The sequence below is a fragment of the Corynebacterium sp. Marseille-P8863 genome (genome assembly GCF_946902955.1).
GTDB classification, from domain to species: Bacteria; Actinomycetota; Actinomycetes; order Mycobacteriales; family Mycobacteriaceae; genus Corynebacterium; species Corynebacterium gottingense.
Map to the genome: position 1 here is coordinate 1 of NZ_CAMPQC010000007.1, position 56,977 is coordinate 56,977.

52 protein-coding genes and 1 pseudogene (1 of these 53 cut by a window edge) are annotated in these 56,977 nt (G+C 65.4%); 23 read left to right on the forward strand and 30 right to left on the reverse strand.

Going from position 1 to position 56,977, the window contains the following annotated elements:
- Positions 1-149: 149 nt before the first annotated feature.
- Positions 150-1,502 (reverse strand): annotated as a pseudogene (gene dnaG, locus OVO38_RS06435) (DNA primase); the annotation flags it as partial.
- A gap of 845 nt (positions 1,503-2,347) precedes the next feature.
- On the opposite strand from dnaG, the gene OVO38_RS06440 reads away from it, so the two are divergent.
- The 5 genes from OVO38_RS06440 to OVO38_RS06460 all read left to right on the forward strand — a co-directional run bounded on the left by OVO38_RS06440 (position 2,348) and on the right by OVO38_RS06460 (position 8,305).
- Entirely contained in the window at positions 2,348-3,397 is a 1,050-nt protein-coding gene (locus OVO38_RS06440) for an extracellular solute-binding protein (RefSeq protein ID WP_205691103.1), read from the forward strand.
- A gap of 74 nt (positions 3,398-3,471) precedes the next feature.
- The gene (locus OVO38_RS06445; protein ID WP_095535461.1) at positions 3,472-4,512 is read left to right on the forward strand and encodes an ABC transporter ATP-binding protein; all 1,041 of its coding nucleotides are present in this window, start codon (positions 3,472-3,474) and stop codon (positions 4,510-4,512) included.
- A 12-nt stretch (positions 4,513-4,524) separates the two neighbouring features.
- Positions 4,525-6,318 (forward strand): ABC transporter permease, encoded by a 1,794-nt coding sequence (locus OVO38_RS06450; protein WP_095535460.1) that lies wholly within the window; start codon positions 4,525-4,527, stop codon positions 6,316-6,318.
- On the forward strand, positions 6,315-7,187 hold the full coding sequence (locus OVO38_RS06455) for a glycerophosphodiester phosphodiesterase family protein (RefSeq protein ID WP_095535459.1): 873 nt from the start codon (positions 6,315-6,317) through the stop codon (positions 7,185-7,187). The genes OVO38_RS06450 and OVO38_RS06455 overlap by 4 nt, the downstream gene beginning before the upstream one ends.
- Before the next feature lie 101 nt (positions 7,188-7,288).
- Positions 7,289-8,305 carry a LacI family DNA-binding transcriptional regulator gene (locus OVO38_RS06460; RefSeq protein WP_165765482.1) on the forward strand — a complete coding sequence of 339 codons (1,017 nt, stop codon included), beginning with the start codon at positions 7,289-7,291 and terminating at the stop codon, positions 8,303-8,305.
- A 203-nt stretch (positions 8,306-8,508) separates the two neighbouring features.
- Here OVO38_RS06460 and OVO38_RS06465 read toward each other — a convergent pair whose 3' ends face one another.
- The gene (locus OVO38_RS06465) at positions 8,509-10,230 is read right to left on the reverse strand and encodes a glycerophosphodiester phosphodiesterase family protein (protein ID WP_133064725.1); all 1,722 of its coding nucleotides are present in this window, start codon (positions 10,228-10,230) and stop codon (positions 8,509-8,511) included.
- 236 nt (positions 10,231-10,466) lie between these two features.
- Between OVO38_RS06465 and OVO38_RS06470 the strand changes: the two genes are divergently transcribed.
- Together OVO38_RS06470 and OVO38_RS06475 are read left to right on the forward strand one after the other, a co-directional pair.
- Positions 10,467-10,859, forward strand: a complete 393-nt coding sequence (locus OVO38_RS06470) for a ribonuclease domain-containing protein (protein WP_095535456.1) — start codon at positions 10,467-10,469, stop codon at positions 10,857-10,859.
- The gene (locus OVO38_RS06475; protein ID WP_267208029.1) at positions 10,852-11,115 is read left to right on the forward strand and encodes a hypothetical protein; all 264 of its coding nucleotides are present in this window, start codon (positions 10,852-10,854) and stop codon (positions 11,113-11,115) included. Before OVO38_RS06470 ends, OVO38_RS06475 begins: the two co-directional genes overlap by 8 nt.
- Here the strand turns inward: OVO38_RS06475 and OVO38_RS06480 are convergent, their stop codons facing one another.
- Entirely contained in the window at positions 11,116-11,967 is an 852-nt protein-coding gene (locus OVO38_RS06480) for a hypothetical protein (protein ID WP_095535454.1), read from the reverse strand.
- A gap of 144 nt (positions 11,968-12,111) precedes the next feature.
- On the opposite strand from OVO38_RS06480, the gene OVO38_RS06485 reads away from it, so the two are divergent.
- The 4 genes from OVO38_RS06485 to OVO38_RS06500 all read left to right on the forward strand — a co-directional run bounded on the left by OVO38_RS06485 (position 12,112) and on the right by OVO38_RS06500 (position 16,304).
- Positions 12,112-13,347: an esterase-like activity of phytase family protein gene (locus OVO38_RS06485; protein ID WP_267208030.1), complete on the forward strand. Its 1,236-nt coding sequence runs from the start codon at positions 12,112-12,114 to the stop codon at positions 13,345-13,347.
- 110 nt (positions 13,348-13,457) lie between these two features.
- Positions 13,458-15,143 carry a carbon starvation protein A gene (locus OVO38_RS06490; protein WP_122085152.1) on the forward strand — a complete coding sequence of 562 codons (1,686 nt, stop codon included), beginning with the start codon at positions 13,458-13,460 and terminating at the stop codon, positions 15,141-15,143.
- Positions 15,130-15,384, forward strand: coding sequence for a cory-CC-star protein (locus tag OVO38_RS06495; RefSeq protein WP_095275508.1), 255 nt, complete (start codon positions 15,130-15,132; stop codon positions 15,382-15,384). Before OVO38_RS06490 ends, OVO38_RS06495 begins: the two co-directional genes overlap by 14 nt.
- The gene (locus OVO38_RS06500; protein ID WP_267208032.1) at positions 15,375-16,304 is read left to right on the forward strand and encodes an ArsA family ATPase; all 930 of its coding nucleotides are present in this window, start codon (positions 15,375-15,377) and stop codon (positions 16,302-16,304) included. Before OVO38_RS06495 ends, OVO38_RS06500 begins: the two co-directional genes overlap by 10 nt.
- 6 nt (positions 16,305-16,310) lie before the next feature.
- On the opposite strand, the gene OVO38_RS06505 is transcribed toward OVO38_RS06500, so the two are convergent.
- Positions 16,311-17,582, reverse strand: a complete 1,272-nt coding sequence (locus OVO38_RS06505) for a deoxyguanosinetriphosphate triphosphohydrolase (protein WP_267208033.1) — start codon at positions 17,580-17,582, stop codon at positions 16,311-16,313.
- Positions 17,583-17,638: 56 nt separating this feature from the next.
- Between OVO38_RS06505 and OVO38_RS06510 the strand changes: the two genes are divergently transcribed.
- Together OVO38_RS06510 and OVO38_RS06515 are read left to right on the forward strand one after the other, a co-directional pair.
- Positions 17,639-19,660 carry a TPM domain-containing protein gene (locus OVO38_RS06510; protein WP_267208034.1) on the forward strand — a complete coding sequence of 674 codons (2,022 nt, stop codon included), beginning with the start codon at positions 17,639-17,641 and terminating at the stop codon, positions 19,658-19,660.
- Positions 19,661-19,800: 140 nt separating this feature from the next.
- Positions 19,801-19,968, forward strand: a complete 168-nt coding sequence (locus OVO38_RS06515; protein WP_158221617.1) for a hypothetical protein — start codon at positions 19,801-19,803, stop codon at positions 19,966-19,968.
- 7 nt (positions 19,969-19,975) lie between these two features.
- Here OVO38_RS06515 and OVO38_RS06520 read toward each other — a convergent pair whose 3' ends face one another.
- Genes OVO38_RS06520 through OVO38_RS06530 form a run of 3 tightly spaced genes read right to left on the reverse strand, consistent with a single transcriptional unit; the run spans position 19,976 to position 22,295 of the window.
- Positions 19,976-20,404 carry a hypothetical protein gene (locus OVO38_RS06520; protein ID WP_267208035.1) on the reverse strand — a complete coding sequence of 143 codons (429 nt, stop codon included), beginning with the start codon at positions 20,402-20,404 and terminating at the stop codon, positions 19,976-19,978.
- Positions 20,401-20,907, reverse strand: a complete 507-nt coding sequence (locus tag OVO38_RS06525; protein ID WP_095275504.1) for a hypothetical protein — start codon at positions 20,905-20,907, stop codon at positions 20,401-20,403. The genes OVO38_RS06520 and OVO38_RS06525 overlap by 4 nt, the downstream gene beginning before the upstream one ends.
- A 5-nt stretch (positions 20,908-20,912) precedes the next feature.
- A complete protein-coding gene (locus OVO38_RS06530; RefSeq protein ID WP_267208036.1) occupies positions 20,913-22,295 on the reverse strand; it encodes a glycine--tRNA ligase in 1,383 nt (460 codons plus the stop codon).
- A gap of 199 nt (positions 22,296-22,494) precedes the next feature.
- Between OVO38_RS06530 and OVO38_RS06535 the strand changes: the two genes are divergently transcribed.
- Together OVO38_RS06535 and OVO38_RS06540 are read left to right on the forward strand one after the other, a co-directional pair.
- Positions 22,495-23,010: an ArsR/SmtB family transcription factor gene (locus OVO38_RS06535; protein ID WP_244213343.1), complete on the forward strand. Its 516-nt coding sequence runs from the start codon at positions 22,495-22,497 to the stop codon at positions 23,008-23,010.
- A gap of 20 nt (positions 23,011-23,030) precedes the next feature.
- Positions 23,031-23,480 carry a Fur family transcriptional regulator gene (locus OVO38_RS06540; RefSeq protein WP_095275502.1) on the forward strand — a complete coding sequence of 150 codons (450 nt, stop codon included), beginning with the start codon at positions 23,031-23,033 and terminating at the stop codon, positions 23,478-23,480.
- 2 nt (positions 23,481-23,482) lie between these two features.
- Here OVO38_RS06540 and OVO38_RS06545 read toward each other — a convergent pair whose 3' ends face one another.
- From OVO38_RS06545 to OVO38_RS06560, 4 genes are read right to left on the reverse strand one after another with little or no spacing between them, the layout of a single operon-like run.
- Complete coding sequence (locus tag OVO38_RS06545; protein WP_095275501.1) at positions 23,483-24,229, reverse strand: isoprenyl transferase; 747 nt, start codon at positions 24,227-24,229, stop codon at positions 23,483-23,485.
- 7 nt (positions 24,230-24,236) lie between these two features.
- Entirely contained in the window at positions 24,237-25,019 is a 783-nt protein-coding gene (gene recO, locus OVO38_RS06550; RefSeq protein WP_240510695.1) for a DNA repair protein RecO, read from the reverse strand.
- A complete protein-coding gene (gene era / locus OVO38_RS06555; RefSeq protein ID WP_095537301.1) occupies positions 25,009-26,019 on the reverse strand; it encodes a GTPase Era in 1,011 nt (336 codons plus the stop codon). The genes recO and era overlap by 11 nt, the downstream gene beginning before the upstream one ends.
- A gap of 11 nt (positions 26,020-26,030) precedes the next feature.
- Positions 26,031-27,806 (reverse strand): ABC-ATPase domain-containing protein, encoded by a 1,776-nt coding sequence (locus OVO38_RS06560; RefSeq protein WP_267208037.1) that lies wholly within the window; start codon positions 27,804-27,806, stop codon positions 26,031-26,033.
- 129 nt (positions 27,807-27,935) lie between these two features.
- Between OVO38_RS06560 and OVO38_RS06565 the strand changes: the two genes are divergently transcribed.
- Together OVO38_RS06565 and fmdA are read left to right on the forward strand one after the other, a co-directional pair.
- On the forward strand, positions 27,936-28,223 hold the full coding sequence (locus tag OVO38_RS06565) for an FmdB family zinc ribbon protein (protein WP_095537302.1): 288 nt from the start codon (positions 27,936-27,938) through the stop codon (positions 28,221-28,223).
- Positions 28,224-28,231: 8 nt separating this feature from the next.
- Positions 28,232-29,485, forward strand: coding sequence for a formamidase (fmdA, locus tag OVO38_RS06570; RefSeq protein ID WP_095275496.1), 1,254 nt, complete (start codon positions 28,232-28,234; stop codon positions 29,483-29,485).
- Here the strand turns inward: fmdA and pdxY (OVO38_RS06575) are convergent.
- The 12 genes from pdxY (OVO38_RS06575) to OVO38_RS06630 form a co-directional block, all read right to left on the reverse strand.
- Entirely contained in the window at positions 29,482-30,318 is an 837-nt protein-coding gene (gene pdxY / locus OVO38_RS06575; RefSeq protein WP_267208038.1) for a pyridoxal kinase, read from the reverse strand. The two genes, fmdA and pdxY (OVO38_RS06575), sit on opposite strands and share 4 nt — an antisense overlap.
- The gene (gene pdxY / locus OVO38_RS06580) at positions 30,318-31,169 is read right to left on the reverse strand and encodes a pyridoxal kinase PdxY (protein ID WP_095547376.1); all 852 of its coding nucleotides are present in this window, start codon (positions 31,167-31,169) and stop codon (positions 30,318-30,320) included. Before pdxY (OVO38_RS06580) ends, pdxY (OVO38_RS06575) begins: the two co-directional genes overlap by 1 nt.
- A gap of 81 nt (positions 31,170-31,250) precedes the next feature.
- The gene (locus OVO38_RS06585; RefSeq protein ID WP_267208039.1) at positions 31,251-32,315 is read right to left on the reverse strand and encodes a 2,3-butanediol dehydrogenase; all 1,065 of its coding nucleotides are present in this window, start codon (positions 32,313-32,315) and stop codon (positions 31,251-31,253) included.
- A 41-nt stretch (positions 32,316-32,356) separates the two neighbouring features.
- Complete coding sequence (locus tag OVO38_RS06590; RefSeq protein ID WP_267208040.1) at positions 32,357-33,685, reverse strand: hemolysin family protein; 1,329 nt, start codon at positions 33,683-33,685, stop codon at positions 32,357-32,359.
- A 7-nt stretch (positions 33,686-33,692) separates the two neighbouring features.
- Positions 33,693-34,319 carry an rRNA maturation RNase YbeY gene (gene ybeY, locus OVO38_RS06595; RefSeq protein ID WP_095553575.1) on the reverse strand — a complete coding sequence of 209 codons (627 nt, stop codon included), beginning with the start codon at positions 34,317-34,319 and terminating at the stop codon, positions 33,693-33,695.
- Positions 34,316-35,338 carry a PhoH family protein gene (locus OVO38_RS06600; protein WP_095537309.1) on the reverse strand — a complete coding sequence of 341 codons (1,023 nt, stop codon included), beginning with the start codon at positions 35,336-35,338 and terminating at the stop codon, positions 34,316-34,318. The genes ybeY and OVO38_RS06600 overlap by 4 nt, the downstream gene beginning before the upstream one ends.
- Before the next feature lie 14 nt (positions 35,339-35,352).
- Positions 35,353-36,051 carry a 16S rRNA (uracil(1498)-N(3))-methyltransferase gene (locus OVO38_RS06605; RefSeq protein WP_095553576.1) on the reverse strand — a complete coding sequence of 233 codons (699 nt, stop codon included), beginning with the start codon at positions 36,049-36,051 and terminating at the stop codon, positions 35,353-35,355.
- Positions 36,051-37,190, reverse strand: a complete 1,140-nt coding sequence (gene dnaJ, locus OVO38_RS06610; RefSeq protein WP_239215232.1) for a molecular chaperone DnaJ — start codon at positions 37,188-37,190, stop codon at positions 36,051-36,053. Before dnaJ ends, OVO38_RS06605 begins: the two co-directional genes overlap by 1 nt.
- Positions 37,191-37,252: 62 nt before the next feature.
- On the reverse strand, positions 37,253-38,272 hold the full coding sequence (gene hrcA, locus OVO38_RS06615) for a heat-inducible transcriptional repressor HrcA (RefSeq protein ID WP_095275487.1): 1,020 nt from the start codon (positions 38,270-38,272) through the stop codon (positions 37,253-37,255).
- 31 nt (positions 38,273-38,303) lie between these two features.
- Positions 38,304-39,455: a radical SAM family heme chaperone HemW gene (gene hemW, locus OVO38_RS06620; RefSeq protein ID WP_267208042.1), complete on the reverse strand. Its 1,152-nt coding sequence runs from the start codon at positions 39,453-39,455 to the stop codon at positions 38,304-38,306.
- A 9-nt stretch (positions 39,456-39,464) separates the two neighbouring features.
- Positions 39,465-40,133 carry a hypothetical protein gene (locus tag OVO38_RS06625; RefSeq protein WP_095275579.1) on the reverse strand — a complete coding sequence of 223 codons (669 nt, stop codon included), beginning with the start codon at positions 40,131-40,133 and terminating at the stop codon, positions 39,465-39,467.
- Positions 40,134-40,262: 129 nt separating this feature from the next.
- A complete protein-coding gene (locus OVO38_RS06630) occupies positions 40,263-42,101 on the reverse strand; it encodes an AMP-dependent synthetase/ligase (RefSeq protein ID WP_267208043.1) in 1,839 nt (612 codons plus the stop codon).
- A 91-nt stretch (positions 42,102-42,192) separates the two neighbouring features.
- Between OVO38_RS06630 and malQ the strand changes: the two genes are divergently transcribed.
- Positions 42,193-44,337, forward strand: coding sequence for a 4-alpha-glucanotransferase (malQ, locus tag OVO38_RS06635; protein WP_267208044.1), 2,145 nt, complete (start codon positions 42,193-42,195; stop codon positions 44,335-44,337).
- A gap of 57 nt (positions 44,338-44,394) precedes the next feature.
- Here the strand turns inward: malQ and OVO38_RS06640 are convergent, their stop codons facing one another.
- The 3 genes from OVO38_RS06640 to OVO38_RS06650 are packed head-to-tail and all read right to left on the reverse strand — an operon-like array spanning position 44,395 to position 46,791.
- Entirely contained in the window at positions 44,395-44,538 is a 144-nt protein-coding gene (locus tag OVO38_RS06640) for a hypothetical protein (RefSeq protein ID WP_095553580.1), read from the reverse strand.
- Between the two features lie 4 nt (positions 44,539-44,542).
- Complete coding sequence (locus OVO38_RS06645; RefSeq protein WP_095553581.1) at positions 44,543-44,746, reverse strand: hypothetical protein; 204 nt, start codon at positions 44,744-44,746, stop codon at positions 44,543-44,545.
- A 23-nt stretch (positions 44,747-44,769) separates the two neighbouring features.
- Entirely contained in the window at positions 44,770-46,791 is a 2,022-nt protein-coding gene (locus OVO38_RS06650; RefSeq protein ID WP_267208045.1) for a M3 family metallopeptidase, read from the reverse strand.
- Positions 46,792-46,822: 31 nt separating this feature from the next.
- On the opposite strand from OVO38_RS06650, the gene OVO38_RS06655 reads away from it, so the two are divergent.
- Positions 46,823-48,133: a carboxylesterase family protein gene (locus OVO38_RS06655; protein ID WP_267208046.1), complete on the forward strand. Its 1,311-nt coding sequence runs from the start codon at positions 46,823-46,825 to the stop codon at positions 48,131-48,133.
- On the opposite strand, the gene idi is transcribed toward OVO38_RS06655, so the two are convergent.
- On the reverse strand, positions 48,130-48,681 hold the full coding sequence (gene idi, locus OVO38_RS06660) for an isopentenyl-diphosphate Delta-isomerase (RefSeq protein ID WP_267208047.1): 552 nt from the start codon (positions 48,679-48,681) through the stop codon (positions 48,130-48,132). The genes OVO38_RS06655 and idi overlap by 4 nt on opposite strands.
- Complete coding sequence (locus OVO38_RS06665; RefSeq protein WP_095535429.1) at positions 48,681-49,226, reverse strand: hypothetical protein; 546 nt, start codon at positions 49,224-49,226, stop codon at positions 48,681-48,683. The genes idi and OVO38_RS06665 overlap by 1 nt, the downstream gene beginning before the upstream one ends.
- Before the next feature lie 100 nt (positions 49,227-49,326).
- Between OVO38_RS06665 and OVO38_RS06670 the strand changes: the two genes are divergently transcribed.
- The 4 genes from OVO38_RS06670 to OVO38_RS06685 are packed head-to-tail and all read left to right on the forward strand — an operon-like array spanning position 49,327 to position 55,360.
- The gene (locus OVO38_RS06670; protein ID WP_267208048.1) at positions 49,327-51,237 is read left to right on the forward strand and encodes an ABC transporter ATP-binding protein; all 1,911 of its coding nucleotides are present in this window, start codon (positions 49,327-49,329) and stop codon (positions 51,235-51,237) included.
- A 54-nt stretch (positions 51,238-51,291) separates the two neighbouring features.
- Entirely contained in the window at positions 51,292-52,413 is a 1,122-nt protein-coding gene (locus OVO38_RS06675; RefSeq protein ID WP_267208049.1) for a MalY/PatB family protein, read from the forward strand.
- Between the two features lie 6 nt (positions 52,414-52,419).
- Positions 52,420-54,174, forward strand: a complete 1,755-nt coding sequence (gene treS / locus OVO38_RS06680) for a maltose alpha-D-glucosyltransferase (protein WP_267208050.1) — start codon at positions 52,420-52,422, stop codon at positions 54,172-54,174.
- A 10-nt stretch (positions 54,175-54,184) separates the two neighbouring features.
- A complete protein-coding gene (locus tag OVO38_RS06685; RefSeq protein ID WP_267208051.1) occupies positions 54,185-55,360 on the forward strand; it encodes a phosphotransferase in 1,176 nt (391 codons plus the stop codon).
- Positions 55,361-55,367: 7 nt separating this feature from the next.
- Here the strand turns inward: OVO38_RS06685 and efeB are convergent, their stop codons facing one another.
- Both efeB and OVO38_RS06695 read right to left on the reverse strand, forming a co-directional pair.
- Entirely contained in the window at positions 55,368-56,615 is a 1,248-nt protein-coding gene (gene efeB, locus OVO38_RS06690; RefSeq protein WP_095275478.1) for an iron uptake transporter deferrochelatase/peroxidase subunit, read from the reverse strand.
- Positions 56,615-56,977, reverse strand: partial view of an EfeM/EfeO family lipoprotein gene (locus OVO38_RS06695; protein ID WP_233126951.1) — the 3' portion only. It continues 837 nt past the right edge of the window; 363 of the gene's 1,200 nt are visible here — the last part of the coding sequence; its start codon lies off the right edge, out of view; its stop codon occupies positions 56,615-56,617. Before OVO38_RS06695 ends, efeB begins: the two co-directional genes overlap by 1 nt.

Below are 56,977 nucleotides of genomic sequence, written 5' to 3' on the forward strand. Positions count from 1 at the left end.
CGTCAGATCGGGCGGCGCGTTTCCCTCGCCGCCCCGGCCGACGGTTGTAGCGGCCCGCGCGTCCTGCGGCGATCGCGCCCAGCTCCCGTTCGACGCGGCCGTACACATCGTCGCCCAAGCCGTCAGCGTCCTCATCGTCACTTTCGCCATCGCTTGGGTTTCTGGGGGCGTCGAGAAGCACTCCGCACCTGGTCGAGCACCTCGTCCGGGTTGGGCCAGCCGACCCAGCCCGCGAGGCGGCGTGCGTACTCCTGCTGCAGGACGGTGTCCTTGATGGAGGCAACGACGGGGACGGTGCGGCGCAGCGCCTGCACGCGGCCCTCGGCGGAGTCGAGCGAGTAGTCGGCGAGCAGGGATTCGATGACGAACTCGAACATGGGCACGCGCTTGGCCACCAGGTCGCGCAGCGCCACGTCGCCGCGGGCCAGGCGCAGGTCGCACGGGTCCATCCCGTCCGGCGCGACGGAGACGAAGGACTGCCCCGTGAACTGCTGGTTGCCCTCGAAGGCGCGCATGGCCGCCTTCTGGCCGGCCTCGTCGCCGTCGAAGGTGTAGATGAGCTCGCCGCGGAAGTAGCTGTCGTCCAGCATGTGGCGACGGATCGCGGAGAGGTGGTCCGCGCCGAACGCCGTGCCGCACGCCGCCACGGCGGTGGTCACGCCCGCCGCGTGCATGGCCATGACGTCCGTGTAGCCCTCCACGATCACGGTCTGGTGCCGCTCCGAGATGTCGCGCTTGGCCAGGTCCAGGCCGAACAGGACCTTCGATTTGTGGTACAGGAGCGTGTCCTGCGTGTTCATATACTTGCCCATCGGGTCGTCGTCGAAGAGCTTGCGGGCGCCGAAGCCGATGGTGTTGCCGGCGGCGTCCTTGATCGGCCAGATGAGGCGGCGGCGGAACTTGTCGATGGGTCCGCGGCGGCCCATGGAGGAAATGCCGGCGTCGATAAGCTCTTGCACCTCGAAGCCGCGGCGGAGCAGGTGCTTGGTCAGGGTGTCCCAGCCGTCGGGCGCGTAGCCGCACTCGAAGCGGTAGATGAGCTCCTTGTCAAAGCCGCGCTCGAGCAGGAATTTGCGGCCCGGCTCGGCCTCCGGGGTCTCGAGCTGCTCGCGGTAGAACTCGTGCGCCGCCTTGTTCGCGGCCAGGAGGCGCTGGCGGGTGCCGGGCTTCACGTCGCGCGCGCCCGTGGATCCGCCCTGGTAGTTGATGTGGTAGCCGATCGTGTCCGCGACCGCCTCGACGGCCTCGGGGAACGTGAGCTGCTCCAGCTCCATGAGGAAGTTGAAGACGTCGCCGCCCTTGCCGGTGGAAAAGCAGTGGTAGTAGCCGCGGGCGGGGCGGACGTGGAAGCTCGGCGTCTTCTCGTCCTTGAACGGGCTGAGTCCCTTCAGCGAGTCGTGGCCCGCCGGTTTGAGCTGGACGTACTCGCCGACGATGTCCTCGATCGCCGCGCGCTCGCGGATCGCCTCGATGTCGCTTTCCGGAATCCTGCCCCTTGCCATGCGCCCATACTATCCCGCGTCTTGTACGGAAAGGACGTGTGTGTCGGTACCGGGCTCGACGTGGCAGGTTACGACTCTGCAGGGATTCTTGTGCTGACGTTGTTTCGCCACCACGGCGACCGCACCGATAGCGCTCACAGCTCAATCAGATACAACAAACGGGAGAATAGTCGTGGAGTTGACGCTATTGCCGGTATACGTCATTCCGGATTAAGCATAAGTTTCCTAGGGCCGAACCACCCGAAGATGGCCGTGCAAACCTCTGCGATAAGAATGCCGATACCGGTCCTTAATTCCACGCACTGGAAGCCATCGTTGACCCCATACACGACTTCTGAGTGAAGCCTCAGGCTCTTCCCCCAGTTTGCCAAGGGACTACTGGCTCGGTTTGCACGCTCCGCATCACCGCCGACCAAGCTCGCATAGTTTGTTCATGGCTACATCGGTGGCATCACTCCACTGTGAATTATCAGCGGCGGCCGCGACGTCATTCTCCAGAAGTCAGGCCCGCGCGATGCGTCCACTCGCATTTTTCCACCACTGTCACTCACTTCAGCATTCGCTTTCCGCGTTACGAGCGATTCCTCTAAGCACGTTCACGGGCCAAAATCGACCGCCTGCCCATCACCGCGGAAGGCGCCTTCGCCGCCCGGAACAAAAAGCCTGTGACGTCCGTGAAAGCGCTTTCAAAAGTTTTCGGAGCATTTATTCATCCGTAACCGAGAGTTCACCAGTATCCACGAGTATTGCTCCATGAAAGCGCGTTCACACACGTCAAAGCGGTTCCTAAACCCAGTGAACCACTTTCTTGGTCCATTGTCTGTTCGCCTACGAAAGGCAAAATAGTGAAATTCCCGTCGATCTTTAAACCTGTGGCTGCATTGCTTACCGTCGCCGCAGTTGCACTTCCCCTCGCTGCCTGCAGCTCGTCTGATGGCGAATCGGGGGATGATCCGATCGTTATCTACTCAAACTCCACCTCCGACGGCCGAGGTGAGTGGCTCACCGATCAAGCTTCTGAGGCCGGATTCAACATCGAATTCGTCGACCTCGGCGGTGGCGATGTCCAGGACCGTCTCGTCGCGGAGAAAGCCAATCCGATTGCTGATGTAGTCTTCGGACTGAACAACGTCTACTTCGAAAACATCAAGGCCGAAGACGTGCTCGAGTCCTACACCCCGTCTTGGTCTGACAAGGTGGAAGCTGGCTTGGGAGACGATGACACATACTGGCCGATCGTCCGTGAGCCAATCATGCTGGTGTACAACGATGCGGCCTTCACCGAGGCGGATGCTCCGAAGGATTGGTCTGACCTTTGGGAGCAGGACCGCTTCCACGACCGCTACGAGGTAGCATCCGGCCTGGGCGGCGCTACGACTCAGATGGTCATCGCCGGCATCCTCTCCCGTTACCTGGATGAGAACGGCGATCTGGGGGTCTCCGACGAGGGCTGGAAGGCTATCGAGGCCTACTACAAGAATGGCCAGAAGTCCGTCAAGGGCACAGATCTCTACGCCCGCATGCAGAGCGGTGAAATTGATGCCGGCCAGATGTGGCTCGCGGGTAAGGCATCCCGTGAAAAGGAATACGGCATTAAGACCTCCGCGGTTCACCCTTCTACCGGTGTACCGATGGCAACACAGCACGTTGCGAAGGTCGCGGGAAGCGACAACCCGAAGGTGGAAGAATTCATCGACTGGTTTGGTTCCGCTGACGTTCAGGCCTCTTGGTCTCGAGAGTTCTTCACTGCGCCCGTCAATGAGGATGCACTGGCTGACGCTGATCAGACCGCGGTGGAAGAAACTGACTCATTCACAGCACAGGACATCGATTGGCAGATCGTCGCCGAAAACTTGTCGGCGTGGGTTGAAAAGATCGAGCTGCAGTATCTCTAGACCTCCGTCTTCTCTGTCCAAAGCCCCGTTTCCTAGCAGACGGGGTTCTTCCTTTTACAATTACGGAGACCTCCATGATCACTTTCGACCACGTAAAGGTCATTTACGACGACTTCGTCGCAATTCCTGATTTTGAATTGGATATTCGCGAAGGCGAGTTTTTTTCGTTGCTTGGTCCGTCCGGCTGTGGAAAGTCAACGGCGTTGCGTACCCTCGCAGGATTCATCTCTCCAAGCGCCGGAAAAATTCTTATCGACGGAAAGGACGTAACGTACGCCCATGCCTCCAAGCGCGGAATCGGCATGGTCTTCCAAAACTACGCGCTTTTCCCCTCAATGAATGTCCGCGAAAACATCGAGTTCGGGCTTAAGACGGCAAAGGTGCCTAAGGCAGAAATCGCTCAACGTGCCTCCGACGCAGCGAATCAAGTTTCGCTCACAAAAGATCAGTTAGGCAAGCAGGTGTCTGAGCTCTCCGGCGGACAGCAGCAGCGCGTCGCAATTGCTCGAGCTCTGGTGATGAAACCACGCATTTTACTTCTCGACGAGCCACTGTCGAATCTCGACGCTCGTCTGCGCAAACAGCTCAGGGTCCAGCTCAAGCAGATTCAGTCTGAGGTTGGTATTACGACGGTTTATGTCACGCACGACCAGGAAGAAGCGCTTTCGATGTCTGATCGGATTGCCGTGCTGAACGAAGGCCGAATCGAGCAGGTAGGTACGCCACACGAACTATACGAGCAATCCGAAACCGAATTCGTGTGCACATTTCTTGGTGAAGTCAACCGTCTTAGCGAACAGCAGATACGGGACTTGAATGACCAGGGTGCTGGTCTGTCACCAAAGCTCTCTCACTACGTTCGCCCCGAAAGTCTGCGAGTAGAACCGGCGGGATCGACCATGAACGGGAACCGACTTCTAGTTCCAGCGGTAATCACCCAAAAGCAATACTTCGGTGATCACTCAGTGATTGAGATAGATGCATTTGGCGCACCGCTACGAACCAGCGTCCGGGATGCCACGGTTGCAGGTATCGATGGAGAAAATCTCAATGTTTCCCTCGATCCAGCGGACATTCGAAGCTTCGACGCTGATAAACGACGAGTTGTCTCATAGTAGGAGCACACAATGAGCAAGAATTCTCTATCGATCCGCTCGATGTTCAAGTCACCACTCAATGTGGTGGTTATGGTCCTGATGGCCTACTTCGTCATCTCGTTCCTCATATGGCCGAACCTGTCTCTCTTGCTTACCGTATTCCGCCCAAACGGTGAGTGGAGTCTCGACGTTTTCCCAAAGCTTTTCGCTTCTGATCGTGCGATGAGGTCGCTCCTTAATTCAATTATCCTTGCATTCGCGCTTTCCTTGACAGTCAATATCGTTGGCATTTTCATCGTCTTGGTCACTCGATACTTCGACATAAGAGGGTCAAGAATCCTCTTCGCCGGATTTGCGACGCCCCTACTGTACGGCGGCGTAGTTCTCGTAGCCGCATACAAAATGATCTACGGACCCAACGGATTCATTACCAGCGGCGTAATGCAATTTTTCCCTGGAATGGACAGTCATTGGTTCCAAGGAGCGCTCGCGGTAATCCTCGTGATGACGTTTTCCGGCACTGGCAGTCACTTACTCTTTCTGACCGATTCGATTTCTAAGATCGACTACCAAACCATCGAAGCAGCAAAACAAATGGGTGCCTCGACCTTTCAGGTGTTCAGAGCTGTCGTTTTACCGGTCCTCCGTCCGATGGTGTTCGCCATCACGATTCTTACTTTCCTCGGCGGTTTGGGAGCGCTGACGGCCCCGTTGATCTTGGGGGGCGAGAACTTCCAAACTATTTCACCGATGATTCTGACCTTCTCCAGGTCCGTCGGCTCAAGAGACCTTGCCGCGACTCTCGCAATGTTCCTTGGGCTGATGACAATTGTGATGCTGGCAATCTTAAACCGCGTCGAAAAAGGCGGCACATATTTCTCCGTCTCCAAAGTGCCGGTAGCGCTTCAGAAGCAGAAGATCGATAACCCTGTCGTAAACGTTGTTGTCCACGTTCTGGCCTGGCTACTGTGGCTTATCTACGTCACTCCGCCTGTGCTGATCCTAATCTTCTCGTTTACCAATGCTTCTGCGATCAGCAATGGCCGTCTAACTCTGCAAGACTTCACACTCGATAACTACGCACGTATCTTTACTGATCCAAATGCGATCAAACCGTTTGTGGTCTCCATCGCGTACTCCGCTGTAGCATCCGTCGTAGTCGTGTTTGCGATGCTGTTTGTCGCACGAATCGTGCAAAGACATCGCAATACTTTCACAATTTGGTTGGAGTACTTGCTACACATCCCATGGCTTCTGCCAGGCACAATGATCGCTCTCGGATTACTTCTTACTTTCAGCAAGCCGCAACCGCTAGTTTTCGGAGCTGTGCTCTCTGGTACGCTTTCAATCCTTGCGATTGGTTACGTGATCGAAAAGATACCGTTCACTCTCCGCATGTTGAAGGCCTCATATACCGGTGTCCCGGACAATTTGGAGGAAGCTGCATCACTTCTTGGGGCGAGCGACTTCACTATTTTCCGAAAAATCCTGCTACCAATTGTGCTGCCTGTGGCTACTGCAATCACCGCTCGAAACTTCAACGCGCTTCTGGATAACTACGACACATCCATTTTTCTGGCGCACCCGTTCTATCAACCGTTAGGCATCTTCATCTATAACGCTACGGAATCAGACACACTCAATGACACCACAGCGCTGACTTTTGTCTACACAGTGCTGCTGATGATCATTTCTAGCCTCGTCCTCTACTTCGTTTACGGACGAAGCGACAAGTCGGCGCGCAAGTTCAAAGACCGACTTCGACGAGGAAATCTCCGACGGACCGCAACGACCAACGAAGTAAAGGAGTCTGCGACAGCATGACTTTCAACGCACTCGGAAAAAGCGATTACGCACACATCAACCAGCGGCTCTTGACGTCAGCAAACTCACGTTCACCTCTGGTTGCAGTCCACCGCGGACAGAATGCTGGCAGCATTGTTGAAAACACCGCACGCGCTGTTCGCGCTGCGGTAGTTTCCGGCGCAGACATCGTTGAAATTGATGTCATTCGGTCAACAGATGGCGAATTTTTCGTGTTCCATAATGGCTTCGAGCGCACATACTTCGGGTTGGACCGAGACATTCTTACTTTGTCCGCAGCAGAAATCGAAGCCCTCCAGTATGAGCAGTACGTAGCGGGCCGAGCAGAAAAATATGGCCTCGAGCAGCTCCAGACGATCCTTCGCTCCTTTCCAGACACGATTCTCAACCTCGACCGGTCCTGGAACTATTGGACGGACCTGTTGCCGTACATGGACCAGTTCGACTGCGCTGATCGGGTCTTTTTCAAATCTCCCGTTTCTATTAAGCACCTCGACGTGCTCGCAGACCATACGGTGAAGTACCCCTACATGCCGATTGTGAAGACTATGGATGAGCTGAAGGAAGTCCTTCGACTTCGCAACATCAATACGGTCGCTGTTGAGCTGGTTGCCGAGAATATGGATTGTGATCTGGCTTCACCTGAAGTAGTGGAGTTACTGCACAGCCACAACTTGCTTGTCTATCTCAATGCTCTGAATCTCCCTAACAGGGTTCCGCTCTTTGTCGGCTGGGATGATGAAGTTTCAGTGTTGGACGATCCGGAAAAGGGCTGGGGCCGGCTAATTGATCACGGAGCGGACATCGTGCAAACCGACTGGCCGATGCTGCTGAACCGTTTCATGTCGAACCGAACTGGAAGCATGTAGGTTATGGAAACAGGTGTCGCTATAATTAGCACTGATCAGAACTCGCAATAGCTCCCACAACGCAGATGAACTCCCCTCGTTACCGTACTGTCCGTGTCACAATGGATGATGTAGCTCGCGCAGCGGGAGTTTCTCGTGCGACCGTTTCCCGGGTAATGAAGGGAAACTCCTCTGTCAGCGAGGACACAATTGCTCGTGTAAACGAAGCAATCTCAACCCTCGGCTACGTCCCCAATGCTGCAGCACAATCACTTGCGGGAAGAAGATCCGAAGTGCCAGTGGTTGGTCTCTTGTTGCGCAACCCCGCGAGCACATATTACGGCTACTTTTATTCGCAAATGCAAAAGCAGTCGGAAGAAAACGGATTCCAACTCATCGCGGCAGCACCCACCGTCCGTGGAAATTTCGCGGACGAAATGTCTGCGCTTGACCGTCTTGTTCGCCTAGGCGTAAATGGCATCTTTCTCGCTACAGGATCCATCCGCCCGTCAGACGTCGAGTCGCTCCTTGATACAGTCCCGATGATTTCTGTCGGACGGCCTGAGCTGCACGACGAAATTACTGCCATCTCTTACGACGAAGAAGCACATGGTCGGATTATGGCCGATCATGTGCTCAATTACGGGCATCAGTCTGTTTGCGTCGTAGACGTTTCCCCCACTATTTCTCCGTCTGAGGCACACCGATCGCAATCCATGATCCGCACTCTTAAACGATCTGGCGCCGACGTCACCGTTGTTGAAGCGAGCGAGGACACCACGCGCATGATTACTGTCCAGCGTGTATTGGAGCTAGTGCAATGCAAACGAGTGACTTGCGTTATGTTCCCTGTTGATTACCGGGCTCTCCAGTTCATTGATTACTGCAGCTTGGCCGGTCTGAAGATCCCGGAAGCAGTGAGTGTAACTGGAACAGATGGTGTTTTCACTCAATGGCAACATTTCGGGTTAGCAACTCTGCGGTTGCCTGTGGAAGGAGTTGCTGCACGTGCCGCCCATATAATGGGGTCGCGATTAGAAAACCCAAGGCAAGCAGTTATCCACGAAACGCTTTTAGGATCCTTTGTTCCAGGGCGGACGCTAGCTACAGCACACCAGTTCCCGGAACAATCCCTATAATTCCGGTTCAATGTCAACGGCTACGTTCAACGTCGGGCACAGGGTCCCAGGTTAACGAGCAGAATGCCTACCCCTCCTATGCTGGAAAGCAAAGTCCCAAACGTTGTGGTAGAACCGACCGGCTGCCACCTCAAGTGGTTCCCATGCGATTTTCCCCCTCAGCGACAACTTGTTGAATCGAGGCAATGCGCAGGCTCAATCTTTTAGATTTCGAGCAGTTCTCGGGCCTGGTCGACAATGTTATTCAAAATTGCAGAAACCCCACCGATAATCGCGAGGACAATTGCGATTGCTCCGAAGACAGCGCCTCCAGCGAAGATACCTACGTTTTTGCTAGTATCCGCCGATCCCTTAGATTCGTGGCTCGTATTTGAGGCCGGCGTAGCAGTCACCGTGGTAGTTTTTGGCTCATTATCTCCGGTAGTGGCCGGAATACTGGTTGTGGCCTGCACGGAGGTAACTGCAGTTTCTGCACTTGGGGCGGATGCAGTAGCGATCGTCGTCAAGGTCTCCTGTGCTTGCGAACCCGCGGGGACCGGATCTGCCTGCACCCAATCCACAGACATGTAATCAGGATGGCTGAAGCTAAACGTGATGCGATTTGTTCCGCGCTGCAGCTGAAATTGCCCAAGGTTAATCACGCTAAAGTTCCGGTTGTGAGTGGTGTTCGGGGCCGGAACAGCGCCCTTCTGACCGTCTTCGGTCTCTACTGTTACGACGCCCCCTGGCTCGGTATCTGAAGATTGACGCATGGACAACTCATACACCCCATCGGTCGGAACATCGAAGTCTAACGCCCAGAACTCACCATCCCTGATGTATTGAATAATCTTTGCTCCGTCAAGGTTGCAGGCATCAACCGGGCTTTCTGGGTGTATAACTGGTGCCGAGCACTCATTCTTCGAGTCAGCATCCGAATACAAAGCGGGGTCATTCACATAGTCTTCGGCCTGAACCCTAATTGAATCGGGGCGGAGTCCGCTCTTAGTTACGTCCGCTCCGTTACGCCAAGCCGAAATCGCTTTCACGTTGTCAGTCTGAATCACGTCCGCTCCCCGCGACAGGTGGTACCCCCAGCCTGTTGAGGGATCTAGCAGTGAGGCTTCATCGGTATGTCCACCAGAGATCGAGTTCCACATTGAATCCGCAAACACCGCAGTCTTTGCATCTACTTTCTCCCAAAACTCATCGGTTCCCTGAAAGTCTTCCGGCGAACTCCACGGGATCTCAATCATGTCGGGTGTGTACTCGCCGAACTGCTCGAACTGGTCTTCCATGTCATCGCCGATGATGTGCATATAGAAGGCTTCGGGATGCTTTTTCATGAAGGCAACGGCGTCGGGCACGTTGGGAGAGCCTTGAAACAGCCCGTAGTCGAGCATGTCTCGCGCAGATAGTTCTTCGTACATCTGCTCACGGTAGTCCCAACCCTTGTCTAGGTCGATGAGCACATTTTCACCTTTAACCGCGTCGAGTAATTCATCAAGGGTCGGAACCTCGTACGAGGTGATCGCCGAGGGTCCGTTGCCAAGAGACTGTCGTAATCGTAGCTGTTTGATCTGCTCAAGAGTTAAGTCTGCTACTTCCCCCGTTCCATTTGTCGTTCTATCGACCGTCGGATCATGCATCAAAACGAGATGCCCGTCGGCAGTCCTCCGAATGTCGGTTTCAAGAATGTTTGCTCCGTCTCGAATCGCTGCTAAAAATCCGGGGATCGAGTTTTCCGGAAAATCCCTCCACTGGCCCCGGTGGGCCGCAATCCAGGGGGTTGGCGCATCACCCAAGGGAAGGCGCAATTCGGAAACCGATTCGATTGAGTGAGTAGGTGACGTCTCCACCGCATCTGCTGAAACCGTCATGGAGGCGAGCTGGGCAATTGCCGTAAAAATTGCCACTTGACGTGCAAAAATGCTGACTTTCTTCACATTAGAATAAGACCACCGGTTAGGAGTTTTCGCAATGGTTTCAGGCAGCCATTGATAAGTGCATATACTGGCGTTTTAACCGTCAGACAAGGCGTCGGTCATGAAAGATTCCAAATAAATTTACTCCAAATTATTCTGGTGCTAGACGCCGTTGCCAAAGTCACGGGTATCTGCCTCTCAGATGTCGCTTTCCGGAATCCTGCCCCTTGCCATGCGCCCAATCGTAGTGTGCGACAATGCGTGGCGTGAAAAAGCTTGTCGTCGCACTCGCGGGCGTGCTCAGCGCATGCTCGCTTATCGACGCCCCCGCGTCCCCCACCATCCCAACCTGCGAAAACCTCCCGCAAGAGGCCCGCGAGACGATCTCGCTCGTGCAGCGTGGTGGGCCGTTCCCCTACCCCGACAACGACAACGCCCGCTTTGGCAACTACGAGGGCGTACTCCCCGACGAGGACTTGAACTTCTACCGCGAGTTCACCGTGGACACGCCGGGCGTGTCGCACCGCGGCGCGCGGCGCATCATCACCGGAAGCCGCGACAACGACGGCGGCGCCGGCGACGAGACCCCCGAGGTGTGGTACTACACCGCCGACCACTACGAGAGCTTCTGCGAGGTTCAAGATGTATAGGACAGGACACGGACGGAACCGGAACCCGGTGCTGCTCACCGCGCCGGTGCACACGGTCGCGGACGTCGCCGGGGCGATCTCCGTCGCGGTGTTCGGGCCCGAGCGCCCGGCGCCGCGCAATCTCGACGGCCTCGCCGACCTGCTGCGCGAGGCCCGCTCGGCGCGCGTGGTCGCCTGCGACTGGCACCTGCCGGCGGATGAGACGCGCAAGGTCGCCGCCGTCTTCCGCGACAACCGCGTCGAGCTGGTGCGCTAACTAGACCTGGATATTCGCGAGGTCCGAAAGGTCCGGGAACTCCGGCAGCGCGAGCCCGAACTGCGGGCCGACCGTAGCGAGCACCGCGAGCGACACACCGAGCGCCGCGAGCAGGGAGAACACCACCACGCCTGCGGTCGCGCCTGCCGACGACGCCTCGCCCCGGTGCGGCTGCGAGCTGCCCGGCGCGGGCGCGCTCTGCACGGGATCCGCGGTGGGCAGGTCGACGTTAGCCAGCTTCGCGCTACCGGCAAGCAGGTTGTGGCAGCGCAGCTCCGCCTGCTCGAGCGCCTGGTGGTAGGCCAGGCGGTCGTTGAAGTACTTGCCGGTGGCGTCGTTTTGCAGCACGTACGCCAGCGAATCCGCCTTGTCCTTGGCCAGCCCGGGGAACGCGGCCTGCAGCTGCTGCGTCAGCGAGCGCCCGTTTTCGCGGTCCCCCGCAGTGGTGGTGGCCGTGGTATCGGCGACGTTGACGGCGCCCAGGCCCGCGACCGCCTCGGCGGTCGGGCCGAACGGGACGTCGGCGGCGGACTCGGACCCGCGCACCTCCAGGTAGTGCTCCGCCAGGCTGCGGGGCATGACCTTCTGCAGGAGGTCGATGTCGTTGTAGGCGCTAGCCTCGGGGTAGACGTCCTCGATGGCGCGGACCCACGTGCCGGCGATCCGCTTGCCGCCCAGGTCCTTTTCCTCGCTCTTGAAGGAGTCGGCGTAGGCGCGCTCGGCGGCGGTCATCGTGAGCGTGCAGGACGCCTCGCCCTTGGGCGCGAGCTCCGCGGCCGTGGCGTGCGGGGCGAGAAGGGCTGCGGCGGCGAGGGCCGCGGCGGAGGAGGCGGGGAGGTATGAAGTGCGCATGGTGCGTGTCCTTTCTGTGAGCCGTCTACTTGTTGTATCGGGAGTTGCGGTAGGAGCGTAACGGTGGCTGTGGCCAAGTTGCATATTCCAGGGACGGTTTTAAGGTGTGAGATATTACATTTGTATCTCTCAAAGGAGTCACGCATGCGTAGTCGTACCGTCATCGCGTTAGGGGTCTCAGCCTCGATCGCGCTCTCGCCAGTCACAGCCACTGCAAACCCGAGTGCTGCGGTTCCGGTCACGGTCGGCCAGAACGGCACTTCGCTTCACGTAGGCGATGTAACGGTGCCGGTTACGGCGGCTGTCGCCGCCGTTGCCGGTATCGGCGTGCTCATAGGCGGCGCGCTCACTGTAGCCATTCAGGTGCTTCTGGCCGCAGGGGCAGAGAAGAACGAAGAGGGAGTGTCATCCAGCGATCTCCCAAGTGCAGAGTACGTCAGTCGTTTTGACTTCAGTGCGACTGAGCATGACCCCGCGATCGGCGGGCTCAGCGGCATGGATCAGCTCGAGGATGGGCGATACATCGCAATTTCCGATGACAAGCATGAACACGGCCCTATCCGCGCATACATCTTCACTACTCAGGATCATCGCAGGTTCGCGCATGAAGGTGAGGTGCGCCTCACGCTTCCTGACGGCTCCGACTACACCGAATTCATCGACGCGGAAGAGATTCGCCAGCTGCCCAATGGCAACTTGTTGTGGACCACCGAGGGAGACGCGCGCGAGGGACAGGTCGCTCCACCGCAACTGATTGAGTCGACCGCTGCTGGTCGCGAAGTCCGCCGAATCAATCCACCCGCATACCACTTCCCCGATGGACACGACACGAAGGGCATCCACCACAACAACGGACCGGAAGCAATGACATTGGCGGATGGTGGTACAACCGCGCTGACAATCAATGAGAATGCGCTCGCGCAAGACGGGACCAGCAACGATCCGAAGCACAGCTCAGTCAATCGCATCACCGAATATAACCTGGCCAACGGAAACGCCACTCACGAGTACGCGGTACGCGCGAACCCCGGTCGCGGAATCACATCCGTGCTCGAGGCAGAAGACGGGTCGCTCTATGTCCTTGAGCGCGGGTTCTACCCTGAGCTGGGAAAAAGCGGCGAAGTCCGCGGAGAGATTTACCGACTCACACTCAGCGGCGCGGACGATGTTCTCGGCAAGGACACGCTCGACGGGACTGAGCAGCTCGCAACTAAAGAATTGGTGTACGACTTCGCCGACAACCCACCGCAGCCCGACAACGTCGAGGCACTTTCATGGGGGCCAATGCTGGATGACGGCCGCCGTACCCTCCACATTGCTGTCGACGACAATTTCAGCGACACACAGTCAACACTATTTCACACAGTTCTTGTGCCGTAAGGGGGCGGGGGAGCGTCGATAAGCAACGCCCCCCCACTTTGCACCACGCCGTGTGATGTGTGGCATACTTCTCACAGTTGTGACACGAACCACGGAAAGAAAGCTGGCGTATGAACTCGTTACTCCTTGTCATCATCGGACTCGCCATGATGGTGGCCGGCTACCTGCTGTATTCCAGGTTCCTCGGCCGCAGCGTGTTCAAGCTGTCGGACGCGTTCCGCACGCCGGCGCACACCATGGAAGACGGTGTGGACTACGTGCCCACGAACAAGTACGTCCTGTGGGGCCACCACTTCACCTCCGTGGCGGGCGCGGCGCCGATCATCGGGCCGGCCGTCGCCGTGATCTGGGGCTGGCTGCCGGCGTTTCTGTGGGTCACGCTCGGCACCGTGTTCTTTGCGGGGATGCATGACTTGGGGGCGCTGTGGGCGTCGCAAAGGCACAAGGGCCAGTCGATTGGCACGCTGTCCGGGCGCTACATCGGCGCGCGCGGGCGCAACCTCTTCCTCGTGGTCATTTTCCTGCTGCTGCTCATGGTGAACACCGCGTTCGCCGTGGTGATTTCGAACCTGCTCATCGCCACGCCGTCGGCGGTCATCCCCACGTGGGGCGCGATTATCGTCGCCGTCCTGATCGGCCAGGCGATTTACCGCCTCAAGTGGAACCTGCCGCTGGTCTCGCTGGTCGGCGTGGCCGCGCTCTACGCGCTCATCGTGCTCGGCGACCGCTTCCCCGTCGCCCTGCCCGAAACCGTCATGGGCATCCCGGACCGAGGCGTGTGGATCATCCTGCTGTTTGTCTACGCCTTCATCGCCTCGCTGCTGCCGGTGTGGGTCCTGCTGCAGCCGCGCGACTACATCAACGGCCTGCAGCTGTTCGTCGGCCTTATCATCCTGTACGGCTCGTTCTTCATCGTCCGCCCGGAGATCGTCGCGCCGACGCTCAATGACGCCGTCCCCGCCGGCACCCCGAGCATCTTCCCGCTCCTGTTCGTCACCATCGCGTGCGGCGCCGTCTCCGGCTTCCACGGCATCGTCGCCTCGGGCACGTCAGCCAAGCAGCTGGACAAGGAGACGGACGCGCGCTTCGTCGGCTACTTCGGCGCCGTCGGCGAGGGCCTGCTCTCCCTGGGCACCATCGTGGCCACCACCGCCGGATACAAGACGCTCGCCGACTGGGAAAGCGTGTACAACGAGTGGAACGCCGGCGGCGTCAACGCGTTCGTCGAGGGCGGCGGCGCGCTCATGAACGAGGGCCTCGGCATCCCGACGTCCCTGTCCGCCACCATCCTGGCCACAATGGCCGTCCTGTTCGCCGCTACCACCATGGACTCCGGCGTGCGACTGCAGCGCATGGTCGTCGGCGAGATCGCCGAGATCATGGGCGTGAAGCTCTCCGGCCTGGTCGCCACCATCATCGCCGTCGGCGCCGCACTGGGCCTGACGTTCTCCACCGGCATGGACGGCTCCGGCGGCATGATCATCTGGCCGCTGTTCGGCACCACCAACCAGCTCATGGCCGGCCTCACCCTGTCCGTCCTGGTAGTCATCCTGACCAAGCTGCGCCGCCCCACCCTGCCGCTGCTCATCCCGCTGGTGTTTGTCACCCTCATGTCGCTCTGGGCCGCCGTGCTGCAGCTGCGCACGCTCTTTGAGGCCGGCAACTGGCTGCTGCTGGGCATCGACGTCGTCATCATTGTTGCGGCCGTGTGGGTGGTGGTTGAGGCGGTGGCGTCGATTAGCAAGGCGCGCCGCGAGCCCGCGATGACCTGGGACGACGAGTATGCAACTGCTTAAGCGCCTCGGGGCGGGCCTCAGCGAGTTCTACCAGGCGCCGTACCGCCGCGAGTTCGCCCGCGCAGCCCGCGAGGAGGACGACCTGTTTACGCTGCTCGTGGCGTCGGAAACGCTCGGCATCCCCAATCCGGCCAGCTACTACACGCTCGAGTTGCTGCCGCTGCTGTACGACGACTTCCACGCCTGGCACACCCGCATGGGCATGGAACGCTCACCACTCGACGGGATCTCATGCTGCTAGACGCACCAGTCATGTTCTTCGGCGGCAAGGGCGGCGTGGGCAAAACCACCATCTCCGCCGCCACCGCCGTGCGCCTCGCCGCGCGCGGTCGCCGCGTCTTGCTCGTCTCCACCGACCCCGCCCACAACCTCGGCCACATCTGGGGCGCAATGCTTCACGACGCCCCCACCACCCTCGAACCACACCTCGACGCCATCGAGCTCGACCCGGCCGCCATCACGCAGCAGCACCTGCGCGCCGTCGGCGACTCCATGCGGGCGATGATGCCGGAGCGCCTCCACCGCGAAGTGGACCGGCACCTGGAAATGTCGCGCCACTCCCCCGGCATGCACGAGGCGGCGCTGCTCGAGCGCATCGCCGACCTGGTTGCTGGGTCCGAGTACGACCACCTCATCTTCGACACCGCGCCCTCCGGCCACACCTCCCGGCTCGTGGCGCTGCCGGAGCTCATGGCCGCCTACACCGACGGGCTGCTCGAGCGGCGCGACAAGTCGGACAAGTTCAGCGACCTCGTCCGCGGCATGGGCGGCTCGAGCAACGGCGGCTCGCCCGTCGACCGCCGCAACCAGCAGATCCGCGCCACGCTGCTCGCCCGTCGCCGCAAGTTCGAGCGCCTGCGCGCCGTGCTCACCGATCCCGCCGAGTGCGTCTTCCACATCGTGCTCACTGCCGAGCGCCTGCCCGTGATGGAGTCGATGGAGTTCTACGAGGAGCTCACCGCGAACGGGGTGCACGTGGGAAGCGCGATTGTGAACCGACGCACGCCGGATGAGGCGGGGGCGTTCCTGGAGGGGCGGCGGGGCGTGGAAGCGCAGGCGCTCGCGCTCTTGGACTTACCGGTGCCGGTGGTGGAGCTGCCGTGGCTCCCGGGCGAAATCGGCACGCGCGAGGTGCTCGGGCAGATCGCGGAGCGGCTCTAGGCGGAGCTACAGGAACCCGTCGAAGGCGGCCGCCTTGTCCGCCACGCGCTCCAGGCGCGACTCCGTCATCGACGCGATCTGGTCCACGATCACCCGCTCGCGCTCCAGGTCCGTGTCCGCGGCCTCGAACCAGGCGCGGAACACGGTGTCCAGCGTGCCGGGCGCGCCGGCGCGAAGATACTCGTGGACGCGGAAGATGCGCTCGCGCTGCCGGTCCTGGCGCGCGATGTGGGCGGGCAGATCCATCACGTAGAGGACGGCGACCGTCTTGAGCAGGCGGACCTCGGCCTCCGCGTCGGGCGGGACGACGAGGTCGCCGTGCGCCCGGCCGAGCCCCGTGGTGAGCTCCTGGTTCGCTGGACTCGCAAGCGTGGCCTCCGTGACCGCGCCGACGTAGCGCCCCACCAGCTGCGAGGTCAGGGACTTCAGCCCCGTCCAGGACCGCAGCGTGAAGTCAAAGTCCGCGGCCGCGGCGATGGCGGGCAGGGAGCGGAGGCGATCGGCGGCGTCGATGAGCTGGTCCGCCGTGCCGCCGAAGGCGTCCGCACCCTTTTGCGCCAGCGCGGCAAGCTCCACGAAGTCCCACAGGACCTGCAGGGAGACGCGGCCGGAGACGATGCCGTCCTCCACGTCGTGCACGGAGTAGGCGATGTCGTCAGAAAAATCCATCACCTGGGCTTCCATCGGCGGGCGGTCGTCGGTGTGCCCGGCGCGCGCCCAGGCGAGCACGTCCGCGTCCTCGTCGTAGGCCGAGTACTTGCGGTTGATCGTGCCGTCCGCGTTGGTGCGGGTGCGCGGGTACTTCACGGCGGCGTCGAGGGAGGCCCGGGTGAGGTTGAGTCCGTATGAGGTGGCGTCGATAAGCACTTTGGGCTCGAGGCGCGCGAGGATGCGCAGGGTCTGCGCGTTTCCCTCGAAGCCGCAGGGCGCGACGTCGTTGAGCGCGTTTTCCCCGTTGTGGCCATACGGCGGGTGGCCGATGTCGTGGGTCAGGCCGGCCATTTCGCACAGGTCGGGGTGCAGGCCGAGGCGGCTGCCGATCCCGCGCGCGATCTGCGCGACCTCCAGCGAGTGCGTCAGGCGCGTGCGCGGGGTGTCGCCGTCGCGGGGGCCGACCACCTGCGTCTTATCCGCAAGCCGGCGCAGCGCGGCGGAGTGCAGCACGCGGGCCCGGTCGCGCGCGAAGGCGTCGCGCGTGTCCTGCTCGGGCGCGATCTGCGCCTGCTTCGGGGCCTCCGGCGCGCGGCGGGCGAAATCCTCAGTTGTATAGGTGTACACGCCCCAAGCGTAAAGGCTGCAGCGCGCGTTCCCCGGTTGCGACTACCCTAGTTGGCATGAATTCGCGCTATCTACGCATCGTGGCAACCGCGCCGCTCATCGCCGGGGCATTGCTTATCGACGCCCCCATGACCGCCGCCCACGCCACCCCGCCAACCCCCGACGCACCGCCCGTCCTCGCGCAGGCCGTGGACACCGCGACGGCGCCGGGCAAGCTCGCGCAGCCCGTCACGGACGAGGCGGGTGTGCTCTCCGAGGCAGAGCTGGCCAGCGTCAAGGACGCCGTGTCGAAGGTGAGCCAGGAGAAGCACCTCTCGCTGCGCGTGGTGTACACGAGCTCGCTGGGCAACCTGACCGGCCCGCAGTGGGCGGAGCAGGCCGCCGCCGCGAACGGCCCGAACACCGCCGTGCTGGTCGTCGCACCCGACGAGCGCGACTACGGCGTCTTCGGCGGCAACGACTGGGCGCAGAAGGACATCGACGCGATGGACGCGGCCGCCTACGAGAAGCTGTCCGCCGAGGACTGGGCGGGCGCCGGCACCGCTGCGGCTGAGGCCGCAATCAGCGGCAAGGGCGGTTCCGGGAGCGGCGGTTCCGATGGCGGCTCGGGCGCCGGCTGGGCCGCGGGCGGCGTCGGCGTGCTCGCACTCGCCGGCGGCGGCGCCTACGTAGCGTCGCGCCGCAACACCAAGAAGCAGAACGCGAAGCAACTCGAGTCCGCCAAGGCGCTCACGCCCGGCGACACCGATTCGCTCGGCCGCCTGCCCACGCCGACGCTCGAGCAGGTGGCGCGCGACGCCCTCGTCGCCGCCGACGAGTCGATCACACAGGGCAAGGAGGAGCTGCAGGTGGCGTCCGCGGAGTTCGGCGCCGAGCGCGTGCGCCCGTTCACCTCGGCGATGAACCAGGCGACCTCCACGCTGCAGCGCGCGTTCCACACCCACCAGAAGCTCTACGACGCCATCCCGGAGACCGAGCCGGAAAAGCGCGCCATGCTCATTGACATCATCTCCAGCTGCGGCAAGGCCGAGGAGGCGCTCAAGGCGAAGACGGATGAGTTCAACGCCATGCGCGGCACGCTCATGCGCGCCGACGAAGAGGTGAACGCGCTTCGCGCCCGCACCATCGACATCCGCGCGCGCATCGAGCCGGCGAAAGCGACGCTGGAGGAACTGCGCAGCCGCCACAACGCGGGGATGCTGCACTCGATCGATGAAAACGTCGACGTCGCCGAGTCCTCGCTCGCGGAAGCCGAGCAGCAGCTCGGCGAGGCCAGCGCGCTCGCCGCGAAGCCCGCGGGCCAGCAGGGCGCGCTTATCGACGTCCTCGCCACCGCCACCCAAGCCGTCAAGGTCGCCGACACCAACCTCGCTGCCATCGAGCACGCCGAGGACAACCTGGCCAAGGCGCAGCACAACCTGCCCGCGCTGATCAAGGAGATCGAGGGCGAGCTGCGCGAAATCGACCAGGTTAAAGGCTCCACGCAGCAGGGCGCGCGTATCGACGTCGCATCCCTGGACGCCATCGCCGCGCAGGCCCGCGAGGCCCTGTCACAGATGGGCGACCGCGCTGAGACCGACCCGCTCGCCCTCTACACCGAGCTGACGGACCTGGATGGGCGCATCGACGCCGAGCTGGACCGCGCCAAGGGTGTTGCCAACGACCAGTCCCGCGCCCTCCAGCTGTTTACCCAGCAAATGCAGGTGGCCACGACCCAGATCCAGTCGGCCGAAGACCTCATCCGCTCCCGCGGCCGCATCATCGGCTCGCACCCACGCTCCCTGCTCGCCGAGTCCCAGCGCCAGTACGCCGAGGCACACCAGCGGCGGACCAGCGACACCCGCGGCGCGATCGACTTCGCCCGCGCCGCCACGGACACCGCGCGGCGCGCCTACCAGGCGGCCAAGGACGACGTGGACCACTACCGCTCCCAGCAGAACCGCCAGACCGCCGGCGACATCGCGCGCGCAGCCATGTGGGGCGCGATTCTCAGCGGCGGCTTTGGCGGCGGTGGCGGTGGCGGCGGCTTCTCCGGCGGTGGCGGTGGCGGCAACATTAGCCGCGGCGGCACGTTCTAGCAGCACAGACAGGTGTCCCGTTGCTAGAACGGCCGGGGTTCCGTAGTGTCTGAATCACAGCTGCGATACATTAGATCCACATAAGCTTTGGTTGGCAAACATCAGCCAGCCACCACGAGCGGAAGCGGGAGGTTTTCACGATGAGGGCGCTTATCACCAAGCAACTCACCCCTGAAGACCTCAACGAGCTCGACGCACTCCGCCGCTGCTCCAGTTCGGCTGCGGCGCGCGAAACACTGGCGCAGCTCGTGTCGGCGTTGCGCAGGGGCGAGAGCATCTACGTCGGCTCGCCGGACGACGCCGAGTAGGGGTGGATTAGTAGCGGGTGCGGCGCACGGGGGCGTCGATAAGCGTCAAGCACCACGTCATGAACACGATGTCCAAGGTGATCTCCCGCGGGACGGTGACCGCGAGATCGCCGTTCGCGCGCGCGACGGTCAGCGCGACGATGTTCCCCTGGGCGTCAACGATCTCGCGACGCGGGCGCAGCCCAGTCCGGTTGAGCTCGTATGCGGCACCGTTGCAGTCCGCGGCGTAGCGCGCGACGGTGAACGACGTTTTGCGGACCGCGAACTGCTCGCCGTGCGCGCCCTCAGCGCGCAGGTCAGCCGGGTTTTCGCTGGTGAAGCGGAGGGTCGTGGCGCCGAAGCGCAGCGTGCCGTCCTCCACCGCAGCGAGGCGCGCGCCGCCCTCGGCGGGCGGGTCATCGTCCTCGCGGATCAGCAGGTTGTCGCGCCAAATCACAGCACGAACACTAGCACGGCAACAAGCGAGAAGAGCAGGAGCGTTGCGATCAGCACGTTGGAGGAGACGATCTTGCGCGCCTCCAAGATTTCGCGGGATACCCAGGCGAGCGCGGCGACGTCGAGAAGCGAAAGCTCGGTCTCGCCCTCGAACTCCAGGATGGCCTTGCGCACGCCGTTGTGATCGGAGGTGAACTGGGCGACCTTCGTGCCGGAGGCATCGTCGACGATCCAGTTCTTCGAGGTCTCCGCGACCATCTGGTAGGTGCGGCCCTCCACGTCGACGCGGATCTGCTTCGCGCGCTTCAGCGAATCGTGCGCGCGCACGAACTCGCTGCCGCCTCGCGACGCCACCGCACCCGACTCCGGCGACGCGAGCAGTTCCCACTGCTGCCCCGCCACGACGGCGCGGTCGTGCGTGAACTCGCCGAGCACTTCGGGGCCTGCCTCGGCGAGCAACTTCAGGTTGTCCCGATCCGAGCGGTCCCAGCTGACGTAGTGCATCGCGCTTATGCCCCGATCAGGCGGGCGGCGAGGTAGGCCTCGAGCTCGTCAATCTTCACGCGCTCCTGCTCCATCGTGTCGCGCTCGCGGACAGTGACCGCGTTGTCCTCGAGGGTGTCGAAGTCGTAGGTGACGCAGAACGGCGTACCGATCTCGTCCTGGCGGCGGTAGCGGCGGCCGATCGCGCCGGAGGTGTCAAAGTCGACATTCCAGTACTTGCGCAGCGTGTTCGACAGCTCGCGGGCGGGGACGGACAGCTCCTCCTTCTTGGACAGCGGCAGCACTGCCACCTTCACCGGAGCCAGGCGGCGGTCCAGGCGCAGAACGACGCGCTTGTCGGTGCCGCCCTTGGCGTTGGGCGCCTCTTCCTCGTCGTACGCGTCCACCAGGAAGGCCATCATGGAACGGCCCAGGCCGGCGGCCGGCTCGATGACGTAGGGGATCCAGCGTTCCTCGTTGGCCTGGTCGTAGTAGGACAGGTCCTCGCCGGAGCCCTTCGCGTGCACCGAGAGGTCGTAGTCCGTGCGGTTGGCCACGCCCTCCAGCTCACCCCACTTGGAGCCCTTGAAGCCGAAGGCGTACTCCACGTCCACGGTGCGCTTGGAGTAGTGCGACAGCTTCTCCTTCGGGTGCTCGTACAGGCGGAGGTTCTCCTCCTTGATGCCCAGGTCGACGTACCAGTTGTAGCGGTCATCAATCCAGTACTGCTGCCACTCTTCATCCTCGCCCGGCTTGACAAAGAACTCCATCTCCATCTGCTCGAACTCGCGGGTGCGGAAGATGAAATTGCCCGGGGTGATCTCGTTGCGGAAGGACTTGCCAATGTTGGCGATGCCGAACGGCGGCTTCATGCGCGACGAGGTCATCACGTTCTTGAAGTTGACGAAGATGCCCTGGGCGGTCTCGGGGCGCAGGTAGTGCAGGCCCTGCTCATCATCCACCGGGCCCAGGAAGGTTTTGAGCAGACCGGAGAACGCCTTCGGCTCGGTCCAGTCGCCGGGCTGGCCGGTCTCCGGGTCGTTGATGTCTGCCAGGCCGTTCTCCGGCTCGTGGCCGTGCTTCTCCTCGTACGCCTCGATGAGGTGATCGGCGCGATAGCGCTTGCCGGTATGGCGGGACTCCACCAGCGGGTCCGTGAAGACCTCGACGTGGCCGGAAGACACCCACACCTGGCGCGGCTGGATCACGGACGTGTCCACGCCCACGACGTCGTCGCGGGACTGCACCATGTGGCGCCACCACTGGCGCTTAATGTTTTCCTTCAGCTCTACGCCCAGCGGGCCGTAGTCCCATGCCGAGCGCGTACCGCCGTAAATCTCGCCCGCGGGGAACACGAGTCCACGGCGTTTGCAGAGGTTGACAACGGTATCGATCTTGCTGGCGGGCACGGATAGCCTCCTGTAATCCGGTTTCGGGTAACGGTGCTAGTGTAGCCCAGCGCACGCCCGGCGTATGCGCATGGGGCGCGCACCGCGCGAATGCCCCACGCCCGCTCAAGCCCTTGGGCAAGAAACTGGCAAAAGCCTCGTAAATTTCCTAAACTGAGAATTCTGAGAACGCCCACAGCGATTAGAAAGGGGCGGCGCCTTGGCACGACGTAAACGAAGCGCCCCAGCAAACCTCGACGCAACCGCGGAGCTCATCAGCGCGCTGAACTCCGAGCTGCGGCTGCAGATTTTGCTCATGCTGTACAACGGCGATCACGTGGTCCACGAGCTGGTGGCCAACCTGAAGAAGTCTCAGCCGCTGATCTCGCAGCACCTCCGCGTGCTCAAGTCCGCCGGGCTGGTCACCTCCTCGCGCTCCGGCCGCGAGGTGATCTACAGCCTTGTGGTGCCGGAGGCCGGAGATGTCATCTTCGCGCTCTCCCGGGCCGCCACCCGGGTGACCAAGGAGGCAGAGGAAGCGAACGCCGAGCGCGACGATCTGGCCGAGAAGCGCAGCGAACGCGAGCACGGCGGGGACAGCGACGCGCCTACCTCCCCCGGCGTGGGCGCCGGCATGGGCGCGGCGATCGTGGCCCCACCAACGATGTCCCCCACCGTGGCTCCCACCGCGGACCCCGGGATCGTTCCGCAGACCCCGCGGCAGCCGGTGGAGTAGCCGCGCTACCGTAGATAAGTATGGCACAGCAGCACCAGAGGACGCCGAAGGAGCCCATCCCCAAACTCGGAGCGCGCATGACGCGCCAGCGCACGGCGGTGGTGGAGACGCTGCGCGACGTCGATAAGTTTGCCACCGCCAAAGAAATCCACGCCGAGCTGGATGCGCGTGGAGAGAAGGTCGGCCTGACCACCGTGTATCGCACGCTGCAGTCGCTCGCGGAGATCGACGCCGTCGACGTGCTCCAGAACGCCGACGGCGAGACGCTCTTCCGCCACTGCATCACCGAGCACCACCACCATCACCTCGTGTGCACGAAGTGCGGCTGCAGCGAGGAGATCGACGGCGGGCCCATCGAGGCCTGGGCGCGCGAAACCGCGAACTCGTTTGGCTACCAGCTCGTCGCCCACGACGCCGAGATCTACGGCATCTGCGCCGAGTGCAGGAAGCTTCTCGACGCCAACGCGTAGCCTTACTTCTCCGCGAACTTATCCACCGCGCCGCCGAAGCGCCGGTCGCGCTTGGCGTACTCGTAGACCGCCTCGAACAGGTCGTCCTTGGTAAAGTCCGGGAACAGCTTGTCCTGGTAGACCATCTCCGCGTAGGCCGACTGCCAGAGCAGGAAGTTCGAGGTGCGCTGCTCGCCGCTGGGGCGCAGGAACAAGTCCACGTCCGGCATGTCGGGACGGTAGAGGTACTTGGAAAACGTCTGCTCGTTGATGTCCTGTGGGCGGATCTTGCCGTCGCGGGCGTCGGTGGCGAGCTGGCGTGCGCCGTCGATAATCTCTGCCCTGCCGCCGTAATTGATGCACATCGCGAGCGTCAGTCCGGTGTTGTCCTGGGTGAGCTCCTCGGCCGCTTCCAGCTCGCGGAGCACCGAGCGCCACAGGCGCGGGCGCCGACCGGCCCAGACGATGCGGACGTTTTTCTCGTTCAGCTCGTCGCGCTGGCGGTGCAGCACGTCGCGGGAAAAACCGAGGATGAAGCGGACCTCGGACGCCGCGCGGCGCCAGTTTTCCGTGGAAAACGCGTAGGCCGACAGCCACTCGATCGTGCCCATCTCGATGCAGGCATCGACACAGTCCATGAGCACTGCCTCGCCGCGCTTGTGCCCCTCAGTGCGCTTCATGCCGCGCTGCTGCGCCCAACGGCCGTTGCCGTCCATCACGAGTGCGATATGGCGGGGGATGAATTCCGGGTCGATCTGGCGCAAAGTCATGCCCTTATTATGCCTGTTCCATCATTCGCAAACTCTTCAACCCGGACTCCAGGTGGTACTGCAGGTGCGCGGTCGCCGCGCGGTGCACCTGCGCCTCCACTGTCGACTCCCCTGTCGCCGAGTCTGGCGTGTACTCATAGCCTCGCGCGAGCAGCCACATCGCGTGCAGGGTTTCCTCCGCCACAGTCATTGACCCCGGCGGGCGGCAGTTCGTGCACACCGCCCCGCCCACGGCGGCGTTGAACGCCCGGTGCGGGCCAGGCTTCTCGCAGTTCGCGCAGTTGTACAGCGACAGCCCCCAGCCGGCGTGGTCGGTGGCGCGCAGGATGAACGCGTCGAGGACCTGCGTCGGCGCCTCCGTCATCTGTAGCTGGCGGATGCCGTCCTTGACCAGGTCGAACAGCTCGGGGTCCGCCTCCTCGTACGCGAGTTTTTCCGCCGCCTCCAGGATCGCGCACGCCGCGGCGTAGCGCTCGAAGTCCTCGATGATGCGCGCGCCGTGGTAGGCCACGGTGTCAGCGGCGGTGATCGTGGACAGGCTCTTACCCGGGTAGATCTGCACGTCCAAGTCGATGAAGGGCTGCAGGCGGGAGCCGAACCGGGAGCGCGCCTTGCGCACGCCCTTGGCCACGCCGCGGACCAAGCCGTGGGAGCGCGTGAGCAGGACAACGACGCGGTCGGCCTCGCCGAAGTCGTAAGTGCGGACGACGAACGCGCGGTCGCGCCAGGACGGGCGGCCCGGGCGCGAAGGCCTCGAAGACCGAGTAGTCCGAATCGCCTTAGAAGCCAAGGCGGCCCAGCGCCTTCGGGTCCTGCTGCCAGTTCTTCAGCACCTTCAGGCGCAGGTCAAGGTACACGTTGTGGCCTACCAGGTCCATGATCTGCTGGCGCGAGCGGTGGGTGATCCCGGACAGGCGGCGGCCGTTCGGCCCCTCCAGGATCCGGCGCTGACCGGGGCGCTCGAGGTAGATCACGGCGTAGATCATGGTGCGGTTCGGGTTCTCCGGGTCCGGCACCATCTCATCGATCTGGACGGCCACGGAGTGCGGCAGTTCGTCGCGAAGCCCCTGCAGCGCCTCCTCGCGGATCAGCTCGGCGATGCGCGCCTCGAGGTCCTCGTCGGTGACGTCGCCGACCGGGTAGAAGCGCGGGCCCTCCGGCAGCTGGCCAACCAGGATGTCCATGAGCACGTCCGTCTGCACGCCGTCCGTGGCGGAGACCGGCACCACCTCGCAGTCGCCGCCAAGCAGCTCGTGCAGCGCGAGCAGGCGCTCGCCGACCATATCGCGCGAGGCCTTGTCCAGCTTGGTCACGATGCCAACGATCGGCGTGTTCGGCTTGATGCGGCGGATCTGGTCCAGAATGAAGCGGTCGCCGGGGCCGATCTTCTCGTCCGCGGGCACCGTGAACCCGATGACGTCGACGTCTGCGAAGGTGTCCTTGACCACGTCGTTGAGCCGCTCGCCGAGCAGCGTCCGCGGGCGGTGCATGCCGGGCGTGTCCACGATGATGACCTGCGCGTCCTCCCGGTTCACGATGCCGCGGATCGGCCGGCGCGTCGTCTCCGGCTGATCCGCCATGATGGCCACTTTCTCGCCCACGAGCGCGTTGGTCAGCGTGGACTTGCCGGTGTTGGGCCGGCCCACGAAGCTGACGAACCCGGAGCGGAAGCCCTCCGGCGTGTCGGTGAAGCCGGGCACGGTCGGGCGGGGCGCCGCGTCCGTGCCGCCGGTGGCATCGGCGCGCGCGTCGTCTGGCAGGTCGGCCTCGTCGGGGAAGAAAGTGCTCATGGCGCGTAATCCTACCCGGTGCGAAGCCCCCGGTACCTGTTCACCGCGGCCTGGATCTCAAACCGCCGCGGCGCCGTGAGGTGCCCCGGGTGCGCGCGCCCCGGCACGAGTGCCGCGAGCCCTTCAGCCTCGAGCTCGCCGAGCAGCTTCTCGACGCCCACCGCCACCGGTGCCCCGCCGCGGCCGCACCACTCGTCCAGCCGCTCCAGCGCGGCGGCGATCGCCGCCGTCTGCGGCGCCCCGGCCAGCTGCGGCAGGAAGGACATGTCGATGTCGCTCTTGCCCACGCTGATGGTGTCCTGCCCCCGCACCTTTGGCCCGCGGCGCCGCCCGCCGCTTGAGCCGCCGGAGACAAAGGTCGGGCCCGACAGCGTGCGGGCATCCGGCGCGAACATCTCCGGTGTGACCGGCAGCTGCGCTGGCTCGTGCCCGCGCCCGACCGCGTGGGCCCGTTCTGTCACGTCGCTCGGCACGTAGGCGTCCAGGGCGATCACGGTGTCCGCGAGCCCCAGGTACGCGCCGGAGCCGCCGGCGACCAGCACCGTCGACACGCCGAGCTCCTCGTAGAGCCCGCGGACGCGTGCGCTGAACGGCGTGATCGGTTCGCGGTCGGCGGCGATGAGCTCCGCCATCACGGTGTCTCTGATCATGAAGTTGGTGGCGGAGGTGTCTTCGTCGATAAGCAACGTGCTCGCACTCGCCTGGAGAGCCTCGATAACGTTGGCTGCTTGGGACGTGGAGCCGGAGGCGTTGGCGGTGGAAAAGTGCGCGGTGTCGGCGCCGTTGGGCAGGTTGGCAATGAACGCGGAGATGTCCTGCGACGTCACCGGGCGGCCGTCCTCCGCACGCACCGTCACGGCGTCGGCGCGGGTGATGGCGAACTCGCGGCCGTCGCCGAGCGTGTGCGGGTACACGCCGCGCTCAAGTGCGCGCAGCAGCGTGGACTTGCCGTGGTAGCCGCCGCCGACGATGACGGTGAGCCCCTCCGGGACGCCCATCCCGGTGACGGTGCGGCCGCTGGGCAGGTCGAACGTGACACGCAGCGGCTCGGGGCTGCGGAACGGGACGCCGCCGCTGAGCGGCAGATCGCTCGCGCCCGATGCGCGCGGGAGGTTCGCGCCGTCGGCGACGAACGCGACGAGCCCGCGGCCCGGCAGCTCGGCGCGGAGCGCCTCCTGGTCCCGGAGCAGCCACACTGCGTCTTCCAGGGCTTGGCGCGACACCGCCGCAGCCCGCTGCGCGAGCCGGGGGACGTCCTGCGTGAGCAGCTGCGCCGCCTGTTTGCCCAGCACCCGCCGGCCGCGCGCGGGCAGCCCGACGAGCAGGCGGAATTCTACGTCGCGCTCCCCCACCAGCACGTTGGTGCGCTCGAGGACCTCCTGGCCGAGCGCCCCGATGCTGATGGTGTTGGATTTGCCGCTGCCCCCTCCGCGGCCGGGCGCGCCGCCGGAACGCAGGAGTGCCGCAGCCTCGCGCGCCAGCACGTCGGCGACGGCGATGCGGTCGCCGCGCGTCGCGGTGAACTCACTGCCCAAATCGAGCGCATCGCGCGGCACGATGACGCGGATTTTCGACGGCGACGCGAACGGGTCCGACTGCACCTTGTCCACCACCAGGCGGACCTCGCCGGCCTCGTACTCGCCCGCGAGCTTCTTGTACGCGCCGTAGCCGGCGCCGTCGATGTCGCGGCACATCCGATCCAGCTGATCGATGGTGCCGCGCCGCCTTGCGGGGCGCGAGCTCCGCGCGTCGGCTCGGTGGTTCCGGTGTCTGCGTTGCTGTGCCATGCCCGCCACCGTAGTCGGGGGCGCGCCACCCCCGATCGGCGGCCGGTGTCCGCGTACCCCTACTCGGTATGCGTTACACTGGCCGTGCTTTTGTGATTGCACCCACTGCTGAAAAAGAAAGTGAAGCAGATGCCTTTCTATGAATTTCGTTGCCCAACCGGACACACCACCGAGCGGCTTCTTCCCATGTCCTCAGAGTCGCGCACGACGGACTGCAAGGACTGCGGCGAGGAGGCGACGAGGGTGATTAGTGCACCGGCTGTGGGAAGCGTCGATAAGCGAAAGGCCCAGCTGGTGGAGGCAACGCAGAAGAGCGCATACGAACCCGCGGTCGTGAACTCGGTCCCGCGTGCCGGAAACCGGCGCGCCACCCCGGTCTCGCACAACCCGCAACACGCCAAACTTCCGAAGCCTTAGGAGGCAGCATGCCGAAGAATCTTTTCCCACTCGATTCCGCCAAGCCGTTCCCGGATCAGGAGACCGTCGGCCACAACCGCTGGCACCCCGACATCCCGGCGATCCAGACGGTGCAGCCCGGTGACACCTTCCGCGTTGACTGCCGCGAGTGGTTCGACGGCGACATCCACAACGACGACAGCGCAGACGACATCCGCGACGCGCCGCTGAACAAGGTCCACGCGCTCTCCGGCCCGTTCCGCATCGAAGGCGCGAAGCCGGGCGACCTGCTGGTTGTGGACATCCTGGACGTGGGGCCGATCCCGCAGGAGGAGGGCCCGCTCGCCGGCCAGGGCTGGGGCTACACCGGCATCTTTGCCAAGAAGAACGGCGGCAGCTTCCTCACCGACCAGTTCCCCGACGCGTACAAGGCCGTGTGGGACTTCACCGGCCAGACCGCGACCTCGCGCCACATCCCGGGCGTGAGCTTCACCGGCATCATCCACCCGGGCCTCATGGGCACCGCCCCGTCCCACGAGCTGCTGGGCAAGTGGAACCAGCGCGAGGCCGCGCTCATCGCCACCGACCCGGAGCGCGTCCCTCCGCTCGCGCTGCCGCCGGAGCCGGACCACGCCATCCTCGGCTCGCTCACCGGCGCTGACTTCGACCGCGTCGCCGGCGAGGGCGCCCGCACCGCCCCGCCGCGCGAAAACGGCGGCAACCAGGACATCAAGAACCTGTCCAAGGGCACGCGCGTGTTCTACCCCGTCTACGTCGACGGCGCGAACTTCTCCGTCGGCGACCTGCACTTCTCCCAGGGCGACGGCGAGATCACGTTCTGCGGCGGCATCGAGATGGGCGGCTTCATCGACTTCCACGTCGACGTGATCAAGGACGGCATGGCCAAGTACGGCGTGACCGAAAACGCCATCTTCATGCCGGGCAACGTCGAGCCGCAGTACAGCCAGTGGCTCGCGTTCTCCGGCACCTCCGTCACGCTCGAGGGCGAGCAGCGCTACCTGGATTCCCAGTTGGCGTACCAGCGCGCGTGCCTCCACGCCATCGATTACCTCACCACGTTCGGCTGGTCTCCGGAGCAGGCCTACCTGCTGCTGGGCGCGGCGCCGATCGAGGGCCGCTTCTCCGGCGTGGTGGACATTCCGAACGCGTGCGCCACGGTGTACCTGCCGACGGAAATCTTTGACATTGACATCCGCCCCGGCGCCGGCGAGCCACCGCGTATCGACCCGGGCATCGGCGCGCCGCGCTCGTCCTTCGCCTAGGCGGTACGTGCGGGGTCGACGATGCACTCCTGCAGCTCAACGAGCGGCAGCTCGTCGAGCCCGCGCTCGCGCACCGCGCGCACCATCGCGCCCATCGTCCCGGCGAGGTGGTCGAGGCGCTGCTGCGGCGCGACGTCGATGAGCGCGGCGTACAGCGCCGTCGCCAGGTCGCCCGCGCCAACAATGTTGCCGCCGAGCCGCGGGGCGTCCGTGCGCAGGACGCTTGTCGACGCCACGTCGACCATCCCAATCGTCTCCGGGTTGCCCGTCTCCACCGAGGTGATGAGCGCGTTGCTGCACAGCGACCGCGCGGCGTCTGCGAGCGCCTCGGTGTACTCCGCGTCCGCGGCGTACGCGGCGTCGCCCGGGTCGAGGCGCCGGCCGGTCAGCAGCGAGAGCTCCCACTGGTTGGGCGTGATGGCGTCGGCAAGCGGGATGAGCGTCTCGGTGTACACGTCGGGGATGTCCGCGCTGACAAACGAGCCGACCTCCGAGTTACCAATCACCGGGTCGCACACGTAGCGCGCCTGCGGGTTGGCCTCCTTGATGGCCACGACGGCGTCGCGCACCACCTCCGCCATCTCGGCGGTGCCGAGGTACCCGCTGACAAACAGGTCCACCTGCGGGAACGCGAACTCCATGCCGCGCAGAATCTCGCGCACACTGTCAGCGCCCAGCACGGGCCCGCGCCAGGTCGGGTACTCCGTGTGATTGGAAAAGTTGACGGTGTGCACCGGCCACACCTCGTGGCCGAGCCGCTGCATAGGAAACACGGCGGCCGAGTTGCCCACGTGCCCGTACGCCACCGCCGACTGCAACGAAACGATGTTCACTACAGCGCTTCCACGTTGAACTGCAGCTGCGGGTTGGCGTAGTAGTCCTGCGCCTCCACAAGCTTGAGCTCCTGCGAGTCCGCCTCGTGGGTGAGGCGCAACATGTCGTACACGGAGCTTGCGGTACGAGCCAGCGCGTCCGCCGCGTCGCCGCCGCGCAGGTAGTGGCCGGTGAACAGGGCGGCGGTGACATCGCCGGAGCCGTTGCGCTTAAACGGCAGGCGCGGGGTGCGCACGATCCACTTGCCCTTGTCATCCACAGCGATCATCTCCATGACGTCCTCCGGCGCGTCGGGGCGCTCGACGGAGGTGACCAGCACGGTCGACGGGCCCATCTCGCGGGCGGCGTCCACGGCGGCCAGCGTCGAATCCAGATCGTTGACGTCGCGCTCGGTGAGGTAGCCCAGCTCGAACTGGTTCGGGGTGATCAGGTCGGCGGCCGGCACGACCTTGTCGCGCAGCAGCGGCGGGATGTTGTCGGAGACGTGGCACCCGGACTTGGCGTTGCCCATCACCGGGTCGCACGCGTAGATGGCGTTCGGGTTCTTGGCCTTGACCTGCGCGACAGCCTCCACGATCACGTCGGCGATGTCGTCGCCGCCCTGGTAGCCGGAAAGCACCGCGTCGACACGCTCGAGGGCGCCGCGCTCATCCATGCCCTTGATGATGTCCGCGACATCCGAGGCCGGGATCATCGGGCCGGTCCAGTGACCGTAACCGGTGTGGTTGGAAAAGTTGACGGTGTACACCGGCCACACCTCGTGGCCGATGCGTTGCAGGGGAAAGACGGCGGCCGAGTTGCCCACGTGCCCGTACGCAACTGCGGATTGGATGGAGAGAATGTTACTCATACCACCTATTGTGCCCTCGCCGCTTTGCGACGGGGGGCGTTAGGGGCCACAAACGCAGCCCCGAGAATTTCCTCGTATTCCCTACAGCTCCGGGGAAACGAGGATCTTCACCGCGGTCTCGTTGCGGTTGATCAGGGTGTCAAAGCCCTCGTCGACCACGCCGTCGAAACCGATCTTGCCGGTGATGAACGGCTTGAGGTCGATCTTGCCGGACTCGACGAGCTTGATGGTCTGCTCGTGGTCGTGCGCGTAGCCGATGATGCCGCGCAGCGTCAGCTCCTTCATGACGACGCTGTGGATGTCCAGCGATGCCTTCTTCGACCAGATGGACTCCACGACCAGGGTGCCCTTGAGCTTCAGGCAGTCCACCAGCTGGTCCAGCACCACGTTCACGGAGGTGGCCTCGAAAGCGACGTCCGCGCCCTTGCCGTCCGTGATCTTCATGATCTCTTCCTTGAGGTCCTGGCTGCTCGGGTCGATGGCGTAGTCGACCACGCCGGCGTCGAGCGCCTTCTGGCGACGCAGCTCGGAGAGCTCGGAGACGACCACGGTGCAGCCGTATGCCTTCGCCACCGCGGCGGTGAGCACGCCGATCGGGCCGGCGCCGCCGATCAGGGCTACGTCGCCTTCCTTCGCGTCCGCGGCGGAAAAGCCGTGGTGGGCAACGGAGAGCGGCTCGATCAGGGCGGCCTCATCCAGCGGGATGTCGTTTGAAATCGTGTGGACCCAACGGCGCGGGACCGCAATCTTCTCGGAGAGGCCGCCGCCACCGCCAGCCAGGCCAATGAAGTTGACGTCCGGGTGCAGGTTGTACGGGCCCGGCTTCTTCGGGTCGACGTCATCCGGCAGGACGTACGGCTCGACGACGACGTGCTGGCCGACCTCCAGGTCGTCCACGCCCTCGCCCAGCGCGGAGATCACGCCGGAGAACTCGTGGCCCAGGGTGACCGGCGGCTCTTCGCCCGTGATCGGGTGAGGGTGGCCCGGCTTCGGGCAGAAGATCGGCCCCTCCAGATACTCGTGCAGGTCTGTGCCGCAGATGCCGCACCAGGCGATGTCGATGAGCACCTCGCCCTTGCCCGCCTCCGGCGCGTCAATCTCTTCGACGCGGATGTCTTTCTGACCGTAGTAGCGCACTGCACGCATTGGAAAACCCCTTTCAAGAGGAAAAACTGACAGGTACTATTTTAGCGCGTTTCGTCAGTCGGCAGCGGCTCTTCGGGGGGTTCGGGGACGTCGATAAGCACTGTCCTCGTCTTAATGCGGCCGCGGCGGTCGAAGCCGCCCTCGGCGGTGTAGCGCACGCCGTCGATCACCGTCGACGAACCCGGGAGCGGGACGCGGCCAAGCTTGTAGGACAGTAGGCCGGCGAGGGTGTCCACGGAGTCGGTGAGCTCGTCGTCGAACTCGACCTCGTAATCGAAGTGGTCCTCGAGGTAGTCCACCAAGTCATCGAGCGGCAGGCGGGACTGGGCGCGGAACTGGCGCTCACCGATTTGCTCGATCGGGGCGTCCTCGTCCTCGTCGAACTCGTCGGTGATCTCGCCGACGATTTCCTCCAGCAGGTCCTCCATGGTGAGGAGGCCGGCCACGTTGCCGAACTCGTCAATGACGATTGCGATGTGCGTGTTTTGCTGCTGCATCTGCTTGAGCAGCTCGTCCAGCGGCTTCGACTCCGGCACGAACAGCGGTTCGCGCATCAGCCCGGTCAGCTGCGTCGACGCGTCGACCGGGGCACCGTTGTCGCCGAACATGTCCTTGAGGTAAGCCACGCCGACGATCTCGTCGACGCTCTCGCCGATGAGCGGAACGCGCGAGTGACCCGAGCGAACCATCAGGCTCGTGGCCTGGCGCGCCGTCTTTTCGCTCTCGATCCAGATCATCTCCGGGCGCGGCACCATCACCTGGCGGGCGTGAGTGGACGCGAGGTCGAAGATGTTCTGGATCATGCGGCCCTCGGTGGTCTCCACCACGCCCTTCTCCTGCGCAATGTCAACAGCCTCGCGCAGCTCCACTTCGGTGGCGTACGGGCCGTCGCGGAAGTCCGCGCCCGGGTGGAACAGGTTGCCCAGCTTGATCAGGAAACGGGACACCGGGCCCAGCACCGCGTGGAACACCACGAGCCACTGGGCCGCCTTCAGCGAGATGGTGTACGGGTTGCGCTTGCCAGCCGTGCGGGCGAAGACGCCGATGATGCTGAACTGCAGCAGCGCTACCGCCACGATCGCCGCGGTGATCGCCCAGCCTTCCGCGTCAATGAGGTCCATGGCTGTGATCGCCGCGAACACCGCCGCCGTGATGTCCAGCGTGGTAGACAGCAGCACGAGCATGTTGACGTGGTTCGCGCGCGCGTTGACCACGCGCAGCAGCGCCGGTGCGCCGGCGACCTCGTCCTTCACCATGTTTTCCACACGCGCCCGGGAGACCGGGGTCAGGGCGGATTCGACGGAGCCAAGAAGGCCGGACAACAGCATCGCCGCGAGCGCGATGATGCCGTAGAGAATGGTGTTGTGCATTGAGGTGTTAGTTCTCGTTCTGGGTCGGTGCGTTGGAGCCTCTGGGGCCGTGGGGGTCGGTGTGCTGCGCCTCGCGCTCACGCATCAGGCGGTCGAGCTCCTCGCGGTCAGCGGCGGAGGGGAACGCGTGCGCACCGGTCGGCTTCGGCTGGTACTCCACCCCGCGCGCGGTCATGGAGTCGTACCAGTCGGCGAGGATCTCGTTCTGCAGCGCGAACATCTCGCGCTCGTCGGCGGGCTGGATGTGGTCGTAGCCGAGCAGGTGCAGGACACCGTGGACAGTAAGCAGCGCGAGCTCGTGCGCCAAATCGTGGCCGGCCATCTCCGCCTGCCTGCGGTCAAACGCCGGGCACAGGATGATGTCGCCGAGCATCGCCGCGCCCATCGGGGTCGCGTCGGGGCGGCCGCCGCCCGGGGTCAGCTCGTCCATGGGGAAGCTCATCACGTCGGTCGGGCCCTCAAGGTCCATCCAGCGGACGTGGAGATCGGCCATCGTCGGCTCATCCACGAGCGTGATCGTGGCCTCGGTGTCCGGGTGGACGTCCATGGTTTGGAGGGCGAACGAGCAAACGTCGATAAGCATTTGCTCGTTTACGTCGGCCTCGCCGGACTCGTTGAGAACTTCAATGCTCACTGGCTGGCTTCCTCCTCGCGCTCGCGCTCAAGCTCCTGCTGGCGCTTCTCGTAGCGCATCGAATTCTGGGCATCGTGCCGGTCGTACGCGGCGACGATGCGGGAGATCAGGTGGTGGCGCACGACGTCCTCGCCGCGCATCTCCTGGAACGCGATGTCATCGATGTTGGACAGAATGCGCCGGGCAACGCGCAGGCCGGACACGGTGCCGCGCGGCAGGTCCACCTGCGAGATGTCGCCGGTGACCACCATCTTCGAGCGGAAGCCCAGGCGGGTGAGGAACATCTTCATCTGGGCACCGGTGGTGTTCTGCGCCTCGTCCAGGATCACGAACGCGTCCGACAGGGTGCGACCGCGCATGTAGGCGAGGGGGGCGACCTCGATGATGTTGGCGTCGACGAGCTTGGGGATCATCTCCGGGTCCAACATGTCCCGCAGCGCGTCGTAGAGCGGGCGCAGGTACGGGTCGATTTTGTCGTTCAGCGTGCCCGGGAGGAAGCCAAGCTTCTCGCCCGCTTCCACGGCGGGGCGGGTGAGGATAATGCGCTTGACCTCCTTGGCCTGCAACGCCTGCACCGCCTTCGCCACGGCCAGGTAGGTCTTGCCGGAGCCGGCGGGGCCAATTCCGAAGGTGATGGTGTGCTCATCAATCGCGTCGACGTACTGGCGCTGGCCCGCCGTCTTGGGGCGGATCACCTTGCCGCGGCGGGCGACGATCTCGGCGCCGAGGATCTCGGACGCGGATTCTGGCGTGTCCGTCTCCATAATGCGGGCGGCGTGGACGACGGAGTCCGGGTCAACGGGCACACCACGGCGCGCCATGGACTCAAGCTCATCGACGACGCGCGCCGCGTAGGCCACGTCCGCCTCGGCACCGCGCAGCGTCAGCGTCGTGCCTCGCGCGTGGATGTCAGCGGCGAGCTGCCGGTTGAGGACCCGCAGGTTGCCGTCGTTGACTCCGAGGACGGCCTGGGCGTAGGCGGAGTCCAATTCGAGTTTGCGGGTAACTGGATTTTGCATGCTGCTCCTCAACACTACCAGCGAGACGTCAACGCGCCGATGGCGCAAAGTGCCGCGAACCCGGCGCTCGCTGTGCGCAGGACTTGCGGCCCCATCCGCACGGGGTGGGCTCCGAGCAAATCTAACTCATCCTGGCCAATGCCGCCCTCCGGGCCGACGATGAGGAAGACCTCTTCGCCGAAATTAAGGTCCTTGATGGAGTCGGTCGCATCTTCGTGCAGCACGACCGCGGGCTTGCCGGCGATGAGGTCCTTGAGTTGGTTGGTCGTCACCGCGTCGTGGACCTTAGGCAGCCACGCCCGGCGCGACTGCTTCGCGGAGGCGGCTGCCTGGTTTTGCCACTTCTGCACCTGCTTCGCCTGCTTGTCGTTCCCCCACCGCGCGATGGTGCGGTGCGAGATCCAGGGAATGATGGCGTCCGCGCCGCCCTGCACGGCGAGGTCGACGGCCAGCTCGGCGCGCTCCGACTTCGGCACCGCTTGCACGAGCGTGACGCGCGGCGTGGGCGCGGCTTCGGTGTGTTCGGCCACCACGTCGCCGACGACACGGTCGCGCGAGCAGTCGCGGACGACGACTTCGGCGGCGTTGCCGTGGCCGTCGACAAGCATGATGTGCTCCCCCGGGCCGATGCGCTTGACGTGGGCGTGTTTCGCTTCGGCGCCGTCGAGCTCGCCGGAGCTTGGCTGCGCGGCGTAAAAGTACGGCAGGCTCATCAGCGGCGGAACTTACCACGCATGCGGGAGAAGAAGCTTTCCCCGCCGGACTCCTCGCTGGAGTGCACGCGCGCCTCGTCGTCGTGAGACTCGCGCAGCTGCTCCAGCGCGGCGCGCTCGTCCTTGCTCAGGTCGGTCGGCACGACCACCTTCACGTGCGCGACCATGTCGCCCGCGCCCTCGGCGCGCAGGCGCGGCATGCCCTCGCCGTGCAGGACGATCTCCTCATCTGGCTGCACGCCGGCCGGGACCTGGATAGTGGTCTGCTCGCCGGCCAGGTTATCCACGGACAGTTCGGTGCCCAGCGCAGCGTCGTACATTGGCACGCGCAGCTGCAGGTGCAGGTCGTTGCCCTCGCGGGCGAAGACGGCGTGCGGGGCGGTGTGGACCTCCACGTAGAGGTCGCCCGCCGGGCCGCCGCCGTGGCCGACCTCGCCCTGGTTGGCCATGCGGATGCGCATGCCGGACGCGATGCCGGCCGGGACATTCACGGTGAGGTCGCGGGTGGTGCGCACGCGGCCGTCGCCGGCGCACTGACGGCACGGGTCCTTAATAATCTCGCCGTAGCCGTGGCACTTCGGGCACTCGTGGGTGGTCATCACGTTGCCCAGGAAGGACTGCTGCATCTCCTGCACCGCGCCCTGTCCCTGGCAGTAGTCGCAGGTTTCCGGCTTGGCGCCCGACTCGGAGCCGGAACCCTGGCACTTGTTGCACAGCACGGCGGTGTCCACGGTGACGTCCTTCTTCACGCCCGCAAACGCTTCTTCCAGCGTGATCTGGGTGCGCAGCAGGGCGTCGTTGCCCGGCTGCACGCGCGAACGCGGCTCGCGGCCCGCGCCGCCCCCGCCGAAGAACGCCTCGAAAATGTCGCCGACACCGCCGAATCCACCGAAGCCGCCGCCGGGCCCGGCCGCGCCGCCCTGCTCCATTGGGTCTCCGCCGCGGTCCACAATGCTGCGCTTCTTCGGGTCCAGCAGGACCTCCTGCGCCAGCGAGATGTCCGCGAACTTCTCCGCAGCCTCCTCGGACGGGTTCACGTCCGGGTGGTACTTGCGGGCGAGCTTGCGGTACGCCTTCTTAATCTCTTGCTCCGTGGCTTCCCGGTCGACGCCGAGAATGCCGTAGTAGTCTCGTGCCAAAGTATTTACCCTTTCAGATTTATAGAAGTGTGAGGAAGTGCTTCGCCCGCTGGTCGCGGCTGCTATTCGCCCCGCAGGATGCGGCTAATGTATTGGGCCACGGTGGCAACCTTTTGAATCGTACCGGGGTAGTCCATGTACGTCGGACCGACCACCCCGAGTCCGCCAAGCGCCTCGTCGCCCGCGCCATATGCAGTAGTAACAATCGCGGCCTGGGAAAATTCCTCGTTCTCGTTCTCCCGCCCGATCCGCACGGACACCCGCTCCAGATCCTGCGCGCTGGCCAGGAGCTTCAGCACGACGACCTGCTGCTCCAGGGCCTCGATCACGTTGTGCAGGTCCGCCAGCCGGTGCACGGTCAGGTTGCCCGCGCCGGCGATGAGCAGGCGGTCCGCGGTCGTGTCCACCAGCGTGTCCACGAGGACGGCGGCGCAGCGCCCGACGGCGTCGGCGAGTTCGCGCGGGGCGCGCGCGTGCAGGGTGGACAGCCCGGCGGCGGCCTCGCGCATCGTCCGGCCGACGAGGACGTCGTTGAGGAGGTCGCGGAGGACGGGCACGTGGGCGTCGACAAGCGGCCCCTTGAGCTCGACATTGCGCTGGTCAACGCGTCCGGTGTCGGTGATGACCACCAGCAGCAAGCGAGTCGGCGTGAGCGAGACGACCTCGCAGTGCTTCACGCGCGACAGGTCGAGGTTGGGCAGCTGCACCACCGCGGCCTGGTTGGTCAGCTGGGCGAGCAGCTGGACGCTGCGGCGCAGCACGTCCTCGAGGTCCACGCCGTGCTCGAGAAAGTCTAGGATGGCGTGGCGCTCGGCGACGGAGAGCGGCTTGACGTCATCGTGCAGCGCGTCCACGAACGCGCGGTACCCGGCCTGTGTGGGGATGCGGCCGGAGGAGGTGTGAGTTTGGCTGATGTAGCCCTGTTGTTCCAACACGCTCATATCGTTCCTGATGGTCGCCGAGCTCACGCCGAGCCCGTGGCGCTCCACCAGTGCCTTCGATCCGACTGGTTCTTGCTGCGCGATGTAGTCTGCAACGATTGCGCGCAGCACCGCCTTGCGGCGGTCATCAGCAGCACTCATTAGCACTCCCTCTCATCGACTGCCAGCTATCCTACTCGGCGGCCAGAATATCGGTCACGATGCCGTCTGCAAGCAATCGGCCCGCATCCGTCACCGCGATGCGCTCGCCCGCGGTGAGCAGGCCGCCGCGCACGTGCTTGTCGACGACCTCGCGCGCCCCCTCCCCTACCCAGCCGGCAGGGATACCCTCCTTGAGCCGCAGGCCGAGCATCACCTGCTCGTCGTGGTGCTCCGCATCCGTCACCGTCTCCGTGAACCCGATTGGCAGGTCGCCACCCCGCAGGGTGTCGGCGTAGCGCTCTGGGCGCTTCACGTTGGCGAAGCGCTCGCGGCCGATATAAGAGTGCGCCCCCGGACCCGCGCCCCACCATTGACCATCGCGCCAGTACAGCAGGTTGTGCCGGCACTCCCCGCCCGGCTTCGACCAGTTCGACACCTCGTACCAGCCAAACCCCGCGCCCTCGAGCGCCTCGGCGATCAACTCGTAGCGGCGCGCGTACACCTCCTCCTCGGGCGCCGGCAGCTCGCCCCGGCGCACCTTGCGCGCCATCGCGGTGCCGTCCTCCACGATGAGCGAGTACGCGGACACGTGATCCACGCCCGTGGACAGGATCGCGTCGAGCGTCGCGCGCACGTCGTCGTCCGTTTCCGTCGGGGTGCCGTAGATCATGTCCAGGTTGACGTGGTCGAACCCGGCGGCGAGCGCCTCGCGGGCAGCGGCGACAGCGCGCCCCGGCGTGTGCGTGCGATCCAGCACCTTGAGTACGGGCGTGGAGGCGGACTGCATCCCGAGCGAGACGCGAGTAAAGCCGGCCTCGCGCAGCCCCGCGAAGTAGCCGGGGCTGGTGGACTCCGGGTTCGACTCCGTGGTGACCTCGGCGTTCGGCGCAAGGCCGAAGGTGTTGCGGACGGCGCCCAGCAGACGCGACAGTCCGTCCGCGCCGAGCAGCGACGGGGTGCCCCCGCCCACGAACACAGTGTCCGCGCGCGGCGGGGTGTGCTCGCCCCGCTCGGCGGCGGTGCGCGCGGCGGCAAGCTCCAGCTCGCGCTCGATCGCGTCCAGGTACTCCGCGTGCGAGGACGCTACCTCGGTGGGCGTGTACGTATTGAAGTCGCAGTAGCCACAACGGGTCGCGCAGAACGGGACGTGAAGGTAGACGCCAAAAGAGTCGTGTTCAGCCATGCGGCCAGTTTAGGCACCGCGCCGGGAGCGCTTCGCCGCGACCTTCTCCACGATCCGGTTGATGCGGGCGCGCTCGTCCAAAAACTCCGGCGGGTTGGTCCCGCGCATGGTGCGCACGAACGCCGGGTGGTCGACGCACACGGTCTCCACCCACCCCTCGACGGCGGCCTCGACCAGCTCTGAGACGGTGGCGTAGAGGTGCGGCAGGCTCACCGCGCCGAGCTCGCGGGCGACCATGTCGGTCTGCTCGAGGGTGTAGGCGACAATCTCGGTAAGGTGCTGGACGGTGAGGTCGGTGCGGCCGGTGAGCGCGTCCTCCATCGTCTGCACGGAAAACGGCGCGGAGAGCGGGAAGAGCTCTTCCAGCCCGGTGGCGTCGAGAAGCTCCGGCTCGGGGACCTTCTCCTCGGGGCAGGCGGAGGCGGACAGGACGCCCGCGCGCATCCCCGAGGTCAGCGCCTGGCGCAAGCCGATAAGCTCGCCGACCACGCGGCGCGCGTCCACGCGGGCGTCGTCGGCGATCTCCACAAACTCGGCGAGGCAGTCGTCCGTGAGCTCGCCGTCGTAGTCCGCGACGGCCTCTGCAATGTGCTCGATGTACTCGGCGACCTCGTCGCCGATGTTGTAAATCTCCTGCGTGAGCTCGCGGTGCCGCAGCATTGCAGCCGTCTTGTGCACGGACAAGCCCCCTTTTGTATTGCTCAGGACGAGTTACGGATTTGCTGGGAGCAATGCTAAGGCACGGGCGCGCCCCGGCGCGGAAGGCGCGCCGAAGCTACGCCGCACCCACCCCGCCACCGACGCACGCTAGCGCTCGTAGAGCTTGTCGATGTCCTCGCGGAAGCGCTGGAAGACCACGTTGCGCTTGACCTTCATCGTCGGCGTCATTTCGTTGTCGCGCTCGGAGAGGTCGCGGTCCAGGATGCGGAACTTCTTAATCGCCTCGGCATGCGAAACGGTCGCGTTGGCCATGTTGATCGCGTCCTGCACCTCCGCGCGCAGGCTCGCGTCCTGGGCGAGCTCCGAAAGCTTCTTCTGCTCCGGGATGTTGTGGGTGGCCTTCCAGCGGGACAGCTCGTCCTCGTCCAGCGTGACCAGCACGCCGATAAACGGCTTGCCGTCGCCGACGATGAGCGCGTTGGAGATCAGCGGGTCCTGACGGATGATCTCCTCCATCGGCCCGGGCGAAACATTCTTGCCACCCGCGGTGACAATGAGATCCTTCTTGCGGCCGGTGATGCGCACGAAGCCCTCGTCGTCCACCTCGCCCAGGTCGCCGGTGTTGAACCAGCCCTCGTCGAACGCCTCGGCCGTGGCGTCCGGGTTGTTCCAGTACTGCTTGAACACGCCGGGGCCGGAGAACTCGATCTCGCCGTCGTCGTTGATCCGCACCGAGTAGCCGTTGACCGGCGGGCCGACGGTACCGATCTTCTGCCCGACCTTGTTGTTCACACACGCCGCGGCGCAGGTCTCGGTCAGCCCGTAGCCCTCATAAATGGGCACGCCCATCCCGCGGAAGAAGTGCGACAGCTCGGCGCTCATCGCGGAGCCGCCGGTAATTCCGTAGGTCACGGCGCCGCCCATGGCGTCCTTGAGCTTGGAGTAGACAAGCTTTTCAAACACTTTGCGCTTCGCCTTCTGCACGCGGTTCGGCCCCTCCGGCGTATCCAGCGCCTTGGAGTACTCGATGGCGGCGCGCTCGGCTTCGAGGAAGACGCGCTTGCCCACGGCGGAGCCGTCAGCGGCCTTGTTGTAGGCGGCGTTGCGCACCTTCTCAAACACGCGCGGCACGCCGAGCACCATATTCGGCCGGGCACGCTGCAGCTCCACCGTGAGGGTGGAGGTGTCGGACCAGTGCGACTGGGTCGCGCCCGCCATCGCCAGCGCCAGCGACACCGCGCGCTGCAGCACGTGCGCGAGTGGCAGGAACGTCACGACGCGCTTGCCGGGCACGGCGACCTCGCCGATCTCGTTCTTAATCAGCGCCCACGTCTGGTAGGCCCAGTTGCCGTGCGTGAGCTCCACGCCCTTCGGCCGGCCGGTGGTGCCCGAGGTGTAGACGATCGAGCCGATGTCGTCGTGGGTGATGGCGGCCACGCGGGCGTCGATAAGCGACTGCTCCACCTCGCGCCCCTCGAACTTGAGCGTCTCCACGCCCGAGGCATTAAATTCATAGACCTTGCGCAGCTGGGACGTGGAGCCCGCCAGCCGCGGCGTGCCATCCTCCTGCAGCACGAACGAGCTGATCAGCTGCGTATGATCACGCGTCTCCGTCAGCGCCAGCTTCGCGCCGGAATCCTCCAAAATCCACTGGATCTGCGACATCGAGCTCGACGGGTAGATCGGCACCGACGCCGCCCCGGCTGCCCAGATGGCAAAGTCCATCAGCGACCACTCGTAGCGGGTCGCCGACAGGATCGCCACGCGGTCGCCGGGCTCAATACCAGCCGCCACCAGGCCCTTCGCCGCCTCGTAGACTTCTTCGAGGAACTCGCCGGCAGTCACGTTCACCCAGTCGTAGTTACGCGGGCGGGAAAACAGCACCGTGTGCGGGTGCTCCGTGCACAGCGTGATCAGCTGGCTCAGGCAGTTTTCCGACGCGTCGAGCTCGAAACCGAGGTCCGTGGTGAAAGAATTCTGTGACATAAGCCCTCACCCTACCGCGTTAACAGCTGCTCGGCCCCGCTCCGGGCGAGCGCGCGGCGCGTTTGGCACAATATACCTTGTGTTCACTGTGATGAATGAAGAACTTTTGCTGTCACTCGCCCGGTCGTACGGCTTTGGCACCTCCTACCGATCCGACGTAGGGGAGCTGATCACGCCGCCGGCGCAGTCCTTCATGAAACTGCTGCGCGCAATCGGCGTGCCGCTGTCTGAATCCCCCTCAGACCAGGAGCTCCAAGAGCTTATCGACGCCCGCGCGACCGCCCTGGCGACCCGCCCCCTCCCCCTGACTGTGGTCGCCACCGCGGGCGAGGAACAGCACTTCAACGTCCACGTCAAGGACGGCCACTACGCGCACTGCTGGATCCGCCTAGAGGACGGCTCCTCGCGCGACGCCTACCAGGACGAGAACTGGGCGCCGCCGACCACCGCCGCCGACGGCACCGTCTGGGGCGAGGCGACCTTCCACGTCCCCGGCGACCTGCCCGAGGGTTGGCACGAGCTGCACCTAGAGTCCGACGACCTGGACGAGGTCTGCCCGCTCATTGTCGTGCCGGCCCGCCTGACCACCAACGAGGCGCTCGAGCGCCGGCCCGCGTACGGCGTGATGGCGCAGCTCTACTCCGTGCGCTCCACGCAGTCCTGGGGCATCGGCGACTTTGAAGACCTCGCGCGCATCGCCGAGGCTGTCGCCGCCGAGGGCGCGGACTACCTGTTGATCAACCCGGTGCACGCGGCGCAGCCCGTCCCGCCGGTGGAGGACTCCCCGTACCTCCCCGCCTCGCGCCGCTTTGTCAATCCCATCTATATTTCCGTCGAGGCAGTCCCCGAGTTCACCAAGCTCGGCGTGGAAACGCGCGCGGAGGTCAACCAGCTGGTCAGCCCGCTGAAAGCGATGAACCACACCGCCGACCCGCTGGATCGCAACGCCGTGTTTGAGGTGAAGCTCGCGGTCCTGCGCGAGCTGTTCTACCTGTCCCAGCAGGACCCGGGGCGCTCGCACGATTTCGAGCTGTACACCCTGGACGAGGGCGAGGGCCTGCGCGAGTTCGGCGAGTGGTGCGCTGTCCAGGCCGACGCGGCCGAGCACGGCCAGCACGCGGCGAAGGCCGCCGACGAGGAAACGATCCAGTTCTACATGTGGCTGCAGTTCATCGCGGACGAGCAGCGCCGCGTCGCCCAGGACCGCGCGCTGGCCGCCGGCATGCGCATCGGCATCATGACGGACCTCGCCGTGGGCATTCACCCGGACGGCGCGGACGCGCACACGCTGGCTGATGCGCTGGTTGCCGACGCCTCGGTTGGCGCGCCGCCGGACATGTACTCCCAGCAGGGGCAGGACTGGTCCCAACCGCCGTGGAACCCGGAGGCACTCGCCCAGCAGGGGTACGGCCCGTGGCGCGACTTGCTGCGCACGGTGCTGCGCCACTCCGGCGGCATCCGCGTCGACCACATCCTGGGTCTGTTCCGCCTGTTCTGGATGCCGCGCGAGGACACGCCGGCCGACGGCCTGTACATGAACTACGACTACCGGGCGATGGTGGGCATCCTCCTGCTTGAGGCGCAGCGCGCAGGCGCCGTGGTGATCGGCGAGGACCTGGGCACCTTCGAGCCGTGGGTGCAGGACGTGCTGCGCGACACCGGTGTGTTCGGCACGACGGTCCTGTGGTTCGAGGCCACCGATTCCGACGACCCGCGCCCGGCCGACCAGTACCGGGCGCTGGCGCTGTCCGCCGTTGGCACGCACGACCTGCCGCCGACCGCCGGATACATGGAGGGCGTGCACAACGAGCTGCGCTCCCGCCTGGGCCTGGTGGCGGAGTCGCTCGAAGAGCTCAACGCCGAGGACGGCGTGTGGATCGGCCGCGTGCTCAACCAGGTGCGCGCCGAGGGCGCGTTCGCGGGCACGCCGTTCGCGGACACCGACTTTACCCAGTACGACCTCGGCGAGTTCGACAGCGCGGGCTCGCTGGATGACCTGCTTGTCGGCCTCACCCGCTTCATCGCCTCGACCCCGTCCGCGATGACGTGCACGAACCTCGTGGACATGGTGGGCGACCGCCGCATCCAAAACCAGCCGGGCACCAACGCGCACCAGTACGCAAACTGGTGTATCCCCCTCACCGATGCCGCGGGGAAGCCGGTGCTTATCGACGCCCTGCCGTCCCACCCCCTCTTCCACCGGGTCGCAGAGGCGTCGCGGCGGCCGCAGCGCTAGCTTGGCCGCTGTGCGCCGCCGCCGGCGCAGGTCTCGCGCAGGAGCGGGCTCGGCGTGCTACACCAGGCCGCCGACGATCGCCGCGATAACGACGAGCGCGAGCATCACGTACAGTGCCTGCGTCACCCGCGACTGCGGGTACTTGCGCTGCTGCCGTGGTAGGCGCTGATCCTGCTTGCGCAATTCTTCCGGGTTTGCCATGGCGCTAGTGTACTTCCCCATCCGCCGCGGCCGAAACTTCGCCGTGTGCGCTTCCGGTCTGTTGTGCACTTTTGGTCCCGCGAGTTCTGTCGCGCAGGAACGCCAGCCAATCCGCCACGCGCAGCATCGCCCACGCGGCGAGCCCGGCCGCCGGCAGCGCGACGGCAAGCACGATCGGGAGCTGGAGCCAGGGGCTCAGTGCAAACATGAAGGTCCCTCCTCCGTGTACGCCTACGCGCGCCCAGTGTTGGACCCAGTGTTGGACGCGATGTCGGTGCCCTCAAGCCCACGCCGCACCAGCAGCGGGCGCGTATCTTTCTCGCGGCCGCGGAACGCCGTGTACGCCTCGGTGTAGTCGCGCGCAGCGCCGCGCGACAGGATGGCGTCGCGGAACTTCGCGCCGGTCGCCCGGTTGATGCCTTCCTCCTGCACCAGGTCGTACCCGTCCGCGTCCAGCACTTCGGCCCACAGATAGGAGTAGTACCCGGCGGAGTAGCCGCCGGCGAAGATGTGGTTGAACCACGTCGAGCGGTACCGGGGCGTGAGCCCGGGAACGTCGAGGTGGTAGCGCCGCAGGACGTCTTCTTCGAAGGCGTCGATGTCGGTCGGGGTGGCGTGGGTAAGCGAATGCCACTCAAGGTCGATGGCGCTGGCGGCGAGGTACTCGGCGGTGGCAAAGCCCTGGCCAAACTGGCGCGCGGCGCGGACGGACTCGAGCAACGCGGGCGGGATCGGCGCGCCGGTGTCCACGTGGCGGGCGTAGTTGCGCACGATTTCGGGCGCGAACGCGTAGTTCTCGTTGATCTGCGAGGGGAATTCCACCCAGTCCCGGGGGACGTTCGTGCCGGACAGCGACGGATAGCGCACGTTGGAGAGCAGACCGTGCAGCGCGTGGCCGAACTCGTGGAAGACGGTGGTGACCTCGTCGATGGTGAGCAGTTCGCTGTTCACGCTCATGACGTTGACCACCACCGGTGCCGTGCCGGCGAGCCGGGACTGGTCCATGAACGAGCTCATCCACGCCCCGCCGCGCTTCGTCTCGCGCGCCGAGTAGTCCGTGAGCAGCAGGCCGAGACCCGTGCCATCTTCTTCCTTGACCTCCCACACCTGCACGTCGTCGCGGTAGCCGCGCAGGTCCGCGCGGCGCGTGACGGTGATGCCGTAGAGCAGGTTCGCCGCGTAAAACACGCCGTCCTCCAGCACCTGCCAGAGCGGGAAGTAGTTGCGCAGCTCGGCCTCGTCCAAGTTGAGTTCCTCGGCGCGGCGCTGCGCCGCCCAGTACGGCCAGTCCGCACCGTCCAGGCCGTCGGCGCCGAGCTCAGCCCCGCGCGACCGCGCGAGCTCGCCGGCCAGCTTGCGTTCCGCCTCCGCGTTCGCCGCAGCAGCGGGTGCCAGGTCCGCGATCAACGCGCGGGCCGCGTCGGCGGTGCCCGCGGTTTCCTCCGCAATCACGTAGTCCGCGTGCGTGTCGTACCCCAGGAGCTTGGCGCGCTCCTGCCGCAGCGTGACCGTCTCCACCACAATGTCAACGTTTGACTGGGCACCGCGCTGCTGGGAGGCGTCGAAAAGCGCGCGCCGTGCCGCGGGGTTCTCCAGCTCGGCCTGCAGCGACTGGGTCGTGGGAAGTTCGAGGGGCACGATGTACTCGCCGCTTCCGTCGTCTGCCGCGAACGCGTCGAGCTGGTCCTCGCTAAGTCCCGCGAGCTCGTTGCGCGACAGCCGCACGGCAAGGCGCTTCGTGTCGGCGAGCAGATTGCGGCCGAACTGCTCCGAGAGCTCGGACAGCCGCCCGTTGATAGCGGCCAGGCGCGCCTTGCCGTCTGCGTCCAAGTCCGCGCCGCGGCGGACGAAGCGGCGCACGAGCAGCTCGTGCAGGCGCCGCGACTCCTCGTCATCGGGCACCGCCACCGCGCGCAGCCGGGAATACAGCTCCGCGTTTTGGTAGATCGCGTCCGTGTGCGCGGACAGCTGCGGGACGATGCGGTCGGCCACGGCGTCAAACTCCGCGGTGGCGTCAGTCCCCTGCAGGTTGAAGAACCAGGCGAGCACGCGCGATAGGTCCTGCCCCGCGAGCTCGAGCGCCTCGACGGTGTTCTCCCAGTTCGGCGACTCCTGCGCGCAGATTTCCGCGATCTCCGCGTCGTGGCGCGCGAGCGCTTCCTCAAACGCGGGCTCGACGTGCGCGAGCCTGATGTGGGCAAAGTCCGGCAGCTGGTACGGCAGCTCCGACGGGGCAAGCAGTGGGTTGGTCATGGCGGCCATCATAGGCGGTTACGATTGCGGCATGGCTACGCGCGAAACTCAGGTCACTTGCCCCGCCGGCGCAATCGTCGGCACCAGCGACGGAGCAGTCCGCGAGTTCCATTCGATCCCGTACGCGCGTCTCAACGCCGCGTTCGACCCGCCCGCCCCAGCGCCCACGGGCATGCTTATCGACGCCACTACTCCCCTCCCCCACGCCACCCGCCTGAGCATCACCGCCCCGGAGGGCGCTCGCAGAAACGACGACCTGCCGGTGCTGGTGTGGATCCACGGCGGCCGGTTCGAGGAGGGCACCCACGCCGATGACCGCGCCAACGGCCCCGCCTTCGCCCGCGACGGGATCATCCTGGTGCAGGTGGGGTACCGGCTGAAGTTTCCGGGGATGCTGCCGGTGGGCGGTGACGCCCCCGGCCAGTACCGGGCCGTGCAGGACTGCGCGGCGGCGCTGAGCTGGGTGCAGCGCAACATCGAGGCGTTCGGCGGGGACCCCACCAACGTCACCGTCGCGGGCCAAAGCGCCGGAGCGGACATCGCCGTCTGGCTGTGCCGGCGCGACCACTACAAGGGCGAGTTCCGTCGCGCGGTGGCGGCGTCGCCGGTGTTCCCGCGCCGCGGGATGGACTCGCGCCGGTGGGCGGCGCGCGGCGCAATCGGGGGCGCGCTGCTGCGCGAGGACCTCAACCCGCGCTACGCCCGCTCGCCGCAGCGGTTCGACCGCGCCTACCGCCGCTTCCGCACGCAGTACTTCACCGACATCGCGCTCGGCCCGTTCCCGTTGGAGCCCGCGAAGCTCGCTCGCGTCCCCCTGGTGGTCACCTCCACCCGCGACGAGTTCTTCCCCAACGGCGCGTTTGCGGACGGCACCGCCCTGGCCACCCCCGTGGCGCGGGCGTTGGGCCGGCACATGGGGTTGGCCAAGGGGCGCGTCGGCGAGTACCTCGGCGCGGCGTCGCGCATGGACCCGGACCACGTGGTGGGGCGCCTAATTTCCGACGCCATGTGCCGCCGCTGGGTCGACGACATTGCTGAGGGCGCGCCGGGAACGGTGTGGCAGGCGGAGCTCGTCGCCAGCGCCGACCTCCTGGCGCACCACGCCGCCGACCTCGCCCCCGCGTTCGGCGCCGATGGCGCCTACGGCACCGGGCTCAACCGGTGGCTCACCCAATTTGTGCGCGGCGGCGACGTCGGGTGGGAGCCCTACAGCGGCGGCACGCGCGCGGGGACGGGGCGGACCGCGCTGCGCGTGGCGCTGGACGGCTCGGGCGCGCAGGAGGTGACGGATCCGCTCGGCTACCTGCGGGGCGCGTTCAGCCCCGTGGCCCACGAGCTTTAGTTGGAGCCGGGCTCGGTGAGCGCGCGGCGCAGGCGCGGGTCCGCGAGCTCATCAACGAGCCACGGCGAGAACACGAACGGGGTGGCGTCGACGGCGCGGATGAGCGCCTCCGGAGCAACCCAGTCCCAGGAGTCGACCTCGTCCGGGTTGGCGTCCAGCGCCGCGCCCGGCGCGAGACGGGCGACGTAGACCGGGCAGCACTCGTTTTCCACGATGCCGGAGGAATCAACGGCGCGGTAGCGGAAGTCCGGCAGGATCTCCGTCAGTCCGTTGATCGCAGCAATGCCCAGCTCCTCGGTGGCGCGGCGGCACACCGCATCGGCCACCGCTTCGCCCGGGCCCGGGTGGCCGCAAAAGGAGTTCGTCCATACCCCGGGCCACGCAATCTTGGAAAGCGCACGGCGCGTGAGCAGCACCTCGCCGTCGGCGTTGCGCAGCCAGCAGGAGAACGCGAGGTGCAGCGGGGTGTCGGTGGTGTGCACCGTGGCTTTGTCGGCGGTGCCGATTGGGGTCCGCGTGGCGTCGACAAGCACTACTTGCTCGCGCATTAGTTGTTCAGATTCCCCTTGAAGGTGACATTACCGATGGTGAACTCGGCGTCCCACAGATTGCCGGTGGACACGTTGAAGGCATACTTCGCGTTCGTGGTGGCGCCGGGGCCGAGCGGCAGGTCCACGCCGACGATCTCCACGCCGGCGTTCTCGCCACTCATCGGGTCGGCATTTTGCATGTTGTTGTTGCCGGAGTTGTAGCGCAGCTTCGGGGTGAGGGTGTCCGCGGGCATGGGGACCTCACTCTCATTGGTCACAGCCACGACGACCACGGTGCCGCCACCGGGCGCAGCGCTGGTGCCCTGCCACTTGTAGGAGAGGTCCATCGCCGGGTCCTCCACGCGCTCGCCCGTGATCTCGTCGCTGATCAGCGGGTCGGTCTCCTCGGCCTTGAACTCCGGGGCGGGGGCGCCAGTCGGCGTCGTGATCTCGATTTCAGATTCCTTCGCCTCCTCGCTCTCGTTGCCGCTCACGCACGCGGACAACGCAAAGACGGACGTGGCGGCAAGCAGCACGGCGGTGAGCTGCGAACGGTGTGACATAAACGCCTCTTTTACCTCGTTGTGGCACTGCACTGAAATGCGCCGATCAGGCGCTTTCCAATTCTTCCTCACTGTACAGCCCTAGTACCCTAACCAAATTATGCAGTCATTGTTGCGTGTCCTCCGCAGCGCCTCTGCGCTGTGGCCCTACTACCTCGCCGTCGTGATCATTTCCTCCGGTGTCGCAGCTCTGGGATTGGTCTCCCCCTTCATCATCCGGGAGGCCACCGACACCATCGTCGGATACGTCAGCGGTGGCAGCGAGGGGCCGTCGCCGGTGCGCGCTGTCGTGTGGCTGGCCATCGCGCTGTTTGCTGCCGAATCCGCTGCGGCGCTGCTGCGCAACGTCGCCGGCTACCTGGGCGACGTGATGGTGGCGCGCATCCGACAGATCATGTCCACGCGCTACTTTGCCAAGCTGCTCGCGCTGCCGCAGCGCTACTTTGACAACCAGGTCACGGGCACGATCATCGCCCGCCTGGACCGCTCGATTGCAAACGTCACCCAGTTCATCCAGTCCTTTGCCAACAGCTTCCTGCCGATGCTGTTGCAGGTCGTGGCGATCCTGGCGATCACGGCGTACTACTACTGGCCGCTGACCATCCTCCTGGCGCTGTTGTTCCCGCTCTACATGTGGCTCACGGCGCTCACGTCCACGCGGTGGCAGCGCTTCGAGCAGGAGAAAAACGCCAACATCGACGAGGGCAACGGCCGCTTCGCCGAGGTGGTCGGTCAGGTCAAGGTGACCAAGTCCTTCGTGGCGGAGGTGCGCGAGCTGGACAAGTTTGGCACCCACTACAACAACACCGTGGACATCACGCGCCCGCAGTCGCGCTGGTGGCACAGCATGGACACGGTGCGCGGCATCGCCATGACGGCGGTCTTTTTGGGCATCTACCTGATCCTGTTCGTACGCACGCTCCACGGCGACTTCACCATCGGCGAGATGGTCATGCTCATCCAGATGGTCACCATGGCTCGCCAGCCCGCGCAGATGATGAGCTGGATCGTGGACGCGGCGCAGCGCGCCATCGCGGGCTCGCGCGATTACTTCACGGTGATGGACGAGCCGAACGAGCCCACCGCCAACCGCGAGCTCGTCGCCGCGCCCCAGTCCACCGGCGTGCCGGAGCTCACGCAGGTGACGCACGAGCCGCTCGAGGTGCGCGAGCCGGTCATCGCGTTCGACGACGTCTCCTTCGCGTACAACCCGGGCGAGCCCGTCCTGGAGGGCCTGACCTTTTCCGCGCGCGAGGGTGAAAAGATCGCGCTGGTGGGCGAGTCTGGTGGCGGCAAGTCCACCATCGTCAACCTGTTGCTGGGGCTCTATCCGCTTCACGACGGCACGCTCACCGTCTGCGGCCGCAACCTCGAGGACTTGAGCGTGGAGGAACTGCGCGCGTCTTCCGGCGTGGTCTTCCAGGAACCCGCGCTGTTTTCCGGCACCGTGGCGGAAAACATCGCCTACGGTAAGCCCGGCGCGACGCGCGAGGAGGTCATCGACGTGGCCAAGCGCGCGAACGCCCACGACTTCATCACCCGGTTCAAGGACGGCTACGACACCGTCATCGGCGAGCGCGGCCTGCGGCTGTCCGGCGGGCAGAAGCAGCGAGTGGCCGTCGCGCGCGCGATGCTCAAGGACGCACCCATTCTGGTGCTCGACGAGGCCACCTCGGCCCTGGACACCAAGGCGGAGCGCGCCGTGCAGGCCAGCCTGGACGAGCTGATGAAGGACCGCACGACCATCATGATCGCGCACCGCCTCTCCACCATCGCCGACGTGGACACCATCATCACCCTGGACAACGGCCGGATCGATGAGATCGGCTCGCCGGCGGAGCTCGCTGCCTCCGGCGGTATTTATTCAGAGCTGCTCACGCTCACCGCGTCTTCGTCCGCCGCGGACCGGGCGCGCCTGAAGTCCTTCGGCTTCCAGCTAGACGGCGAATACGACGCCGAGGACGAGGACGCCGCGGACGTGGAGGGCGCCGCGCAGCCCCACAACGCCTGATCCCGCGGGGCGGCGTGGCGGAGGGGACGGGTGGGCGTCGTTAAGCTTGGGGCCATGGATTTCCCCGAGCTTGAGCAACTCCGCGCACGCGGAACCCGCAAATGGACCCAGTACGATGACGATGTGCTGCCGCTGTTCGTCGCCGAGAGCGACTTCACCACCGCCGAGCCCGTGCGCGCGGCGATCGCCGACGCCGTCGAGCGCGAGATGTTCGGCTACACCCCCGCTCCGAGCGCGCAGCAGCTGCCAGGGCTGGTGGCCGACTTCTACGACGCGCGCTACGGCTGGCGGCCGGACCCCGCGCGCATCTTCCCCATCCCCGACGTGGTGCGCGGCGTGTTGCTATCCATCCAGCACTTCACCGAGGGCCCGGTCATCGTGCCGGTGCCCGCCTACCACCCGTTCTTGGAGGTGGCGGGGACCGCCGGACGCGTGCGCATCAACGTGCGCGCCGTGCCGGGGCTGGACCTGGACGAACTGGACGCGGCGTTTTCCCGCGGCGCGGGCTCGCTCGTGCTCACCAACCCGTACAACCCCGGCGGGTGGACCTTTACGCCCGAGCGGCTCGATGAGATCTGTGCCCTTGCCCGCCGCCACGGCGCGCGCGTGATCGTCGACGAGATCCACGCGCCGCTGGTCTACGACGGCGCCCACACGTGCGCGGCCGCGAACAATCCGGACGTGTGCATCACTATTACGGCGGCGTCGAAGGCCTGGAACGTGGCGGGCCTGAAGTGCGCGCAGCTGATCTTTTCCAACGACGCCGATGTCAAGACCTGGCAGGGACTCAGCGGGGTGGCGAAAGACGGCACGGGCACGCTCGGCATCGTCGCCGCCGAGGCGTGTTACCGGGACGGGGGTGACTTCCTCGACGGTGAAATTGCGCAGCTGCGCGAAAATCGCGACTGGCTCGTGGAGCACCTCCCGCGCGAGATTCCCGGCATCGAGGTCGAGGTCCCGCAGGCCACCTACCTCATGTTTTTGGACTTCCGGAATACCAAGTTGACCACGGAAAAGCCCGCCACTTGGCTGCGCACGCACGCGAAGGTGGCCATGAACGAGGGCGTGAGCTTCGGCCCCGGTGGCCGGCACAAGGCGCGGCTGAATTTTGCCACCAGCCCCGCGATCCTGCGGGAGGCAGTCGAGCGCATGGCGGGGGCAATTCGCCTACTGTAGGTGGGCATGGAGCAGACCCCACAGGCCTCAGATTACCTACCCCCCGCACCCCCGGAGCAGCCCTGGGAGCGGCCCGACCCCGAGTGGTACAAGGACGCCGTATTCTACGAAGTCCTCGTCCGCGCCTTCTACGACCCGGACGGCACGGGGTTGGGCACGCTCAAGGGGCTGGAGAAGAAGCTCGATTACCTGCAGTGGTTGGGGGTGGATTGCCTGTGGATCCCGCCGTTCTACGACTCTCCGCTGCGCGACGGCGGCTACGACATCCGCGACTTCCGCAAGGTCCTGCCCGAGTTCGGCACCGTCGAAGACTTCATTTCGCTTATCGACGCCGCGCATAAACGCGGCATCCGCATCATCACGGACTTTCCCATCAACCACACCTCCGACTCCCACGCCTGGTTCCAGGCGTCCCGGCAGGACCCGGATGGGCCGTACGGCGACTATTACGTGTGGACCGACGACAACACCCAGTACGACGGCACCCGCATCATCTTCATCGACACCGAGGAATCCAACTGGACCTGGGACCCGGTGCGCAAGCAGTACTTCTGGCACCGCTTCTTCTCCCACCAGCCGGACCTGAACTACGACAACCCGGCTGTGCAGGAGGAGATCCTGGACATCATCCGCTTCTGGCTCGACCTGGGCATGGACGGCATCCGCCTCGACGCCATCCCCTACCTCTTCGAGCGCGAGGGCACCTCGTCAGAAAACCTGCCGGAGACGCACGGCTTTATCAAGCGCGTGCGCGCACTCTTTGACGAGGAATACCCCGGCCGCTTCCTGCTCGCCGAGGCCAACCAGCTCCCCGACGAGGTGGTGGAGTACTTCGGCGACGGCGGCACCGACGAGCACGGCAACCCCGACGGCTCCGGCGACGAGTGCCAGATGGCGTTCCACTTCCCCGTCATGCCGCGCATTTTCATGGGAATTCACCAGGAATCGGCGACGCCCATCATTGACATCCTGCGCGAAACCCCGGCGATCCCGGCGTCCGCCCAGTGGGGCATCTTCCTGCGCAACCACGACGAGCTCACCCTCGAGATGGTGTCGGAGGAAGAGCGCGACTACATGTACAAGCACTACGCATCCGACCCTCGCATGCGCGCCAACGTGGGTATCCGCCGCCGCCTCGCCCCGCTGCTCGGCGGGCACCGCGACCGCTTGGAGCTCGCGCACGCCCTGCTGCTCAGCCTGCCCGGCTCCCCGTTCCTGTACTACGGCGACGAGATTGGCATGGGCGACAACATTTGGCTGCCCGACCGCGACGGCGTGCGCACGCCCATGCAGTGGTCCAACGACCGCAACGGCGGGTTTTCCAAGGCCGAACCGGAGCGGCTCTACCTGCCCCCGGTGCGCAACGACCAGTACGGCTACCACATCGTGAACGTGGAATCCCAGATGGACCGCGAGAACTCGCTGCTGCAGTGGGTGCGCACGCAGGTGCACATCCGCAAGCAGTACAAGGCGTTCGGGCGCGGCTCGTATATAGAGGTGGACCACGGCAACGAGCAGGTGCTGGCCTTCATCCGCGAGTACGACGCTTCCGCGGACGGGACCCCCGGCGGCGGGGTCGAGCGAATCCTGTGCGTACACAACATGAGCTCGCGCCCGCAGGCGGTGGAGATGCACCTTTCGCAGTACGCCGGCGTCGTTCCCCGCGAGCTGTCCGGCGGCCTGGAGTTCCCCGCCATCGGCGAGCTGCCCTGGCTGGTTACCCTCGCGCCGCACGGCTTCTTCTGGTTCGACATCTCCTAGGGAGGGCGGCATGTTCGATCTCGCCTCGCAACGATTCTACGGCGCAAAGTCAGACACCATCGACGCGATCACCGTCGCCACCGCGCGGCCGGTCGCCGTCGCTGGTTGCGGAGCCACGGCGAAGTGGCAGCTTCTCGACGTCACACGCGGCGCCGACTCGGACACCTACCAGGTCCTCCTTGCAGAGTCGGCGAACGGTGAGACGCAGGACATTCTGAGCACCGACTCCGGGGCCACGGCCTACGTGGCCGCGCTCCCCGAGCTCGGCGAGGTCCACGGCGACCTGATCACCGGCGCCGCTACCCCACTGGGCGCCGAGCAGTCCAACACCAACCTCGTCGTCGGCAACACGATTGTGAAGGTGTTCCGCCACCTCGAGGACGGCCTCAACCCGGACGTTGAACTGCTCACCCGCATCGGCGACTGCCCGCACGTCGCCGCCGTGAACGCCTACGTCACCCGCGGCGAGCAGACGCTGGCGATGCAGCAGGAATTCATCCGCGGCGGCATCGACGGGTTCGTGCTCACTACCGGGGGCTCCGCCGAGGGGACGCTGCCGGAGGCCGAAGTCGCCGCGCAGGCGGAGTCGCTCGGGCGCGCGATGCGGACCGTGCACGAGGCGCTTGCCCACGCATTCGGCGTCCAGGAACGGCCGACGCGCTCGATCGCCGACACGCTCACCGCAAACCTGGATGCATACGTGCGCCGCGCACCGCTGCTCGCCGATTTCGCCCCGCGGATCCGCGCGCTCTACGCGGAGCTCGGCAACACTGAGTCAACCGAGTCAACCGAGTCAACCGAGTCAACCGAGTCAACCGTGCCGGTGCAACGGGTCCACGGCGACCTGCACCTGGGACAGACGCTCAAGACCCCCGAGCGGTGGTACCTCATCGACTTCGAGGGCGAGCCGGCGCGGCCCCTCGCGCAGCGGCGCCGCCCGGACCATCGGCTGCGTGACGTGGCCGGGATGGTGCGCTCGTACGGCTACGCCCGCGCCGTCGGCGGGTTTGACGCGGAATGGGAGCGCGGCGGCGTCGAAAAGCTGCTCGCGGGGTACGGCACCGAACGCGACGCGCTGCTCGCGGCCTACATCGTGGACAAGGCCGCCTACGAGGTGATTTATGAGGCGAACAACCGCCCGGACTGGGTGGACATCCCCCTCGACGCGATCCGCGACCTGGTGTAGGAACGAATTAGGCCAGCAGGGCGCTGCCGAAGTAGTCGTCCTGGTCGGCGACGCCGGGCAGGGCGAAGAAGTAGCCGCCGCCGTAGGGGCGGATGTAGTCCGCGAGCGGCTCGCCCTCCAGGCGCTTCTGCACGGTGACGAACTGGCGCTCCAAGTCCTGCTGGAAGCAGACGAAGAGCAGGCCGACGTCGAGGGTGCCATTGTCGCGCACGCCGTTGTCGTAGTTGTAGGCGCGGCGCAGCATGAGCTGGTCCGCGGTCTCCGGGGTGCGCGGGTTGGCCAGGCGGATGTGTGCGTCGGTGGGGATCACGTCGCCGTTCGCGTCATCGAGGTAGTCCGGGGCGGCGTACTCGTCGCCGCCGGAGAGCGGCCCGCCGGTGGCGCGGTCGCGGCCGAAGATCTGCTCCTGCTCCGCGATGGAGATGCGGTCCCAAAACTCCGTATACATGGCGATCAGGCGCACGACCATGTAGCTGCCGCCCGCGGTCCAGTCGGGCTCGCCGTCGCCCACCCACACCAGGTCGTCGAACTGCTTCGGCGAGGGGTTGACGATGCCGTCTTTAAACCCGAGGTGGTTGCGCTGCGTGCCGGTCGGCCGGGGCTCGTTCATATAGCCGTTCTGGCGCCAGCGCACGGCAACGTCGCCGCGGGTGTGGCGCAAGATGTCGCGCAGCGCGTGGGTCACGGTGTCGTGCTGGTCGGCGCAGATCTGCAGCACCAGGTCGCCGTGGCAGAGATCGGGGTTGAGCGTGTCGTCCGCGAACGCCTCCATCGCGCGCAGGCGGGCGGGCTTGCGGTTTGCGAGCCCGAAGCGGGAGTCGAAGAGGGACTCGCCCACCGCGAGGGTGATGGACAGGTTGTCGGTGGGCAGGTCCGGGCCAAGCTCGCCCGAGTCGCTGGCGGGGAATGCGATGCCGTCGACGGCGGTCGCACCCCCGGCCGTGAGCGCGCGGGAGCGCTCGGTGATCGTGCGCAGGAGCTGCTCCAGGCGGGCGCGGTCCCCCTGCTGGATGTCCAGGGCGACGATTTCCGCGTACTTCTGCGGCTGGTTGATGATGCCCTGCTGGTGCTCGCCGTGGAATTCCAGGCGCGCCTCCGGGTTGTTCACGGTCGCGTTGTCGGAGCGCGGCGTGCCGTCGCCCCGGGGCGAGTCCGCCTGCTGCGCCTGCGTCGTCGCCTGGACCCCAAGCGCCGCCGTGGCCGTGGCGGCGCCGGCGAGGAACGTGCGTCGGTTGAAGTGGAACGGGCAAGTCACTAGTTCATCCTCCGGATCACAGTCATGGTGGCCACCGTGGCCAGCAGCTCATTCGCGCGGGCGACCTCGGCTTGTAGCCTCAGCCGGTCGTCTTGCTCCCAGTCGTCGTAGGCCGTCGGCGTGCCGCCGGCGCCGTACTTCGCGTCCATCTCGTTGGCGAGCTGCTCGAGCGCGTCCAGCTGGTCATAAATTGGGGTGGTGTCCAGGCCGCGCCCCTCCACGAGTTCGCGCACCGGGTCCATCGTCGCCCTGGTCGAGGTTACGTTTCCGCGCAGCGCCGTGGGCAGCGCGTGTGCGCCGAAGTCCCGCTCGCCGCGCATGTCAAAACGCTCGAACTCCTCCATCACCTCGTGCGTGCGCAG

Coding starts and splice junctions, on each gene's coding strand:
- OVO38_RS06445 (WP_095535461.1), top strand. CDS start 3,472: ATGATCACTTTCGACCACGTAAAGGTCATTTACGACGACTTCGTCGCA.
- OVO38_RS06450 (WP_095535460.1), top strand. CDS start 4,525: ATGAGCAAGAATTCTCTATCGATCCGCTCGATGTTCAAGTCACCACTC.
- OVO38_RS06455 (WP_095535459.1), top strand. CDS start 6,315: ATGACTTTCAACGCACTCGGAAAAAGCGATTACGCACACATCAACCAG.
- OVO38_RS06460 (WP_165765482.1), top strand. CDS start 7,289: ATGGATGATGTAGCTCGCGCAGCGGGAGTTTCTCGTGCGACCGTTTCC.
- OVO38_RS06470 (WP_095535456.1), top strand. CDS start 10,467: ATGCGTGGCGTGAAAAAGCTTGTCGTCGCACTCGCGGGCGTGCTCAGC.
- OVO38_RS06475 (WP_267208029.1), top strand. CDS start 10,852: ATGTATAGGACAGGACACGGACGGAACCGGAACCCGGTGCTGCTCACC.
- OVO38_RS06480 (WP_095535454.1), bottom strand. CDS start 11,967: ATGCGCACTTCATACCTCCCCGCCTCCTCCGCCGCGGCCCTCGCCGCC.
- OVO38_RS06485 (WP_267208030.1), top strand. CDS start 12,112: ATGCGTAGTCGTACCGTCATCGCGTTAGGGGTCTCAGCCTCGATCGCG.
- OVO38_RS06490 (WP_122085152.1), top strand. CDS start 13,458: ATGAACTCGTTACTCCTTGTCATCATCGGACTCGCCATGATGGTGGCC.
- OVO38_RS06495 (WP_095275508.1), top strand. CDS start 15,130: ATGCAACTGCTTAAGCGCCTCGGGGCGGGCCTCAGCGAGTTCTACCAG.
- OVO38_RS06500 (WP_267208032.1), top strand. CDS start 15,375: ATGCTGCTAGACGCACCAGTCATGTTCTTCGGCGGCAAGGGCGGCGTG.
- OVO38_RS06510 (WP_267208034.1), top strand. CDS start 17,639: ATGAATTCGCGCTATCTACGCATCGTGGCAACCGCGCCGCTCATCGCC.
- OVO38_RS06515 (WP_158221617.1), top strand. CDS start 19,801: ATGAGGGCGCTTATCACCAAGCAACTCACCCCTGAAGACCTCAACGAG.
- OVO38_RS06525 (WP_095275504.1), bottom strand. CDS start 20,907: ATGCACTACGTCAGCTGGGACCGCTCGGATCGGGACAACCTGAAGTTG.
- OVO38_RS06540 (WP_095275502.1), top strand. CDS start 23,031: ATGGCACAGCAGCACCAGAGGACGCCGAAGGAGCCCATCCCCAAACTC.
- OVO38_RS06545 (WP_095275501.1), bottom strand. CDS start 24,229: ATGACTTTGCGCCAGATCGACCCGGAATTCATCCCCCGCCATATCGCA.
- era (WP_095537301.1), bottom strand. CDS start 26,019: ATGAGCACTTTCTTCCCCGACGAGGCCGACCTGCCAGACGACGCGCGC.
- OVO38_RS06560 (WP_267208037.1), bottom strand. CDS start 27,806: ATGGCACAGCAACGCAGACACCGGAACCACCGAGCCGACGCGCGGAGC.
- OVO38_RS06565 (WP_095537302.1), top strand. CDS start 27,936: ATGCCTTTCTATGAATTTCGTTGCCCAACCGGACACACCACCGAGCGG.
- fmdA (WP_095275496.1), top strand. CDS start 28,232: ATGCCGAAGAATCTTTTCCCACTCGATTCCGCCAAGCCGTTCCCGGAT.
- pdxY (WP_095547376.1), bottom strand. CDS start 31,169: ATGAGTAACATTCTCTCCATCCAATCCGCAGTTGCGTACGGGCACGTG.
- OVO38_RS06585 (WP_267208039.1), bottom strand. CDS start 32,315: ATGCGTGCAGTGCGCTACTACGGTCAGAAAGACATCCGCGTCGAAGAG.
- OVO38_RS06590 (WP_267208040.1), bottom strand. CDS start 33,685: ATGCACAACACCATTCTCTACGGCATCATCGCGCTCGCGGCGATGCTG.
- OVO38_RS06600 (WP_095537309.1), bottom strand. CDS start 35,338: ATGCAAAATCCAGTTACCCGCAAACTCGAATTGGACTCCGCCTACGCC.
- OVO38_RS06605 (WP_095553576.1), bottom strand. CDS start 36,051: ATGAGCCTGCCGTACTTTTACGCCGCGCAGCCAAGCTCCGGCGAGCTC.
- hrcA (WP_095275487.1), bottom strand. CDS start 38,272: ATGAGTGCTGCTGATGACCGCCGCAAGGCGGTGCTGCGCGCAATCGTT.
- hemW (WP_267208042.1), bottom strand. CDS start 39,455: ATGGCTGAACACGACTCTTTTGGCGTCTACCTTCACGTCCCGTTCTGC.
- OVO38_RS06630 (WP_267208043.1), bottom strand. CDS start 42,101: ATGTCACAGAATTCTTTCACCACGGACCTCGGTTTCGAGCTCGACGCG.
- malQ (WP_267208044.1), top strand. CDS start 42,193: ATGAATGAAGAACTTTTGCTGTCACTCGCCCGGTCGTACGGCTTTGGC.
- OVO38_RS06640 (WP_095553580.1), bottom strand. CDS start 44,538: ATGGCAAACCCGGAAGAATTGCGCAAGCAGGATCAGCGCCTACCACGG.
- OVO38_RS06645 (WP_095553581.1), bottom strand. CDS start 44,746: ATGTTTGCACTGAGCCCCTGGCTCCAGCTCCCGATCGTGCTTGCCGTC.
- OVO38_RS06650 (WP_267208045.1), bottom strand. CDS start 46,791: ATGACCAACCCACTGCTTGCCCCGTCGGAGCTGCCGTACCAGCTGCCG.
- OVO38_RS06655 (WP_267208046.1), top strand. CDS start 46,823: ATGGCTACGCGCGAAACTCAGGTCACTTGCCCCGCCGGCGCAATCGTC.
- idi (WP_267208047.1), bottom strand. CDS start 48,681: ATGCGCGAGCAAGTAGTGCTTGTCGACGCCACGCGGACCCCAATCGGC.
- OVO38_RS06665 (WP_095535429.1), bottom strand. CDS start 49,226: ATGTCACACCGTTCGCAGCTCACCGCCGTGCTGCTTGCCGCCACGTCC.
- OVO38_RS06670 (WP_267208048.1), top strand. CDS start 49,327: ATGCAGTCATTGTTGCGTGTCCTCCGCAGCGCCTCTGCGCTGTGGCCC.
- OVO38_RS06675 (WP_267208049.1), top strand. CDS start 51,292: ATGGATTTCCCCGAGCTTGAGCAACTCCGCGCACGCGGAACCCGCAAA.
- treS (WP_267208050.1), top strand. CDS start 52,420: ATGGAGCAGACCCCACAGGCCTCAGATTACCTACCCCCCGCACCCCCG.
- OVO38_RS06685 (WP_267208051.1), top strand. CDS start 54,185: ATGTTCGATCTCGCCTCGCAACGATTCTACGGCGCAAAGTCAGACACC.